The following is a 53,902-nucleotide window of genomic DNA, read 5'->3' as shown; positions in this document are numbered from 1 at the left end:
TCGCGCTCGGACACACCGCTCAGCAGCCCTACCCGAAATGCGCCGACCCCGAACAACAGACATCGTCCTATGTGGATTCCTTGTGACACACGGAATCGTGTAGTCGTTGGCGGGCAGCTGTCTTGTATCCGGCCTGCGCCTTGCGGTATGCTTCTGATACGCCAAGGAGGAGAACGGCCCTCCACCCGAGATCGGGAAATGAGGATCAGCATGAGCACCGACCACATTGCCGTCGACCTGTCGGGCACGCCAGCGCCCATCGCCGTGCGTCCCGGAACCTGGGTCCAGATTCTCCTGCCCGCGACCGGAACCACCGTCATGACCCGCGTCAACCCGGACGGCCGGTACAGGTGCTGCGAGGACGTCGCTCGCGGTATCGCGTTCGTCCGCCCGATCGTGGAGGGCCAGGATGCCGCGCTCGTGGCGCCGATGACTTCTCCGCTGCCCCGGAGGGTCGGTGAACGGGTATGAGGACCGCCGTCAAGGAAAGCGACAGCGCGTGGCTCGCCGGACCGGACGTGGCCACCTGGAGCCCCTCCGTGCGCTCTGAGGATCCCGTCCCGCTGCTCGGGCCCGCCCCGACCATGAGCTGGCGGGAGTGGCGTCTCACCCGGGGCGTCGAGATCGGCGCCGCCGCCCGCGACGCGCACTACTGGCGCTGTCCCGACTGCGGTACTTGGGCAGGGCTCTACCGCCATCCGCGAGCCGCTCAGCAAGCCGGTGCAAACCATCGCTACGACGCGCACGACAGGTCCGAAGCGCAGCATCGGGCCGCGTGGCGCGCGGCCCGGCCGCTCGTTGGCGCGGGTTTCACGCAGGCCGAGCTGGACGAGCTGGTCGCCGAGGTCTCGCAGCACCATGGCCTTGCTGAGGACATCGTCGTCGAGGCCATGCGCAGCATCGCGATCACCATCGCGCTCCACCTCGACGTGTCGAAGCTGATGGTCGAGTTGCGCGACGGCAGTCAGCTCACCCGGCTGGCCGCCTACCGACTCGCCGTCGACATCGCCACCCGACTCGACCAGGAAAACTGGGTCGCCCAGCACTGGACGCCGGGAACCGAGCACCCGAACTCGACTCATCACGGAGAGACGTCCGTTCGGGAAAGCAGGTAGGGAATCCATCCCCCACCGAACGCCCCGCAGTGGTCGACGAAGGCAGCATGCACTGTCTCGGGTGAGCGTACTTGCTCGCCCAGCTCGTCCAGGATCTGCAGCACGAGGGGAAACACGGTGGTTGCCTCGTTTCGGCCGGGCTGGCGTGTGCAACCGAGGAACGCCACCGTGGGCCGATCGAGGCTCTGCTCGATCACGGTGCGGTAGGCCGAAGTGCCGCCGTGGCAGCATCCGAGCACGAACACCGGTGCACGAATGCCCTCACCGGTGTCCTGCCGGATCCTCTCCGCCGCGAAGGGCACCACGGACGTCCTCCCACCGAACACCGGACGATCGTCTGGTGCGCCGGTGCCGTGGCCGTCGAGCACAACGACATCGACGTCGGCACTGGCCATCCGCAGCGCCGCGGCATGCTCCCGGGGTGTCCTGACGGTCACGCACTGCCGCGGGGCGCCAGCTGCCACCCGCTCCAGCCGCCAAAGGATCCCCGTATTTCGGCGGCCGGTTATCAACAACCCGCGCAAGCCGCCCCCTTGTCTCCACGTGCCGAGGCCTCCGTCCGTGCTTGGGCGGTTGGCTACCACGTCCGTACCCGTTCGCAGGACTCTGCTGACAACGAACACCCGAAGAAGTACGCTATCCGTACGCCAAGAGGGAACAGTGGGCCCCTCGCCGAGATCGGAGGATTCGATGATCGCCCAGGTGACCAGCACCGACTCATCTCCGTCCGCGAGCGCCCGCGGCGCGCGGGCCAGGCCTGGCCGACGATCGGCGCGCCGGAATCCGGCCTGCCGGCCACGACCAGTTGCCCTCGAGCACCACCACTATTGGGTACCTCTCATCGTGCCGGTCGTCCGCCTTCCCGCGGTTGGGCGGCACTCGACCTGCACGGAGACCTTGATGACAACCACCACCGACGAGATCAGCGCTGAGGCTCTCGGAGCCGCGTTCAGCGCCGCGAAGAACGTCGCGGCCAATACCGGCCAGCCGGTGCCGATCATCGGCGCGGCCCGGTCCCTGCTCGAGCAGTACACGATCACCCGGCGCAGTGATGGCTCGCGTCCCGCGGCCGGCGAGCTCGGAGCCGCCTTCGAAGGCGGGCTCGAATACGCGATCATCGATGTCGGCGCCCCCGCCGGCAGTCTCTACTCCACCGCGGCGTCGCATGTGCTGGCCGGCTACCTCGTCCTCGCGCGCACCACAGAGCCCGATGACAGGAGCAGCCGATGAGCCTCGACACCACCGCGGCCGGCGTCGTCCCCGCGCCGTTGCTGCACCCCACTGCACAGCGGTGGCTGGAGGACATCGCCCACGCCCTCCTGGTCGCCGCCCACCAGCGTGACCAGACCCGCCTCGAGGCCCGCGGGATCCGGCTACGCCGGGCTCCCGGCGTCTACGCGCCGGCGCCGTTCGATCCCGACGACGCCGATCGTGCGCCGTCGAGCTGGCTGGCGCACCACACCCAGCAGCAGGCCGACTCCTCCGCGGCGGCGGCCGCCGAGGTGCACATGCTGCTGGCGGCCGACTACCTGCGTGCCACCGTGCATGCTCTGCGCGAGCTGCGGGGCCGCCGGGCCGTCACCGCCCGCAACCTGGAGTCCGCCGGCGACATCCCCGTTCTCGTCGGCCAGGCCGCCGGCGACGTGTGGCGCGCCGAGCTCCGGCCAGACCTGCCGGCCATCGAGGACATCGACGTGTTCCCGGCGACGTTGTGGTCCCGGCGGGTCCGCGAGGTGCATCGGCAACTGGCCGAGGCCTACGCGGACGCCGCACGCTGGGAATCCACCGCCTGCAGCGCCGGCGATGCTGACGCCGAGGACATCGACGAGCTCGGTGAGCACCGGGGTCTCAAGCTCGAGGACCTCCGGAAGTCCGCGGCCCGGATCCCTGAGCTGCTCGTCGAGCTGGCCGGCACGCTGCATGAGATGGCGACCCAGCGCTCGTTCGAGATCCTCCGGTACGACCGCCGCTTCGCCGACCGTGCCGCGGGCAGGTGTGTGCCGTGTGACGTCTGCGGTGGTTGCGAAACCGGGCCGCTGCACTCCTGCGCTCCCTGCGACTGCCACGTCGACCCCCACGACAGCGCGGGCATCTGAACCGGACGACGAAGGGAATCGACGAGATGGGGACCACGTTCCAGGCGGCTGGGCACCGACGCTCGGGTCGACCACGGTGATCGAGCTCATCCGCGCCGGCGACACCGATGGCGTGGGCGACGACGTCGTCGCCGGCTACCCAGGGCGCGACGTCGGTAGCCGGTTTGGACGGCACGGCGATCAGCGTGAGGTCGTCGTATCAACGAGTTCGTCGATGTCCACAGAAGACACAATGACCAGATCGCCCGGCGCGCTACGTGTCGCCGACCAACATGATCAGGAGATCACGATGGCACCGCCACCGCCCATCCTCACCAAATGGGCCAAGCAACGCATCCTCAGCGCCAACCTGAACAAGGAGGCCGCTGAAGCCCATTTTCGTCAGACCATCCGAGAGGTCGTCGCGGCGCGGGAAGCCACACCCACATCCATCACCCGCCTGCTCGGCACGAAAAACAAAAACCGGATCTACGACATCATCAACGCGGCACCGGAAAAGGCCGCTCCCCAGCCGCCGGTCATGCCGGCCACGGTTTACCTCCGCGGGGCCGGCTATTCCGACCGGGTGTGGAAGCGCGTCAAGGCCGCCATGTGGACTCGCGGCTGGCACACCACTGTCGACCGGACCCAGGCCTGGGCCCTGACGCGGGGTGGCCTCGACGTGGTGCTCTGCGACTTCTCGCTACGGAATTCGAAGGAGTCAGTTCTGGACGAGGAGCCGATGCTGGACGAAGAAGGGGAAGTGCTAGACGACACGGTCAACATCGGGCTCGTTCGAGGGACGATCAACGAACGGAAGCAACGCTTCGATCTGGAGTTCGTCGACGGCAGCGGCGGCCATTTCGAGCGGCCGAAGCGCAACGATGATCTGGATGAGCACGATCTTGCCGAGATCGTCGCCGAGGTCCTCGCGGCGAAGAAGAAGCCGCGCCGGAGCACTCCTTCCGTCTTTCGTGCGTGATCCCAGAGCCCTGCGTGAAAGTCGGCGGCCTCGAGGTGCTGCCACTCGCCCGGCCACGGCACCAGCACCTGGCACCGGCGTGGAGCCCCTCCTCACGACGCGAGCCTCCGCGCAGGAGCTGCGGCAAGGCGCCGTCATTGACCCCTCTTGGTGGTTGGGGTGGATACACGGTATCCACCCCAACCACCGCTTGAGCATGGTGGCCCGGCTGGATGTCCGGCTACGGAAAGCCCGGTGCGGACGGTTCGGGGCTGGTGGCGTCCTCGCGCCGGAGCGGAACCTCGTCCAGGTTCTGGAGGACGATCCCCGGCCGGATGCCGGATTGCCAGAAGTACCGGGCGGCGACGTTCGCGATCGCGCTGCGGTATGGCCAGGGCAGGCTCTCCTGGCTCACACCGGTCTTGGACTGCAGAACTGCCCTGGCCACCGTCTTCGCCTCGTGACGGATGCTGTTCTCGCGCACGATTCGCGCGGCCTCCTCCGGCTCGGTCTCGGTCTCCGCGCGGCGAACCGCCTGCCGCGCCGCCTCGGCCAGGATGGCCTCGGCCGCGGCGGTTTCCATGTCCTGCGACACCTCGTGTTTCCTCTCCTTACAACGCGCTGGGCCACGACGGCTCAGTCGTAGAGGCCTTCGACCGTCCACTGCAGAGCGTCCCCGGTGGCCTGGCCGCACAGCAGCAGCGCGACGTCCCCCTCGCCTCGCTCGTCTTCGAGCACCACCTGGATTCTGACGACGCGGCCGCTGTGACCTGCGTCCTGTCCCTTCAGGACGGAGGGCCACGGGCCTGCCCAGGACTCGATCTCGCTGGCCGCTCGCCCCTCCAGCGTGACGGTCCGGGGTGGATGGGTCAGCTGGACGCGGCCGGTAAGGCCGACCGGGACGCCGTCGGCGTCGTGGACTTCGACCGGCCACGGCCGCTCGGGCACGGTGGCCGGGGACGGTGCGGGCAGGCGACCGGGCCAGGGTCGGTCGTCGTGCGGGTCGTACGGATCGCCCCAGGGCACGTACTGGACTCGCTCGGCCGGTCCGCGGCCGCCACCGAGCACCGCGGTGACCACGCCGTCCGGGCCGAGGATGCCCTGGACGCGCACCAGCGCGCGGCCCGCGCGATCGGCGGCGTCGGGACGCCCTCCGGCGGTGGGCAGCGCCTGCTGCAACGATCCGCCGCCGACAATCTCCTCGGGTGCCAGCCGCAGCGTGGCGATCCCGGAGCTCGGGCGGTCTTGCTCGTCGCGACGTTGCAACCAGCCCTCGACCTGCCAGCGCAGCCGATCGGATATCCCTTGCGCCGTCAGCAATTCCGTCGTCCGCCACACCCGGGTAAGGCTTTCCCCGGTCTCGGTGGTGGCCTGGATCGCCAGCTGGGTGCAGGCCAGGCCGTGCCCGCCGAGCAGGGTGTGCAGCCGCGTCCCGAGCGTCTTGGAGGCGAAGGCCACGACGTCGACGCGATCCATCGGCGGATCGAACTCCTGCTGCACTACGAGCTCTGGCGGCGGGCGGCGCCGCACGGGAGGTCGTTCGGACAGGCCTCGGGCGAGCCGGTGCGCCATCACTCCGTCCCGACCGAACCGGCCGGCGACCGCGCTTTCCGGCAGTTTCGCGAAATCGCCCAGTCGCGTCATGCCGAGCCGTCGCAGCAGATCGACGAGGTCGGCCCGGCCGGAACCGGGCTGGTCCAGTTCGTCCAGCGACTGCGTGGCAAGGAACGACGCCGTGGAACCGGGGGCAACGATGGTTCCGCCGCGGGTCCGGGCGGCGAGGATCGCGCCGAAGAGGCTGTCGGCGGCCCCGACTTGGGCCTCGACGCCCGCGTCGGCCGCGACGTGATCGATCAGCAGCTCGGCGAGCTCCGGCTCGCCGCCGTGGTAGGTCGCTGCTCCAGCGATCGGGAGCGCCACGAGTCCTGCGCGCACCACTTCCACGCCGGGGGCGCGCTTCTCGACCGCGGTCGCGACGTTCTCGAAGACGCGGGCATCCCGGTCGGGATCGTGGGTGAGTACGGCCAGGTCGGGACAGCGGGCCTGCGCCTCCCGCCGGCGCATGCCCCGCACGACACCGCGTTCACGAGCCGCCGGGGAACATGCGACAACCCGGTTCGCGTGAAAGGCCGCGGCAGGCGCGGCGACCGGCACGCCGGCGACGGCGGCCGCGGCGACAACGGGCCAGTCCGGACACCACAACACGAGCATTCGGGTGGAGTGGAAATTCTGTGTCTGCTGCGACATCCGCGTCTAGCCCGCCACTTCCCGATCCCCCGGGCTCTCGCTCGCGCCAGTGCCCGGTTGTCGTTCGAGCCCGCCGCCGGGACCGGGCAACCGCAGCGGAACGGACGCTCCGGCGGCGGCGCTTCCTCTCCCATCCCGGTACACGACGATCTCGCGGTACTCGAGGCGACCGCGCCCGTCGCTCGCGCCGCCGACCCAGCGACCAGGTCCGCAGCGCAGCTGCTGATCGGCGCCCGGCCACGCACCGGCCGCCAGCAACAGCGCGTTCCGGGAGCGCGCCCGACGGGCCAGTCGTTGCGCCGTCGACGCCGGCAGCGTCTGGCACACCGACCGTCCCAGCACCACAAGATCGAGACCGTCCAGCAGTGCCCCGACCACCGTCGTCAGATCTCCGCCCGGCCGCGGCACCAGCACCAGCCGGGGCAGCGTGACACCGAGTTCGCTGGCGGCCGCCAGGCCAAGGGACGGCATCCCGACCACGGCGGCCCACGACCCGGCGGCGGTGGCCCCGGCAAGCAGGGCGAGCAACAACGAGGTCGATCCGTGCACTGCCACGGTCGTTCCGCGACGCAGCTCAAGCAGTGACGTCAGCGAGCCCGGCACGGGAAGTGCCTCCCCGCTCGCGGACGCCGAACTCCGCGCGGCGGCGAGCGCGGATGCTGTCCGCACACCTGGCAGCGCGGCCAGGCGGGCCACGGCATCCTCTGCAGCGACCGTCACCTGCAACCACCTCCCCCGCCGGGCACGAACCGACTCCAGGACCCGGACGTCCGTGCGGGGAAGGTCACGACGGCCGGCCACACCTGGAGCAGGCTTCCACATTCATCGTACGTATGTTCGACTTCTTGTGGAGCATCGTCACTCGGTGCGGACGTCCTGTCAATGTGGCGTACGCCCACAGCCAGGGACGTCACGTCCGGAACAGGATCGCTGTTCGATACGCGATCGGCGGGACGCTCCTGCCTGGCAACGCCACCGAATCAGGACGGGCGCGGATGCTGCGACTGGACGATGTTCATGGCGCCGGGGTACCGGGTGATCATGTCGTTTAGCTGGTTGAGCACCGATCCGAAGGCAGCCTCGGCGATGTTCGGACCACCGGGCAGGGCGTTGTTCCGGAGTGCGTATTGGATGGACGCGATCAGCAGCATGGCACTGAACGGCCCGATCTCCACGGTCGCGCGCTCTCCGACGAGCTCGGCTTGCAGCATGGCCTGGAGCACGTCCCCGTCCGACTGCTCGGGGTTGGTCATCGCAGCTCCGTTCGCAGCGGAACATCCAGCAGAGCCCGGGCCCCCAGGATCCCAGGTCGGGCGGCTCAAGTACATCCGATCGAGACGACCGAGCATCCGTCGCGTCACCGTAGACCTGGCCGCTGCCACTACACGATCGCTGCCGGGGCGCCTGCCGCGAAGGAGTTCGAAAGCGAGCTCTGCGGACATAGTTCTGCCAGAACAGGTTTTTGGGGACATGACCCAGCACAGCAAGTGCTGGCCAAGTCCGAAAGGCGGAAGATCATGGGCAAAAAATCACGGGGCCGCGGGCGCCGTCACTGTGACCCGCTTTGCCGGCGGCGGCGTTACACGCGGCGCCATCGCGAGGAGTTCACACCCGACCTGACGGCCGAGCTGGTCGACGACCCGATCGTCGGGGAGTTCGTCAAGCGGTCGGTGCGACACCGCGGAACTCGATAGCGGATCAACCCCCTTACCCCCAGATGGTAGCCGCGCCGGTGTCATCGGTCAGCCGGATTCGCCGGATGCGGTGACGCCGGCGCAGGGACCCGCCGGGTCACTGCCGTGGCGCAATCGGGGCGGCCGCGATCCGCGCGCGTTCACGAAACGTCATGGAGATCGTTGTGGGGTTACCTGTCGGCGAGGCCGACCAGACGAGCGCGTCGGCGAGCGAGATGTCCCCGGCGACGATCCGGCGCGCGTGGGTCAGGAAAAGTGGCCGCACAACGGCTGCGGTCGGTAGCCGCCGGGAACGTCGGCGCTGATCGCCGCCCAAAATGGCCGTGCGTCGCGCAGGTGGCCGCCGAGGGTGTACCAGGCGAGGCCGGGGTTCTCGGCGCGCAGCGCGGCAAGCCCGGCGCGGGCCAGGCCGCACCCTCGATATGGCTCCTGCGTGGATGGCTGCTCGACCCAGCCACAGCGGCAGCGGCCGCAGATGACGTAGTCGACGCCGAAAACCTCCTCGCCCTCGAGGAACGCGACACGCTCGCGCCAGCCCTCCCGCTCCCACGACGGCCTGTCCTGCCACGGCTGGTCCGACAGCATCGGCGCCGAAGCCGGCCAGCCGGTCCGGCGCCGTATCCGCGTGCCGCCGACGAGCCACCGCTTCAGCGGGGCCCAGCGGCCAGGTCGACGACGTCGACCGGCAACCTGGTGTGCGTGCGCGGCCACCTGTTTCGCCGCGGCTCGCCGGGCAGCATCGTCGACCGGACCCGAGCCGGATTCGGGGACAGGCATCAGCGGGCCTGCGGTGCCGTCACGCTGGCGGGGATGGGGGCTGGATGCCGTCGTCGCATCCGGCTGGGCAGGGTATGGGACCGTCGGCCGCGTCGCGGGTCCAGCCCAGGCCCTCGCAGGTGTCACACGGCAACGCTCCGGCCTTGAACAGGACGTGGTGGCGATGTTCGGTGACGATGGCGCGGCAGGCCTTCCACATGGCGGCCCGGACGTGGTCGGGAAGGTCGAGGTCGGCGAAGTGCTCAAGCACCAGGGGATCGATCGCCGCGACCGCCTCGTCGTGACCCGGGTCGATCCACTGGCCTTCCTCGGGAAGATACCGAGCCGTGGTGCGGCCGAGTTCCCGGGCGACGTAGGCGACCTGGTCGGCCTTGTGTCCCGAGGCCGCCGGGTAGAAGCTCAGCAGCAGGTTGGCGGCGTGCTGCTGCGCGGAGATGCCCTGGAACTGGAACCGCGCCTGCGGTTTCTTCCCGTGGCGGTTCAGTTCCTGTTCGACGGTGGGTGCGTTCATGTGCCGGACGTCCTTCCTGGCGCTGATGACGATGTCTTGCGACTTCAGGTCCGCGTAGACGGTGGGGCGGCTGATCCGGGCGGCCGCGGCGAGGGCCGCGATGTTCGTTTCCCCAGCTCGCCAGGCGGCTGCGATCAACCGAGCTCGCGCTCCCGGGGCTGCCCAGGTGCGCAGCGCCGCCATCGCCTGGTCACGTGACATGCTCACCAGGGCAACGTATGTAAAGCGATTTTACATGTCAAACTTCTTGCACCGTTCGCGTGAGGACGATCCTGGCGAGAAGGCCTCTCGTGCCGATCGCTGCACCGGGAGTTCCCGATGCGGGAGGCCGGGTCGCCGACGGCGCACAGCCGCGCATCCATCCCTGCTCGTAGCGGACGGCGCCGTGGCCGCACGGCTCCGGGATTCTCCGGGCCCAGCAGCAGGCTGCTGGAGCGTCGGTGAGGATCAGTCCTCTCCGTCGAGGTCGCGTTTGCGTTGGTCCCGCCGTCGCTCCCAGGCGATACGTTCCGGTGTTCCGGTGATCGGTGGACCGAACATGGCATCCCGAACCTGTTCGGTGACGCGGACGGCGAATTCCCGGCTGTCCTCGGCCCGCACGTGCGCGGCGTAGGGAGTGACGGTCTGGTCCTCGGGCAGGGCCGCGCACCGCAGGATCAGGAGCTGCCTGTGCAGCGGGTTGTACACGTCGGCCGGCTTGAAGCGGCCGGTCAGCGGGTAGTCCCAGGATTCGGTGACCGGCAGGTTGGGATCGCCGTACCACCGGCCGGTCTCATCGCGCATCGCGAAGGCGACGGGCACGCGCGCGATCGTCTTGCCGATCAGCGGTTTGGTGACGCCCAGACGCCGGGCGAGTTCGCCGTGGGACAGGTGGCCCGCGGTGGCCGGGTTGGTCGCCTCGATCATGGCGGTGGACCGCTCGGCGGCCATCACGGCCTTGGTCGCCTCGATCAGCGACGGGCTTTGGGCGGCGCGGTCCAGCGCGGGCAGCGTGATGAATCGCTGCAGCGCCTCGATCAGCTCGGCCACCGTGCGAGGCCGCGCCGCGCCGTCGCCGGCCGGGGTGGTCACCGGTCCCCCGGTGTAGCCCAGTGGGCGGCGAGCGCCTGCATGGCGGTGGCGGCCGCTGCCGCGAGCTGCGACTCCACGGCGGCCGCTGCCTGGTACTGGTCGGAGCTCAGGTGATCGGGCCTGTACTCGTAACCGCCTTCTGCCGCTTCGGCGCGAGCTTCCGCGGCGAGGACGTCGGGATGCGCCAGCGCCATCCGCAGGTGTTCCTGAGCGGCCTGGGTGTGCGCCTCGTAGGTGCCCCACAGACGGAGGATGGTGTGCTGCCTGGACTGGGTTTGGGTTTCGTCGGCCATACCCTCACCGTACACCCTAGGGTTTACTGTGGCAACCCTAGGGTGTACCCAACCGGTGTCGATCAGGCGCCGCTATTGGATCGCTGGCCTCGTGGTCTGGCGCCGGGTTTTCGGGGCGGTAGTGGTGGGTGTCGCCGCCGACTTCGCCGACGGTGCGTTCGGCGATGGTGACGGTGACGCCGTCGAGGTGGCCTTTCTTCTCCAGCTGAGCGGTCAGCAGACGATCGAGGGTGACCTCGGCGTCGTCCTGGTCGGTGTGCGTGGAGATGTGGCGATGGATCCGGCCGGTTTCCTCGGTTTCCAGGGGCCGGGCGCGTTGCCCGCCGACAGCGAGGCCGTCCACGATCAGAATCCACACCGCAGCCGCGGCGCGGTCGATGCTCATCCTGACCCGCAGGGCGAGGGTGCCATCCGGGGCGCAGCCGAGGCGCTGCGCGACGTCGGTGGTGGACTCGGCCAGGCCCAGTTGCAGCGTCCGGCGCGCCACCTCGAGTTCGCTGGCGCCGGTCGCCGCGACCAGCTCGGCCAGCGGCCGTCGCTGTTCCCAACCGGACCGCACCGTGTCGTCGGCCGCGGTGTCCCAGTAGAAACTGCCTGTACGTTCGGCCGCCGCGCGCAGTTGCGCACGCCAGTCGAAGTCCGGATCGTCGGCGAGTTGTGCGCGCAGCCACTGCTCGGCCGCGGCCGCAGTTCGGCGCTCACCGGGCGGCATCAGCTGGCGGCAATGCGAGCCGACCGCCGCAGTGCCGCGGCGAAGCCGGGCGGCGATCTCCTCCAGCTGGAGTCCCGTCCGCAGTCCTTCGATCAGCAGCTGGTTGTCCTCCTCCGTCCAGATCTCGCCAGCGCGGCGCACCGGTCCCTGGGGCTTCGTCATGATGTTCATGCTGGCAGCCGACCCCGACATTTCCTCGGCGGAATCCGGCCGATGCGCGCGATGCGACCGGGATGGCGCAGCGCGATTCCCCCGTCAGGCTCACGTACACCCTCTTCGCAGCACGTACCGGACCCGAACTGTCGTGGTAATGGCCGATACTGGTGGAGACGTGCTCGCGACAAAGGAGGTGCTCGGCGTGGCGCTGCGCACGCTGCTGGCCGATCCGTACACCCGCTTGGAATTCGGTCGCGACGGACTCGAGGAATTGAGCCGCAATTTGTGGCCTGTTCTCTGCCAGACGTGCGGTGGCCAGCTGGGCGAGGACCCGCCCGCCGTCGTGGTCGTGGAAGATCTGTTCGAAGTGACCGCGTCGTTGCACCACCAGGGATGTCAACGGCAGCGTTGGACCGCGCATCCTCTCGACCTGGCTCAGCGGTACACCTCAACGCATTTCCGTTTTGTGGTGGTGCCGTTCGGGAATCCCGCCCGGGACCCGTTTCTCCCGACGGTACTGATCAATCCGTCGCTCGAATTGGTTTCGTTCGCCCGCGAGGGCGACAGCTACCGCGCCACGACCGTGGCCGGACTTCGCCCGCTGGGGCTTCTGCCGCCGCAGAACGGACGGCTTCCCACGCCGGAGGCATCCCGGCGAGGAACGGTATCCGCCTGGTTGCTCGAGGATCGCGTCATCGTGCAGTACGGGAATCTGCAATGGCCGGTGCCCATCCCGGATGCAGGCACCATCCGCCGGGCCGGTCAGGTCGTCCTCGGAGTCTCGACCGCGTTCGACCCCTACAGCATGGACAACCCCGAACAGATCAAACGAGTGCTGCGGGCCGGGGACATCGCCTTGGCGACCGTTCCGCTCAACACCACCGAGCCCGCACCGGACATCTCCCAGCCCACCCTGCTGATCGAATCCGATCTCGCCTTCGCCCACGAGGCCGACTCCGCCGACTGGCGACCCGCGTCCGTACCTCACCGGCAGCCGACCTATGACGCGGCCACCGGCCGATGCCGGATCGGCACCGGGCAGGACGGGCCGGCTTACTGGCAGCTCGACATTCCCGGCACCGAAATGACGAACGGGCTGATCACCGGCCCCCCGAGGACCGGCAAAACCAACGCGCTGCGGATCGTGGTCTTCGAGGCCCTGCACGCCGCGGTGTTCGGCGTGGCCATCGCCGATCCCCTCGGCCGGAACCAATGGAACGCCTTCGATCGCGTCACCGCGGTACCGAACATGACCGACATCGCCGCCACCACCGATTTCCTCCGCGGACTCGCTACCAAGGTCCGTGCCGTCCACCGCAGCGAAGAACCCATGCCCATGCCCCGCGGACAACGCGGCGTGATCGTGGTCCTCGACGACGCCCAGCACGTCCTGTGTGATCCGGCTACGGCCGAAGCCGCCGAGACGATCGCCACGCTCGGCCCCAAGCATGGCATCGGCCTGGTCGTCGCCACCGAATCGACCGACCTGGCTGGCTTCGCCGACCGGACCGGGCTCGTCCGCGCACTCACGCGATTCAACCGCTGCGCCTTCGGCGGCTACCATCCCCAGCTCGCTGAACTCATCGCCGTCTCCGGAGGTCACATCTCCCCGGGGCCAGCCCACCCAACTTCTTGAAGGCCTGGAGCCGCGCACCCCGACCAGGTCCGCGCGGAACTGGGTACGAGCGAGCCCGACGCAACCCGATGCCGCCGGCGCCCGGAATTGTCGGTGGCTGCCGCCACACTCGTCACCGACAGTGGCAGAACACGAACTGATCGCCGAGCAGGAAGGCTCCCCACCCGATGACGGCAAGTACCCGTAGCTACTACGGTCCCCTGGTCTTGGCCGACGAGGTTGGGCTGGCTCGGTGGCAGTTCGAGCGCGCGGAAGCCGCCGGGATGCTGCCCCAGCCGGGGCACGCTCGCGGCTGGCTGCCTGAGCAGCTCGACGCGGTACGTCAGCTGGTGCCCGTGATCGTCGAGAGGTTCGGTGCTGAACATCCGATCGGCGCCGGCCGGTGCGCGGACCGGCTTGGTGAGCGGCTGGGCCTGGACGTGGAGCCCGCCGACATCGTCGCCCTCGCCGCGGCGGGCCACCTGGCCGTGGTCGATGTGTACGTGAAGAAGGGCCGTTCCTACGACCTGTACGCGCCGTCCGATATCGACGCCTTGACGCTGGAGCAGGTGCGGCCGGTGCTCGACGAGCGCGCGGCGTGGCTGGAGCGGTCGTTGTCGCTCGACGAGGCCGCGGCGGTGCTGGGCTGGCACTACCGCGAACTGGACACGGTCATCGCCGATCGCGGAATCGAGGTCCGGCTGCGTCGCATCGCCCGCGCCGACGTGGACGCCCTGGTCGGTGACGAGGAACTGCGCGCAGATCGAGTGGTGACCGCCGACCAGGCCGCCGCGATCCTCGACGTCGACCGGCGACACTTCGATATCTGCGTCGAGGCCGGGTGGCTCACCCCGAAACGGCACCACGAGAAGGAGATCAGCCGCTACAGCACGGTGACGGTACCGCTCTACCGCATCGGCGACGTCGACGCGCTGCTCGGCCTGCCGGACGTGAACTGGTCCGAGGTCCGCGAGACCCCGAAGGGCACACGATCCCCGCTGCTGGACCTGGTCGGCGGCCGCGCCCCGACCCGCGCCAAGGTGATCCGCGCGTTCCTGCGCGATTTCGGTGCCGAGCACTCGGTCGAGATGTGGGCTTGGTGGGTGCCCGGCCCGGATGTGTGGGAGATCGACTGGGAACGCGTCGACGGCGGACCGACCAAGCCGGACGTGCTCGCCGCGATCCACGCCCGCCCGGCGGTGCACCAGTACCTGGCCGACATGCAGCTGCATTCCGCCGCCGGCGCCGCGGTCCGGTTCGCCCGCGCGATGCTCGAACCCGGCGCCGCGGTCATCCTCGACACCGAGACCACCGACCTGCACGGCGCGATCTGCGAGATCGCCGTCATCGACGCGTGCACCGGCAAGACCCTGCTCGACACCCTCGTCAACCCCGGCGTCCCGATCCGGCCCGGCGCGTTCGAGGTGCACGGCATCACTGACAGCGAGGTCACCGCCCCCGGCGTTCCGGACTGGCCGACCGTCTACAAGCGACTCCTACGCGTCACCAAGGACCGGATTGTGCTGGCATACAACGCCGACTACGACCGAGGCGTCATCACCGCCGACTGCCACCGGCACGGCATCCGCCGCACCCGCCTGGCCGACCTCAGCCACTGGGCCGACGTCATGGTGCCCCGCTCCGACCACGCGCACTCCCGCCGATGGCTGCGCAACGGCGGCGGGCACCGCGCCCTCGGCGACGTCGAGCAGACCCGGCAACACCTGCTCCGCATGACCGCCCCCTGAGCGAGCGCGATCCGGAGGCGCCGCCTTCCCTTCCCCGTGGGTTGGTGCTCTTCGTCCGAGCATCCAAAACCATGTGCGGATGACCAAATGTGCGGACTTCGCGAATCAGTGAGCGTGCCCCGTACCGGCGGCCTTCTTCCAGGCGTTGAAGTCCGCGCTGTTCATCGCCGGGTGACCAGCGCTGTCGGAGTGGGCGCCTGAGGACTCCGCCGCCAGGGCGATCGCTGCCGCGGTCGCGAGCGCTGCGTGCACGTGGGCCAGGGAGATCAGCTCAGCTCTCGCGGTCTGAGCCTTCGGGCCTTCGTCGAGTTCGTCGGCCTCGCTCAAATACCGTTCTGCCAGGAGGTAGTGCTCAGGTCCGGTCATGGCCGCCATCGTCCCGGATCGGTGATCAGCCAGGAGGCTGGGACCCCTGGCAAGCTGCGCGATCGACGTGCCGGCCGACACATCCCCAAGCCGTTTTCGAATATTTCGTTTACGCTAGTGTGGCGCGCACCAGTAGCGGTCGGCCGCCTCAGCCGCGAAGCACCGAAGGGACGGATGGTCATGACCTCGACGCTCACGCAGCACACCGTGCTGCCACCGGAAGCCACCGCCGCCGGGACCCGGGAGCAGCTGAAGGGGTTCCTCGCGGCCCTGCGCACCCACCAGGCGAAGCTCACCGGCCCGGACGGCACCGAGTTGACCCTGCCGGACGAGGTGTACGCGGTCTTGCGCGACGTCGTCGAGGCCTTGGCCCAGGGCCAGGCCATCAGCATCGCCCCGCTCGACGCGGTCCTGACCACCCAGCAGGCGGCAGACATGCTCAACATCTCCCGGCCCACGCTGGTCAAGCTCCTCGAGGCAGGCGAGATCCCGTACACCAAGACCGGCCGTCATCGCCGGGTCCAGCTGGCCGACCTGCTGGACTACCGCGACCACAGCCGGATACGCCGGCGGGCACTGCTGGACGAGATGAGCGGACTCGCCGCCGCGGACGGCACCGATGACCTGGTCGACGGGATCGTCGATACTCGCTAGGTGCCGTTCCCTGCCCTGCTCGACACCAACGTGCTCATCCCGATCCGACTCGCCGACCTGCTGCTCCGCCTCGCCGAGGCGGGCACGTACCGACCGCTGTGGTCCGAGGACATCCTGACCGAGGTCGAACGCAACCTCATCGGCAAGTTCGGCCTCGACCCGGCCAAGGCGAAACGGCGGGTGGCCATGATGCGCGAGGTCTTCCCGGATGCCATGGTCACCGGCTACGAACCGCTGATCCCGGTGATGACCAACGACCCCAAGGACCGACACGTGCTCGCCGCGGCCGTGCGTGCCAACGCCGCGGTCATCATCACCTTCAACCGCAAGGATTTCCCCGCGGCGGCCCTGGATCCGTACGAGATCGACGCGGTCAACCCGGACAACTTCCTGCTCGACCAGTTCGAGCTGTACCAGCGGCCGATCATCACATGCCTGCAGGAGCAACTCGCCGCCCTGCAGCGGCCCCAGGAGACGGTCGCGCAGTTCTTCGGCCGCTTCCATCGCACCGTCCCCCGCTTCGCCGCCCGCGCCGAGACGACCTTCACCGGCCGCGGCGCACCGGCGCTGTCGTTCTCCGCCGTGCCGAAACAGAACGATACGGGCGCCGATTGAGCTGACCCCGCAAAGCGGGCCCCGGTCGACAACGGGAGCCCGCTTCGCGTACGTGTTCCGGCCCCCGGTCAGGGCGTCGGTGTCGTCGAGGTGGGGATGGCGCGGCCGCGGATCTGCACCGGACCCACGATGACGTCGACGCCGGCGAGCCAGATTCCGCCGAAGGTGACGGCGATCAGCACGCTGCCGAGTACGAGGGTGCGGGTGGTGTGCCCCCAGGACCCCAGGATGCGCCCGGCGAGCCGGGCCGTCTCTCGTGCCGACCGTTCGTCTATCGGTACCCCGGATGTGATCGCACGCTCAACAGCGCGCTCACCGTGTTCAGGCGTCCGCCGACCGCGACGCGGTGGAACCGAATGTCGCGCTCTGCCTACAGTCATTTTGTTGGTCCAATCGGGTTCAGATGTGAGCGGTTTGCAACAACGGCTCCCCGAACGGGCGAACACAACGGCGGCCTCCTCCTGGCCGAGGAGGCCGCCCCTCCACCTGCACTGGAACAGCCGCATTCGCAGCCTATGAGCACGCCGTCACCGCGCGAGAGCCCCGCGCGACAACCGGTGGAAACGACGCGACGACCGACGCCCAGAAAGACCAGCCCGTCGGAACTCGTGCGACCGTTCGACTTTTCAGATGGGAATTGCCTGGTCGTGCACAGCGTGCGATGAAGGGGCCGATGGCGTGAACCTCTTCCGGTACCGCTGCGAAATCCAGGGCGTTCCCCCGGCGGAACACCAGCACAACCCATGTGCGGATGACCAAATGCTCCGGCTTCGCGCCGACCGACGCACCGCCAGCATGTTCGCCGTATCGCGACCAGGTCCGGCATACGTTCAGCGCTCTCGGCAGAGCGCAGCAGTGTTCGGCGGATATGCTGTCAGCATGACGAAGCCACGAGAAGACGACCCACGTGCGGAAGTGTCGGCCACATCGGATGGTCGTCTGACGATCCCCGCACAGGTTCGCCGCGCCGCCGGAATCGAGCCGGGCCAGACCCTGGTCGTCTACGTCGACGACGGCCGCGTCGTTCTCGAGGAACGCGGGCACCTGCTGACCCGCCTGCAGGACGAGGCGATCGCGGCGGCCGCGGCCGCCGGCCACACCGGCAGCGCCGTCGACGAGCTGCTCGCCGACCGCCGCGCCGAAGCCGCCCGCGAGGGCGAGGTCACCGCGTGACCACACCCGTTCTGGACGCCAGCGCGATCCTCGCGCTGCTCTACCGCGAACCCGGCCACGACGTCGTCGCCGGGCACCTGGCCGACGCTGTGGTGTCCGCGGTGAACTGGTCCGAGGTCGTGCAGAAGCTCGCCCAGCGCGGCCACCCCTCCCCCGAGGGCGCCGCCAACGGCCTGCTCAGCCTCGGGGTACGCGTCGCGCTCTTCGACGAGCGCGACGCGGTCGCGGCCGCGAAACTCTGGCCGACTACCCGCTCCGCCGGGCTGTCCCTCGGTGACCGTGCCTGCCTCGCCGTGGCCAGCAACCTGTCCGGCGTCGCCGTCACCGCCGACCAGGCATGGGCCGAGCTCGACCTCGCCGTGCCCATCCAGCTCATCCGCTGAACACCAGCACAAACCATGTTCGGAAGCGCTACGCGGTCGCGCCGTCAACCACATGGGCATCGGCGTAGACGATCGACAGTCCCGGTACCTCGAGCGCGATCCGCGCGCACACGGCCCGGTGCCACGACGCGGGCATCTCGATGTCCGGGTTGGCCGCGTGGTACTCGGTGTCGGACCGGTAGGTGATGACGGCGGGATCCGGCAGGTCCAGCAGCTTCTCGACGCAGCCGCCGATGAACTCGCCGGTCCGCGCCTCCAGATCTTCGATCGCCAGCCGGACGCCGTCGGGGATCGGGTAGCGGCCCTGTTCCCACGCGCGCACGGTGCGCGGGTTGACCTTCAGGTGCTGGGCCAGCCAGTCCCCGGTCAGGCCGAGGAATTCGCGCACGACCCGGAACTCCGCCGGGGTCATGCGTTCGTCCTCGGGCATGCCGGGCGGGTCGGTGTATTCGGCTTCGGCCATCACTGCCGTCCTGGGAGAGAAAGGACACCGCCGCGCGGCCCGTGATGCGGGACCCGCGACGGCGTGCGAGGGGTTGTCTATTCGGCGAGCTGGTGGCGCTCGATGATCGCGAACAGATCGATCTCGTCGACGATCGCCTTGAGGTCCAGGCCGCCGTCCTCGTTGAGCGGGTAGCCGTCGAAGTGACAGTCCTTGTCGTAGGCCGGGCCGTAGAACTCGTTGCCGGCCAGGGCGACACCGTCGGGCAGGGCGGCGTTGATGGCGTCGCGGTAGTCGCTGACGATCGCGTCGACGTCGAAGCCCTCGGGGCCGTCCGCGCCGAAGGCCTCGCTCACGCTGGTCTCGAGGTCGAGGCTGTACTGCGAGACGTTGGCCCAGGTGCCGTAGCTGGTCGTGGTGGGCATGTCCGGATTCCTTTCCGGCCGCGGTCTGGGACTGGTTTCCCTGACCTGACCACCCCACCGTAGCACCCTAAATTAGGGTGTCACAACCCTTCCGTCACGAAGTTCCACCCTAGGGTGGACACAGGTTTCTACCCCAGGGTAGAACTCGGGTCTCCGCTGCTCCTGAAAGGGCCGACCCGATGCGCGATCCCGAGCACGACCCGATGGCACCCCTGGCCGAGCTGCACGCCGACGTGGCGGCCCCGCCGACAGCGGCCGAGTCGCTGATCTGGCACGCCGAACAGCTGGTCGCCGCCGCGCGGCGGCTGGCGGCGACACCGCCGGAGGACCGGATCGCCCCCGGCTTCGACAAGGACACCGAGGACGAGCCCGACCTCGACGATCAGCTGCGCGCGCTCGAGGAGCGCGAGCTCGCGCTGCGCTCGGTCCTGGCCGCCGTCCGCCGCGAGACCTACCAGGCCCTGCGCGATCGGAACTGGTCGGTGCAACAGATCGCCGACCAGTGGCAGGTGACGAACAAGTCCGTTTACAAGGTCCTGGGCCGACGATGACCACCCCCGACACCCAGGAACGCATCACCTTCCGCGGCATGCCGCTCGGCAGCGTCGAGGTCGACGTCGCCGAACTGCTGCTGGCGCTGGGAGCCCGGCTCCCGGTGGTGCACCGGGGCTATCTCACGCACATGTGGAAACAACTCGCCACCGACATCGACGCCTCGCCGGCCGCGGCGCTCTACGCCCCGAAAGGCTCCCTCGCCACGCGACGGCTGGCCCAGGCCCTCGCCTGGCTCGAACGCGTCGGGGCGATCGAACGCACCGGGCAACGCCCGCAGCGGGTGGTCCGCATCCGCGACCCCGAAGCCCTGCGCGCACTGATCGACCAGTGGGAAACCGAGATCGAGACTCCCGCGACCTCCGAGGACCTCTCGGCGGTGCCGCACGGCACGGCGAGCCGCTGGCGCTACGGCTGCCATTGCACGGCATGCCGGACCGCGCACAACACCGACACCCGCGACTGGCGCCGCCGGGCCGCTCGCATCGACGATGTCCTCTGGGCAGCGCTGCTGCACGCGATCCGCCGCGGCACACCCGTGCGCGAGGCCGCCGCCCGCCACCACCTGACCCCGCACCGGCTCTACGCACAGGCCCGCATCGACCCCGCCCGCGGCCGCGAACTCGATGCCGCGCTCGACGCCGGACGAGATCCCGCCCTGGACCACGGAACCGCCCACGCCTACCGCCAACACTGCCGCTGCACCCCGTGCCGCGCCGCGAAGGCACGCACCCGGTGAACCACCGTCGCCCGCGAAGGCAGCACTTGGCGCGCCAAAAACACGACAACACCCCGGCAGCTCGCGTGTGCCGCACCGACCGGCGCCACGCCAGCGCTACAGAGGGACGAACGGCTCATCACGCGAAGGAGAAGCCCCGATGCCCGATCAGCCCCGTTTCGTCGTCCTGCTCTACCCGAAAGCGGCCTCCGACGGCTGGTGCGCGCGGGTGATCTGCAACGAGGGACCGACCTCGCTGCTGGCGGCCCGCCCGCAGCGCCAGGCCCGTGCGGCCGCGGCCAAGGCCCTGGAGGACATGCTCATCCACATGACCGGCCCGTGCGAGGTTCAGGTGTTCACTGCCGAGGTCACCGAGGCATTCGCTGCCGACATCGCGGTGGAGAGGCTCTTCCCGCGGCTCGACCGCGAATACGCGGGCAGTCCTGACCATCGGGCTGGCCACCGAGATGACGCCGGCGGTGATATCCCCTACGCACACTAAACCCGTTGCACGGCAACGGAACTCTGGTTCGCAAACGAGTCATTAGGTACTTAAGGCCGTTTGCCGTGCCGGGTATGGCTTCGACGCCATCTCATCCGCGCAGGCGAGTCCCTGGAACGCCGTCCCCCTTGCCGGCAACCACAGGAAGCTGCCGGCAAGGGGGACGGGGTTATTCGACGGGCAGCCCTGCGGCGCTGACGGCGTCCTGGAGAATCCGGTGGTGGTCGAAGGCCAGCGGCTGAGCCAAGGCCTCGGCGACCGGCCACCAGCGCACCTGCCGCACCATGTCGCCGACGCTGGCCGGGACCGGCCGGGGCAGCACGACGGCGTAGGACACCGTGACACGACGTCCGGCGTCGTCGCGGCCTTCGTCCCGGGACGAGGCATGCACCAGCTGCTCGATCTCGACGTCGACGCCAGTTTTCTCCCGGCACCGCCGGACCGCGACCTGCGCCGGGGCCTCGCCCGGCTGACACACCCCGCCCGGCAGCCCCCACATGCCGATGTCCGGGGCATGGTCCCGCTGGGCCAGCAGGACGCGCATCGCACCGGACGCGTCCGGGGCCAACAGGACGGCGTTGGCCGCGTGGCGCACCGGCTCACCCGTGCCCAGGTCTTCCGCTGCGGCGTTCGTGATCGTGGTGTTCATCGTGGACTCCCTTGCTCTTGCTCCGAAACGCTTGCCCGGGACTTCCGGGGAGTGCTTCCAGCCTCGCCATCGCCAAGCCCACCTGTCGACGGTTTCCTGTTTCCCCTTAAGTCCGCGACCGGCGTAGACCTGGGTTTGTCCGCTCCCTCCGATGGACAGCCGACCCGCTCCGGCCGACAGTTCCAGGACAAAGTCCTGCCATCCCTCGCGCGGCCGACCCAGCCGCGGCCACCCTGGCACGTATGGATTCCCACATCACCGTTCAGCAGGTCGACCTCGTCACGATCGACGGCGAGGATCTGCACGCGATGTTCGCGCGCGCCGCCCGCTACTTCAGTGCGTACAGGGGAGTTTTGCTCGGGGCCGACTACGACTTCGAGCCGCAGGAGTGGGCCGTCGCCGCTAATCCCAACACGGGACCGTATGTCTTGCGGCTGACCCTGGACACCGGCAAAATCGGCGAGTCAGCCAAGCCGCTGGACGCCGAGCCGCTCGACATGCAGTAGATGCACTTCGACTACGTGCTCAGGGGCCAAATGCCCGACAGCGCAATACATCCACAGATTCTCAGCGTTCGCGGGCACCCTGATCAGGGCTGCTGGAAAACGGCGTGCGTTCCGATTCGCCGCCAGATCACGTGCGGATCTCCCGGAGATCTCTCCTTCCCGTACTCGAAGGTCGCACGTCCGTCGGGTGCCCACGTCATCTCGAACACGCCCCGCGCGCTCACGACACCCTTGACCCGCAGTCCCGGACGGAACCGGCCTGCGGCCAGGTCCGGGACGAACTCGTTCCGGACCACGCTCAGGAACCGTTGCTTGGCCTGCTGCTCGAGCTTTTTGAAGTCGCGGGTGAACTGCGGCGTCGGGGCGTAGGTCGGCATGGTTCAGTCCAGGTCCGCGAACATGGCGTCGATGTCGTCGTAGACCGGGAGGCCGCCCGCGGCGATCTCCGCGCTCGCCTGCCTCTCGCCTTCTTGCCATTCCTCGGTCCAGAACCAACTCTGGTCGGTCGGAATCTTCGTGTAGCCCTTCAGCCGGACCTCGCCGTCAGCCTCCACTGTGAACTCGACTTCGTCGCCCTCGGACAGGTGCAGGACGTCCCGCACCTCGTGCGGCAGCGTGATCTGGTTCTTCTTCCGCAGCTGCGCGCGGCCAAGCACCTCGTGGTCCTCGTCGTCGGCAGGCATCGCCCTGGTCACCTCCCCTGCCGGATCGTCAACCTCATCATCCTCCGGGCTGTCGGAAAATCCAACGGTAGGAAATGCGCACCACAGAGTGACTCTTACGGCACAATCGGTACGTTACGAACCGACCGCAGTCGGTGATCATCTCGTGTCGAGCTGGGGAGGCTGACCATGGGCAAGGGCAAGCGGCTACGTAAACGACGCCTCGCCGCCGAGGGCACGGACCGCCGACTGGGCGCACTGCCCGTCGGTGCGGCCGGGCCCGCGGCCGACGGGGTTCTGGACCTGCCGGACTATCCGTTTCTCATCAGCGAGCGCACCCGCAGCGAACTCGGGGCGGCGGGTCTCGCCGAGCTCGCCGCGAACCTCTGGCCGCAAGACTGCCAGTCGTGCGGCTGGGAACTCGGCTCCGCCAAGCCCTCCCTCGCCGTCGAGGACATGATCGTGTTCGCCAGCGCGAGCCTGCACCACGAACGCTGCCGGCCTCCCGCCTGGAACAGCGAGTTGCTCTCGTTCCGCAGCGGCCAGGCGGCGTTCGTCTCGTTCCGAACCCAGTCGTTCATGATGCCCTTCCAGCGCAAGGGTCCCGACGGCATCATGACCGACGATCACCGGCCCGCTCTCCTGGTCAATCCGAATCTCGAATCGATCAACCTGAACAAGCAGCCCGACGGCAGCTGGCGCGTCGCCACCGTGCAGCACTACCGCTCCATGGGGCTGCGCACCGCCGGCAAGGACTACGTCGTCGACCGCCCCATCCCGGACATCACCGCGTCGCTCAACAACATCGGGGACATCACGATTTCCTTCGCCGACTCCCCGATCCGCTGGACCTGCTCCGGCGATATCCCCTGGCGGGAAGCCGTCCGGGACCTCGGCGGTGTCATGCTCATCGTCACCACCGCCGCAGTCCCGGACACGCCGAGGACGCACCTCGAGATCGTCCAGATGATGATCAGCGAGAAGGCCGTCGTCGGCTGGATCGCGCTGGACGTTGCCGAACAGCCGCTGTCCGGCAACGTCGAGGTTCCCGAAATCATCGGCACCTACCTCGTGCACCACGGTCCCGATGAGACCGTCGTCGGGCAGGTGCTCGCCACCGCCGATCCCGAGCTCACCCCGCAGCAGGCTCAAGCGTGGGCCGCCGCCGAACTCGACGAGCATCACGACGTTCAGATCATCGGTCCGGGCGACTCCTGGACGCGGTGCGGCGATCCCGTCGGCTGGCGAGCGCTCACCACCGGCGTCCCCATGCACCACATCGTCCGGCGGCACCTCGACGGCTGGAAGCTGCTCGCCGCCTTCGCCATGTACCCCGGAACGAACACCAGCGACATCGACGATATCGAAGCGTGGGCCAGCGCGGCGGTTCGCCGCCGTGGCAACGCCAGGATCCTGTCGTGGGTTCCCGCCGCAACAACCGAAACCCCGGGCTACACCACGCTCCAGGGCAGCGGCACAGCACGCTGATTTCGATCGCATCCACGAACGTCACGCGGGATCCGCGGGACTGAAAACAGCCCTGGCACATGCTCCTGTCGTGCTGGAACGGGCGGTCGAAACCATCTATCCGCCTCTGAACCGCCCGCAGCCGTCGCGCACGGCCCCGATCCTGCTGAGCTGGCCGGATGCGCGTTGTATGACAGTACGGGTGCGTGTAAGGGGACAGTTCGGGTACCTGAGTCCTGCACTCTTCCCGTGCCGGGCGGCAGCGGGTCGCCTGGCGGGGAGAGAGGAAAGAGCATGAGTGAGTTCTTCGCGCAGGGGCACGGTCTTGTTGGCCTGGTGGTGCTCGGTTGCTTCCTCCGCTGGGTGCAGTTGCGGTGCCGGATCGAGGGCACGGTGCTGATCGGCTGGTGGAGTAGCGCGTGCTGCGCAGCGCCAGCTGGCGGACGTCAGGATCGAGGGTGATAGTGCCGCAACGGCGCCATGTCCTGGGGGACGCGGCCCGTTCGCTCCCGAAGTAGCGCAGGAGGGGGCATCGACGCGCGCTGTCGTCGGCGATGCCCTCACCGGCGTGAATCCGGCGCGCTTAGGCCGTTCGATCTACGCTGAGGCGCCGATGGCCGTCCACACCGGACTCATTCGTGGACCCCTGGCGCCGAGGAACGCGCCAGCTCGGCCGCCGAGCGTGTTGTCGGGCGAGGCAAACGCTACTTCCGCTACTTCGCCTGACGATGGTCGGGCATCTCGTCGCCGTGCAGAACGCGCTCCGCCGCGCCGGTAGCGGCCTCGACGATCGGCACACCCACCATCCCGCCGAGCAGCTGAGCGCCCGCAAGCGCGACGGCCACGTGCTCGGCACGGCGGCGAGCCAGGTCATCCTGGGCAGCCGCGCACTGCTGGTCCACGATCTCTCGAACTTCGTCGAGCGCCTGCTTTCCGTGATGCCACAGCCATTCCAGCGGCCACCCGTAGGCCGAGGTGGCCATGTCGGCCAGTTTCGAGCTCACCGTTCGGCTGGTCGAGATCGTCATCTGCATGGCGCGGGAGAGCGCCGCCGTTGCCTCGAGCGTGCTGGATCGCGCGATCTCGTCCGCGGTCAGGATCACGCCGGACCACTCCCCCGGCGCCGGGCGTGCTCGTCCGGACCTTGTGCCCAGCACCCGCGGCATTCCCATGACGAGTCTCGTGATCGCCTCCGGCGCGCGGGTGTCGGCTTCGCGCAGGATTCCGGGCAGCACCCCCAGTTGGCGGATGTCCTGGTCCAGGCTGCGGGGTGTCCGGCCGACCGCTGATTTCACGATCGCCGATGGGGCGCCTACCACGGCGGCCACCAGGTTCGTGACGTGCCGTCGCACCGCGTCGTCGGGAATGATCAGTTCCAGCCAGAAGGAGCCGAGCTTCAGCTCCCGGATGAACAGCGAGCCCAGGACCGTGCCCAGCAGGAAGGCCAGTTCCTCGTCATCGGCCGCGGCCTTCAGGATCTCGGTCCATGCGTGGCGTGCCTCGTCCTCGCCGCCCGCGTGTTCCCCGTAGCCGGCGAGGACGCGCTGGGGGGCGGTGCTGCTGGTGAGGCCTTGCACGAGCCACGACGGTACGAGCCGCTCCAGCGACATCGGCTTCGCGCGCTCCTCGATCACCGCGCGCCGGAACACCCAGGCGCCCGATCCTGACACCTGCTGTCCGGGCAGGTCGCCGCTGGTGGCGAGCTTGTGCACTGCCTGCCGCGAGAGCGTCAGCATGGCCGCCGCTTCTGGGAGACCAACCAGGTCTGGGATTAACGAATCCGGCATGAACCCTCCTCGCCTCGGGGGAGCCCCCGGATGGCTGTGCATGGCGAGCGCGTTCCGTGCTTCGCCTCCGGAGCACGATATCGCCCATTTGACCTATGTCAACCATGTTGACCTAAGCCAACCCAATTACGTATGCTTCTCATACGCCAAGAGGGAACAAGGGCCCCTCACCCGAGACCGGGGGAACCTGCCATGTCCAGCATCCTGTCTTCCGACGGCAACACGACCACCGTCGTCCCCAGCCGGCACGCCGCCGTTCGCCGGACGGCCGGTCAACGCCACCACCGCCGCGCTTCGACCAGCCCGTCCTGCCCCACCGCACCGACCGCCGAGGAACCGAGCGATGCCGAGCTGATCACCGCCGTCCGGGCCGGTGAGCTGCGGCCGTACGGCACGCTCTACAGCCGGCATCGCAACGCGGCGAACAACCTCGCTCGCCAGCTGGCCCGCTCGGCCACCGAGGCCGACGACCTCGTCTCCGAGGCATTCGCCAAGATGCTCGACATCCTGCGCGACGGGCGCGGCCCGGACTCGGCGTTCCGCGCGTACCTGCTGACGACGCTGCGCCATATCGCCTACGACAAGACCCAGCGCGCTCGCAGGATCGAACTCACCGAGGATGTCGAGACCACCGCGCTCGCCGCGGCCAGCCCGGAGAAGATCTCCGAGCGGTTCCCGGACACCGCCATCACCGGGCTGGAGCACAGCATCGCCGCGCGGGCATTCGCCCACCTGCCCGAGCGATGGCAGAAAGTGTTGTGGCACACCGAGATCGAGGGGTTGACCCCCGCCGCGACCGCCCCGCTGCTGGGCTTGACCCCCAACGGGGTGTCGGCTCTGTCCTACCGGGCCCGCGAAGGCCTGCGCCAGGCCTACCTCCAGATGTTCGTGGCCGCGCCGGAAAGCCGGCCGCCGAACTGCCGCAGGGCAGCGGCGAAGTTCGGTGCCTGGGCACGAGGCGGGCTGTCGAAGCGCGAGGCCGCGCCGATCAACACCCATCTCGACGGCTGCTCAGCGTGTCGCGCGGTCATCGCCGAGCTCCACCACGAACTACCAGCCTGATCGATCACCGACACCATCTGGGCACCGAACCCGTCTGGACCACGAGTCAGGTCATTGCCCCTAGAGCGTCGCGATTCACGTCGCCAGTGAGCCGTTCGAGGATCTCCGCGAGGTCAGGCGCGAGATCCTCAATCTCCCCGCGCTCGCGCTCGCTCAGTGCGCACCAGATGCCCACGAGTTCGTCGCGCAACTTGCTCACGGCTGCTCTCCTTCGTGCTTCCGGTGCTGCACCTGCTCGACCGTGCGACTCTAGGTCGTCACCGCCGTGTACGACACCGTCGAGAGTGGACAATCAGGGACTGACCGTGCAGTGGGCTGAACGTGGCTGCCGCAGAAACGGTGCACAGCCGACAAACTACGCTGGACAGATGAGCCCCGAGGCTACTACAGCGGACAAGCTGAGAAACGCGATGGTCGACGGCCTGCGACTGTGGGGAATAGCTCTCAGCGACCCGGTAGACGCCGCGATGCGTGCGGTGCCGAGACATGTGTTCGTGCCCGAAGTCTCGCTCGAACGCGCTTATGGACCCGATCCAGTGGTAACCCATCGCGACGACAGCGGAGTTCCGACCAGTTCGGCCTCTGCGCCTGGCACAGTCGCCGGGATGCTCGAGCAACTCGACGTTCGCCCAGGGCACCGGGTCCTTGAGATCGGAGCCGGGACTGGGTACAACGCCGCACTGCTTTCCCAACTGGTCGGCCCGACTGGCTCCGTAACGACGATCGAGTACGACGAGGCAGTGGCGTCCGCAGCAGCCGCAGCGTTGAGCGGCCTAGGAAAAGCCGTGACGGTGATACACGGAGACGGCATGCTCGGCGCGCCCGGCCAGCCGACGTTCGACCGTATCGTGGTCACGGCGGGGGCCTGGGACATCCCGAGAGCATGGTGGAACCAGTTGGCCGAGGACGGGCTACTGGTAGTGCCGCTACGGATACTCGGGCTGACCCGGACTGTCGTCTTCGAGCGTGCCGGAGCGGATCTGCGTAGCCGGTCGGTCATGGAAGACGGCTTCATGCCGATGCGCGGTATCGGCGCCATTCGTGAGCAGAACATCCCCATCGGCACCGGCCCAGATCTGGTGATCCGACTCGATGACGATCACCAGATGGACGCGACGGCGCTGCAAGGCGCGTTGGATCATCCTGGGGAGGTGTGCTGGACCGGGGTCGCGGTCCCGTGGGGATGGACCGAGCACCTTGATTTCTGGCTGGCCACTGTAGACGGATTCTGCCGGATCCTGGTTTCACGGGCCGCGGTTGACGACGGCCGCCTGATGGAGCCGAAAGGGCCGTGGGGAAGCATGGGTGTCGCTGAGGGCGCGTCGCTGGCGTATCTCACGACACGATCGAGTCCGCACGGTGACGCCGAGACACCCAGCCAGGAGATCGGTGTCTGCGGCTACGGCCCGCGGAGTGCCGATCTGGCGACTCGGCTCGCCGAGCGGGTCCGCGATTGGGATCGCGATGGCGGGCAACGTGTCCAGGTACGGATCGACGCGCAGCTTGCCGGGACCGTACGCGAGGAATTGCCGGGCGTGCTACTCGCCGTCGACAAGCGCGACAGCCGAATCCTCGTTCGTGTGACTGAACAGGACGTAGCTGCCGCGCTGTGAGCGCCTTGGCGGACAGAGTCAGGACAAGAGCAGCAGGGCGTCCCAGGCCGTGCGCAGGTGCCGGGCAACTGGGAGCGTGCCGTGTTCGGCGAGAGCAAGCGCGGTTCCGGCCGCGCCGGTGAGGAAGCCGGGCCGGTCGGTGGCTGTGCTCTCGGCGAGGTGTTGGAACCCGAAGGGGTGCACGGGGTTGAACGCGTTGGTGACCGCGATCGCTGCGTGCTGGGCGACGGCATTGTCGTGCAGCACGTCGGCGGCACGCAGGACGCCTGCGTACCCGTGACAGAGCGTTGGCCCGTCAACATCCCAACGGTCCGGCCTGTCGGCGAGTACGCGCAGCGCATCTCGTGCAGCGTTCTGCACCTCAGGTTCTTCGATGGCCTGGCCGGCGAGGCTGAGGGCGCCGCTGATGCCGGGGATGCCGTAGCACCAGGCGTCCGTGCGTCCGGCTGGTGGCGCGGCGTGCGCGGCGTCGAGCTCGTCGCCCGTGATCTGCGGGGGCCAGGTCCTGGTGCGCTCGTCGCGCCAGCGCACCAGCCACTCTGCGCCATGGGTGATGGCTTCTCGTTGGTTGGTAACGGTGAAGCCGGCTAGGTGCGCAGTGGCGAGCAGTGCGAGAGGTCCCGCAATTCCATGGGCCATTCCGGTGGTCGCTGCCCCGGAGGAATGGACGGTGACCGCAGCCGGGTGCCGATCGGCAGGCAGCCACCAGCCGGGTCGGCGTTCGACGCCGTCGTGGAGCAGCGCGGTGAGCGTGGTGAGCGCCGCGAGCAGCCCGGGTTCGGCAACGACGTGCCCCGACTCGTAGGCGGCCAGCAGGACCCTGCCGGTCCCGGCGAGCCCGGTGATGACGTCGTAGACGTGCCAGGGGGTATGCCCCGTGCCGTGAGCGAGGGCTGTGCAATGGCGCTCAGCGAGGGCAACGGCCTGCTCGGACAACCAGCGAGCGGCGCGCGCCGTGCTTGTGGCGTGGCCCGCCGGATCGGGGAGATACGGGACGCCGATGATCAGCGACGCGGCCAGGCCAGCGCCGGCGTGGAAAACGCCGAGACGGTTGACGCCCCGCAGAGTATGGCGTGCGGCGTGCGTCCAGTGGTTTTCCGCCGCCGTCGCGAAATCAACGTGCACCATCGCCAACCGGGCGTGAAGCAACGCCGTTCCTGGGTGGCCGTCGGCGAGAGTGCTCGCCATCCCCGCAGGCAGAGCGGACGTGATCGTGTCGGGGTGTAGTAGCCGCTCGGCGACGGCCACGCACTGCCGCTGGGCCGCGGCCTTTACGGGATCACTGATCATCGTGGCGCGGTTTCGCGAGCAAGGAGACTCGTGGCCAGAACCCTGGCCACCCGTTCCCTGGCCGTGTTCCCGAGCAACCGGTTGGCGTGCATGTGGATCACCGAGGAGGCGCAGTCCGCGCGCCGGGTGGCGGGCAGGCGGTCGCGGTACACGCGCAGCGCGCCCATGTACCGGTCCCACCCGGGATAGGAAGGGGCCGTGCCATCGCCGGCCGCAGCGTTCACGAGACGGCGCAGCTCGGCGAGGCGGCGGTGAACCGCCCGGTCGAGCCGGGGGCGGCCGAGCGCGGCGGGAGCGGAGCTGGCAAGAGTCCTTGCCACCGACGCTGCGGTCAGCGCGGCCACGACCAGCCTTCGGTCAGGCTCGCAGGCCTCGGCCAGCACGGTCAGCGCCAGGTCACTGTCGGCCGCGAAGACCTCCTCCGCCGCCTCGATAGCCGCTGATCCGCCGTAGCGTTCGATCTCCTGGTCGTAGGGCTCGACGATGAATCCGGAGGCGAGAGCGTCTGCCACCACGCGCGCACCCCATCGGGAGATCTCAGGCAAAAGTTCGCTGCCCAGTACGGCCGGGTCCCCATGGAAACGAACCCGCAGATGCGGGCCGATGGCCTGGGTTCGGTAGCGCAACCAGAACCAGCGGTCGAACATCGGGCGCATGCCCGGGAGGATCTCAGCGAGAGCAGCGAGAATCTCGTCGTGCTGGGCGGCCGGGGCACCAATTGCGAGCGACAGCCAGGGGCCCCCGGGCAGGTAGTTCCCTGCGCCGGCTCGCCGCGATAGCGAGATGATCGGCTTGACCGGGGCCGGAAGGGATGCCGTGGCGGCGAGGGGAATGACAAGTTCCAGCAGATGGCGACCGGTCGGTCCAGCAACGACATCCTGGACGGAGCCACTGCCGCCGGGCTGTTCGGTGACGGCGGCCAGCCCGCGCCGTACATAGCGCCGCAGCAGTTCCACATCCACCGGAACGTCGAGATCAAGCGGGAGTTGCCGTTCGTCGTCATCCGTGACGACGACGGTCGGTGGCTGCGGGAGGGTGGACAATTGCCAGTCCCGCAACTGCGCGCTCCAGGCCGCGGGGTCGCGGGCGGCGTCCATCAAGTGCTTCGGCAACCGCCACCGAGCGGGCGCGAGGATCGTCGATCGGTACCGCACCCTCGGCTGGAACGCGGTATCGGCCAGCGGGCCCCACGAGAACAGCAGCCACGGTCGACATCCGGATCGCCCCAGCAACCCCAGCAGCCGGGCTTCCGGCGAGAGATAACGCGGCCCGATCCGGGAGTTGAGGACCGGCATGACCTGGCACCTGCGAGCTCGGGACCACAGCGTGAGGCGTTCGGCGTCCGCCATGAGCAGCAAGTCGTCGAGTCTCAGATCACCCGGCCGGGCAGGGACACCGACGGGGATGCTAAGCGGGGCTACCCCGGTCGGCGGTGCGATCGTCGACAGGACCGGAATGCGAGGCCGGACCACCACTTCGGCGACGAGCGCACCCGCTGGCGATCCGGCTACCCGCAGTCGGCTGTCTGGGAGCAGCGAGGTGAATCGGCCGGCACTGGATCCTGCTTCCTGAGTGCCGCCCACGTAGAGCGCGAGATGCAGTCGCCCCGCAACCAGATCGTGCTCCGAGGCGGCGAGAGCACGGGCATACACCTCCGCGCCCGGTGGCGGCCGGTCCATGGTGCCCGGCGCTGCAAGCGCGCTGATGGTGGTGTCATCCAGGACAATCTCCGTCCGACCGTGGGCGGTCGCGTCGCCGAGCAGCGCGGCGAGAACTCCGAGGCGTACTGGAGACATAGGCGCGGATTCAGTGCCGGTCTCGATGCCCTCGTCCCCCAACCCGATGACCGGGTCAGTGACGTCGAGAAGCGGGACACCTCGGCCGTGGCCCCAGCGCTCGACGAAACGGGCGTGGTAAGCGCCGAGCGTCGGTTTGCTGCAGCTCATCGTCCACAGCACGCTGATGGCCTCGGCAGCGTCTTCCATAAGGGAACGCGGCACGGTAATAGCCGCGTCGGCGGCGACGTCGACGCAGAGCGGATTGTCCTGTCCGCAGATGCGCGCGGACTTCCGCCGTGCGGCTGTGAGCGCCGCGAGACGGGGCGCCGACCCCACGGGAAGCAGGTCTGCGGCGCCGAGGTGGGATCGGAGATCCTTCAGCTCGCCGTGGACATCGCAGCAGTCGGGTAGCCGGGACAGCAGATGTGAAAGGGGATCGTCGCCCATATCGACGGGCAGCAGGTCGGTCAACAGGAACCCCTGCCGGGTCATCTCGATGATCATGCTCCGAAGCGTCGACTCCGGAACGGCTGGCCAACGAGCGCCGACAACAGCGCTGACGGTGTCGTACCGGGCTCCCTGCTCACACGAACGCAGGACCAGAGCACTTGCCGCTGTCGCACGGATGCTCACCAGCTGCGGCGTGCCGTCATCGCGCGGCTGCTGCTCCTGCTCAAACCGCTCGCCGCGGCGGCGAACCAAGTTGTTCGTGGTGAACGTGAGTCTCTCGAGCACGCCGGGAACGTGCAGAAGCCGGTCTGCGAGGGCCGTCAGTGACACAGGACTGGGGGCGCTGCGGGGGCGGTGATGGCCGCCGAGGCGTAGCACGCAGCCACGCTCGGCGACGTCCACCACCTGAACGCCGGCAAACACCGATCGCGGTGTCGGACGCAGCCGCGCCCGAAGGTCGTAGGCGCGGACAGTCGCCGCGACGCGATCATCGCCGGAAACGCCGAGGACCACAGGCTCGGCCTGGCGTGAGGTGAGTGTGATTCCCTCGACCACGGTGGGGTCGAGGGAGGAATTCTCAAGATCACGGACCGCTGGACACAGCGGGATGCGCGCCAACACCGCAGCGCCCGGTAACGGCGTAAACAGCCTCGAGCGCACGAGCGGGTTTTCTACTTGCAATTTTTGCAGGTAGCCGAGCAACCCACGCTGGTGCAGGTGGACGAACAGCCGTCGTCGGTGCATTGCGTGGTCGTATTCGACCCGGCGACGTCAAGAACCGGAACCGCTCGGGTATCGAGAGCGAACAGATCCGCAGTGAGGCGGTCAAGAACCGTTGTTTCCTCTGACATAGGAACTCCCCTCGCTGTGGTCGCCGTAGTGTCGGCCGGGGTTCAACGAGAAGTTCGACGCGCCAGGCTTTTACAGCAAAAGCGTTACAGCTACTGGGCTCTGGCACCCTTCCCGAAGCGAGCCGGTGCGGCACCAGCCCCTCACAGGGTATAGCTATGCAAGTACTAAGCATACACAACTTGCTAAAGCAGTGAAACCTCTGCGGTTGAAGCTGCGACCGCGCTGCTGACTCACCTCGCGTTCGGGGCCGGGGGCGCAGCCGCACCCGGCGCCACTCGCCATACACGGCCCGTTCCTCGGCCGGTCCCCCGATCGACCGAGATGAGCTGCTGCGGTTGCACCTGGCCCCGGGCTCGATGACCGCCCTGATCGCTCGCCCTGTCAACCTGGGTAGGTGGGGCTTTCCGCGTAGTACCAGAGGCTTCGGCCGCACTTCGGGCACAACTCGTGGCGCTTGATGTTGTTCTCGTCGTCCATCGTGCCGGGTTGGATCTTCGCGACGTGGTGCGCGGAGCGGGCACCGTGCGATCGGATCCGTCGTATCGGCAACTGGCGGGTGTAGCCGACGTAGTGTGTGATCGGGTAGTCGTGCGAATGGTCCTCGCGCAGGTAGTCGCGGTCGGTCACGATGACCGGTCGTCCGAAGCATAGGATGTAGACGTGTTCGGGATGTTCTCGGCAGTGCCCAGAACATGCGCCGAGATCAGGCAGCAGGGACCCCTGGTTGTTCAACACACAGCTCCTCGGGTCGATGTCCGGAACGGGAGCAGGTCGTCGCTTTCGTGAAGGCCTGAGGTCGGGACCCGCGCGAACTGCGGCTATGGAGCAGGGCAGCCGACCGGATCGCCGCCGGCGGACCGAACCCGGTCGACACCGGGCAGGTCGAGGCGGTGCTGCGCGCCCACCCGTCCAGTACCTCAGCAAGGCCACGAATCACCAACGGGTGCTTCGGGAGCTGCGCGTCCAGGGCACCCCCCGAAGCCCAAGACCATCGCCTACACCGCGACCGACGTGACCGCACCGGCTTGTAGATGCCGTCCTCGTGGTGGGCGGACAGCAGATTTCCGCCCACCACAGAAATCCTACTGTCCTGTTTGCAGAACGGAAAGAAGAGCTGCAGCCGCTGTGGTGCCGAGTACCAGGAGAGGACTTTCCTTACCGAGTTTCGAATCGCGGACGCCGACCCAGCCGGGAACGACCCGGTTGGTCTCTACGCATCCATTTTGACCGCCGGAAAAGCTCGACTTTGTCCACCCGGCGGTTGTGCTGCTGAGTGCGGCCCACGCCGCGTCCGCGTCCATCACTGCTCCTGCGCTGCGTTGCTGATCATGCTCCCGGCTCCTCGACCTGCCCGCGCCAAGTGAAGAAAACTCGCCATCACTGGACAGGGTAGCCGAATTCGCCGTCCTTAAGGCTGCGCAGAAAAATCCTGATCTCCTGAGGCTGGAATGTAAGGATAGGGCTGTTGTTACCGAGCTTCGAGTCCCGAACGCCGATGACGCCGGGGACGCTGTCGTTTAGCTCGACGCAGCCTCCGTTATCTCCGCTGTAGCTGGATTTGTACCAGCGGGTCGGGTCGTAGCCGGGGGTGGTGCTCACGGGTGGATCTCCTTCGCCAAGGTACGGATGAACGAAATGCTCTTGTCCGGCTTGAGTGCCAGCGTGCGCAGGATCTTCAGGTCGTCCTTGAAGCCCTGGACCTGCTGTTCGAGCTTGTAGTAGATGCCGTCCTCGCGGTTCTCGACGTAAACCATGCCTGTGTCGTCGACGTACTCGGGCGGGAAAGCGAGCACGGTAAACGTGCCCTCGATGCTCGGGTGCGCCCCAACGCTGACCGGAAGTACCTGTAGCTCGACATTCGGCATCTGCTCGGCCGCCTCGGCGAGCCGCAGCAGCTGCGCCCGGTGCACGCCCGGATCGCCGATCGGACGCCGCAGGGCGAACTCGTCGATCACACGGTTCAGCCGCAGAGGATCGCCGTCCTCGCGATGCCGGAGGGCATCCTGACGCGCCACGCGCAGCGCCGCACGTCGCCGGATTTCCTGGTCAGAAAGATCCGGTCGAGCACCGCGGATGATCGCCCGCGCGGTGTCCTCGGTCTGCAGCAGGCCGGGCGGGACCATTGCGTCGTACCCGTCCAGGCCCTCCGCGATGGATTCAAGTCCTAAATAGAAGTTGAACCACCCGGGCGCCGCGTCGACGAACAGCTCGCTACTCCACCAGTCTTTGCCGCGCTTCGCCCGAGCCAACAGCTTGGTGTAGAAGTCGGTGCGTTCGGGGTGGCCGTACCACTCCAGCATCATCGCCATGTCGCCGACACTCGGCTGGTAGAGGCCGGTTTCGATGTGTCCCGGCCACGCCGCTGCCTTCATGAACCGCGCGGCAACCTCGGCTCTGCTGATGCCCGCTTCCTCGCGCATCTTCCGCAGATCGGCACCGATCCGGGACTTGAGCACGGTCGGACTCGACTCGACCAACGGCGCTACCTCCTCGGTCACGGGACGCGACGGAACCCACGACTCACCCGAAAAGACCACGCCGAACACTAGCGCGCTCGTGCGCTAGTGCACTAGATTTCGTCGTGGCTACCTAACTAGTTCGCGCTACCACGGTAGCCCCCTGGCGGCGCGGCAGCTGAAGTAAGGGCCTGTCCCGCTTCAGCAAATGCCGCGCCGTCAGGTGCTCAACTGAAGACCTCCCTGACTATCTGCAGGTCAGAGCTCTATCTCAGTCAGGGAACGCAGCAAGCGGCGGCCCGCCACCTTGGTAACCCCCTCCCCCTGGGCGGGCCGCCGCTTCCCACAAGAGGGAGGCGCCGATGTGGGAGATGTTGTCGCGGCTGACTCCGATCGTGCTTCTTGCTGTCGGCGTCGCCGTGTGGACCACCTTCGATATCGCCCGTTCGTATCGACTGTCTCGTCGGCTACGGGATGTTCGTCGTGGCTGAACCCGTAGGCACGCTGCCGTTGACCAGCGTTCAGGACGGGCGGGCGCACGACGTGACCGAGCCAGAATTCTATGAAGGCGACGGGATCTACACGGCACAGTGCGGCGCCATCGTGTATCCCGCCTCGTGTTGCACGGCGCCCGGCCCACCTTGTACAGCCTGCGTCAGCCGACGAACCGCCGTAGCGACCTCGCGATCGTCGGCGCGCCATGGCGATGAACCGGTCCGCTCGTTGCTCGGACGCCTCGCTCGGCGGTGGCGATGAGCACCGAGTACGACGAGTCGCTGGCCCGGTTGCGCGCTGTCGCGGCCGAGCTGGAGCGGGCTTCTCGCCCCACTTCGGCCCAGGAAGCCACTGTTGAGCTGATCAGCGACGTCGTCGCGCGTTCCTCTGGTCGCCGCAGCACGGGAAGTGACGGCGCTCAGGCAGGGCCGTCATGACCACGCCAGCCTGGATCTTGGATCTGCACCGGCTTCGCCAGGTCGGTTTCCTCGGCCGCCGGGTCTTCGGCGATCGTGCCCGGACGGTCACGTTGTACTACGAGCGGGTGTGGCGGGGGATCGACGATGTCGTCGACGTCGTGCTGGTGTATTCGCCGACCGAAGCCGAGGCGTACCGGGCGGATAGCCGCGTCGACTACCGCGATCCGCTCTCGCTGCCGCCGCAGCCGATCCAACATCCGGTCACCGAGGGCACAGTCTCGGAGATTGTTCGGACGGTCACCCAGTGGGCACGACCGGAGATCTGGACAGGCTATGAACCGGGCTGAGAGCGGGCGGCACCGTCACTCCGGAGATCGCCGGGCCGAACACGTGAGGCCCGGACAGTATCCGGGCCTCACGGGACGGTCATGCGCTGCGACTCAGCTCGTGCAGTTGTTCGAGGTAGTTCCGTGCTTCCGGGGTCTTGCCGTAGCGCGCGGACATGATGGTGCCGAGTTCGTTGGCGACCAGCAGCAAGCTCGGGAGCGAGCGGCGATCCCCGCTGAGCGCCCGCTGCCCCATCTGCGCGGCCTCGTCGACGTCGCCCTGGTACGCGGCGATGACGCCGAGGGTCAGGCGTGCCTCGGCGATGCGCATGGGTTTGCGCTCGGTGCCGTCGTAGGCGGTGCTGGTGCGAATGACCTCGTCGGCGTAGCGAGCGGCGACCGGGTAGACCCCGAGGATCCGCCAGCAATCCAGAGCGTAGTAGTCGATTTTGGACGGATCGACGTTGAAATGATTGTCCAGATTGGTCGGATACGGCAAGGCGTCCAGTATCCGGCCGGCACGTTCGAGTGCCTTCTCCATCTCCCTGCGGTTGCCGAGCCGAGCGTGAGCTTTGGCGGCCTGGGCGAGCAGCTGGACCGCGACGCTTTGGTGTCCCGCAACCTCCAAGCCGGCTTCGGCCGCGGCGATCACGCCCTTGTAGTCGTGGTCGGTGAGCCGGAACCAGCAGGTCATTTCATGTGCCCAGCCGAGGATGTCGGCGTTCTTCGACTCCTTGCCGAGGCTTTCGGCCATGCGCCGCGTCGATTCGGCGGCGTTGCGCCGACCCATGTCGTTTTCGACGCATCCGACCAGCAGGGCGAGCCAGCCCGCTTGCACCAGGAGTTCCCGGTGCTGGTCAAGGGTCAGGCGGTGCCCGCGCAGCGCGACGACGCGTCGCAGCCACGATCGTCCCTCGGCGACGAGCTGGTCGCTGGGCATGTAGGGGTATTCGGAGCAGAGGATCTCGACGGTGCGGGTGATGCCCTCGAGGGTGACCCGGTCGACGTCGCTGGCCTGCATCCGGGCCAGGATCTCGGCGGTTTCCATCTCGCTGGGCACGACGAGGTCGCCACCGAGCACCTCGCGGGGTGCCGGCGGGAACAAGGCGTAGCGGGTCGTCCCCAGGGTCTGTGCGATCAGCGGGGCGTAGTAGTCGTCGCTGGACGTGTCCGGGTTGTGCTCGCCGGCTTCCCAGCCGCGCCACCGGCGCACCACAGTGGATTTGCTGGGGAGGTCTTTCTCGTTCCGGTCGCCGCGGGCGCGGGCGTGCCGGAGCAGGTTCTCCGCGGCCTCCGCCACGGTCCAGCCCCGGCTGGTCCGGTCCTGACGGATCCGTACTGCCCACGGCGGGCGCCCGTACAGGTCGCTCAGCGGTTCGCTCACCACAGATCCCTTCTCCTCATCTCCACCCCGAGTGTTGCACGAAATTCCCTGGTTACGGCCCGCCTGGGCGGGGTGCGATCGTGATCGCACTCTTCCCGAGCTTGACTTTCCGGGTGATCGTTTTCCTGGGGCCAAGGCCGTTCGCGATCGAGCGGAGCACGACGAGCCACTCGTGGCTCGAGGGAGGTTGTCATGAAGGCGCACGTCACCGTCACCGAGGACGGGATCACCACGCCGCTCGGCGAGGTCATCGACCGGGATGCCATCGCCGACGTGCTACATGAGGCGTATATCGAGGCGCAGCGGCGGCGGGGCGCCGCCGCGCCGGGCCCCGGCTGGTGGGATGCCGCGCAGGCCGCTGACCTGCTGCTTCAGCACATCGCGAGCACCTGCGCGCCGAACCGGGGACACCTCGACGTGGCCTGATCGAACCCGTTCGGCGATTTGTGGTGTGTCGAGCTGGCGCAAATCGCGATTCTGAGTCAGGGTTAGCCCCATGGCTGGTGATCGCCCGGGGCCGGACCCCCTTTACAACGAGGTCGCGCAGATCACGCTGCGCACCGAGGGTAGCCACATGGCTGTGTACCGTGAGCGCGCTGCACAGCTCAAGATGCCGCTGAACCGCTACCTGGCCAAGGTGCTCGCCGCAGCCCACGATCTCCTCGAGGACGAACAACCAGCCCCGGCCCAGATCCAGTTGAAGCTGGGGGCATGATCGTGGTGACGCCCCGACCGACCTTGGAGCTCAGGATGTAGACAACGAAAAGGCCCCCCGCTCAGCGTGATCGTTTGGCCGCGAATCGCTGAGGAGAGGCCTTTCCAGCTCGGTAAGACCAAGCGCGTTGGTGGCTTCAGCCGCCGGTGCGCCCGCCCTACATGCACGAGGATACGACATTGTCCGCACTCAGTGGTAGCCACGGCGCGTCATACGACCGCGTCGTGTCCGCTATCACCGCTGTGAGTGGCCCGAAAATCGAGCGCGGCACCGGCTATATCAAGGTCTGCTGCCCCGTCCCCTCGCACGACGATCGCACTCCTTCCGTCTCGATCCGATACGACCCCGTCAAGGGCAAGACCAGCGTCAATTGCTTCGGCGGCTGCGATGACCGCGACGTCCTCGCCGCCGCGAACCTCTCTGTTCGCGACCTGTTCGATGAGGACCGCGAGTTTCCCGCCGAGCGCCGCTCGAGCTCGGGGACCGCGGCGCGGCGGGGCAACGCGGCGCGGCCCGCTGCCCCTCGCCGCGCCCCCAGCGCCGGTTCGGCGAAGGCCAGCGCATCGAAGCGCAAGGGGCCGCAGGATCGCGAGGTTGCGTCGCGGAAGAGCACGACGTACGTGTACCAGCGCGCGGACGGGACCCCACGTGGCAAGGTCGTCCGGCGGGAGGAGTTCGACGCGGCCGGCGAGCGGATCGCGAAGAAGTTCAGCCAGCAGCGATTCGACGACGCGAAGCGGCGGTGGGTCAGCGGCGGGTTCGAGCCGTTGGTCTATCGCGCTCCCGAGGTCGCGGCCGCGATCGCCGCCGGCACGCCGGTTTACCTGTTCGAGGGCGAGAAGGACGCCGACACCGCGCGCGACCTCGAGCTCGTCGGCACGACGAATGCCCAGGGCGCGAAGAAGTTCCTGTTCGAGCACGCCGAGCAGCTGCGGGGCGCGCACGTCGTGCAGGTCGTCGACCGTGACGTCGCCGGGTACGGCCACGCGATCCATGTCCGGAGCCTGCTGCACCCCGACGACGGCGAGGCGCTCGCCGCCTCCTACACGGTGCTGGCTCCCGCGGAGGGCAAGGACTTCACCGAGCATGTCGCGGCGGGCAAGGGCGTCGACGAGCTTGTGGAGGTCGACCCGGTCGCCGCGTTCGTCGACCTGCAGCTGGCGGCAGCGGGCACGCTGGTCGACGGCGGGGACGTCACGCGTGCGCGACGGCTGCTCGAGATCGTCGCCGCGCACCTCGACCAGGTGACCGACGACGAGGTCCGGCAGGGGTTCGTCGCGGTCGCGGAGAACCTGACCACCCGGCTAACTCCGCCGCCCGACGACGAGCTCGCGAACCAACGGCGCAAGCACACCCGCAACTCCGTGCCGTTCATCGGCGACGATGTCGAGGGCGAGGAGGTGGATCCGCCGGAGCCCGCGTGGACGATCCCGACCGGATCGGGGTCGTGGGCGTACTCCACCGGCGACGACGGGGACGGCTTGCGGCGCGGTGTCTACCGGTACAACCGCGGGGTCTGGCAGATGGTCGCCCCGCTCCCCTACGTGCTCGAGCGGCTGAAGGCCCGCACCGGTGACGGGGCTTCGGCGGGGGTGAGCTACCGGATCGCGATGACCAAGCTGGCCGAGGCCGACGAGGTCTCGATCGTCAACGATGACGACGTCAAAACCGGCGTCTGGGCCGACAAGCTCGACGTCGCGCTCTCCGCCGACAGCAAGGTCCTGCAGGCGGCCGCCACGGCGATCCGGCACACGGCCCGCGAGCATGCGCAGCTGCGCGAGCTGGTGCCCCGCTGGGTACGGGGCCAGATCGAGATGCCGCCGGTCGACGTCGGCGCGGTCGGCTACGGCGAGCAGACCGGCGAGGAAGAGGCCGCCCGGGAGACCTGGCGGAAGATCATCGAGCACGCGATCGCCGCGCCGAAGCTCGCGCTGTTCCTGGGCGCGGCGATTGGCGCGATCTACGTGCGGCCGCTGGAGCGCCAGAGCTTCGTGTTCCTGGGCACCGGGCAGGCCAGGCGGGGCAAGTCGACCGGCCTGGCCGTCGGCGCGGCCGTGTACGGGGACCCGAAGAAGCTGATCCGCGCGTGGAACACCTCGGCGATCGGCCTGACCCAGACCCTGGGCAACCGCGCCATGCTCCCCAGCTTCTTCGACGAGCTCGCGGCCGCCGGGATCAAGGGCCGCGACCTGGAGAAACTGGTCTTCCAGATCACCGAGGGCGCGCAGCGCACCATCGGCGGCAAGGACGGGCATTCCCCTAAGACCAGCGCGGCCTGGCACTCGATCCTGTTCTCCGCCTCCAACGACAGCATCCTCGGCGAGGTCGCGAACGAGGGCACGGCCGCCCGGGTCCTGGAGGTCGCCACCCCGATCACCCGCGACGCCAAGGACGCCAAGGAGCTCAAGCGGTTGAGCCGCCGCGCCTACGGCTGGCCGCTACGGTGGCTGGTCGCCCAACCCGGACTCGACGAGTTCGCGGAGCTGATCGAGACCGCCGAGGACGACATCGGCATGCCCGACGGCGGCGTCCCCGAGACGATCGCCGAGCACCTGGCGCTCATCGCCGCGGGCACCCGCAAGCTCGAGCGGCTCGTCGGCAACGTCGACGGGCTCTACGAGGCAGCGATCGAGATCGGGAAGATCCTGCTCGACGAGCTCGTCGGGGAACTGCGCGAACGTGGCGCGAGCGCGGACGAGCGACTGCTCGCGGCGGTGACCGACGCGATGCTCTCCCGTCCCGCCGCCTTCCCGACCCGCCCGGTCTACATCTCCTACCTCAAGGGCGAGTTCGGCAACGGACCCCAGGTCGCCCGTGAGGTCGAGGGCTGGTCCCTGGTCAACGACCCCGACTACAAGGGGGACGTCGCCGTCACCACCAAGGCCCTGCAGACCATCGCCGCAGACGCAGGGATCCACAACCTCTACCCCGCGCTGCGGCAGCTGCGGGATCACCGGCGCCTGGTCGTCGACAACGACCAGGCCTCGCGCTATCAGGCCAGCTTCAAGCCGGTCCCCTCGTCCAAGTCCAAGATCCGGCCGTACATCTTCATCCTCGACGACCCCCGGCTCCTCACCGACACCAGCGGCCCCGCGACCACTCCGGACGACGACTCTTCCCCCGGGGACGCCTCGTCCCCACCGCTGGATCGGTCCCCATCGTCCCCACCTGGCCCCACCGATTCCCGCAAGAATGGGGACCGGCAAGATACGCCGTTGACCAGGACTGATGTGCCCGAAAACACCCCGCAGGACACCCTGGTCCCCACTGTCCCCACTGATTTCGAAGAGAGCGCGTGTGCGATGCACGAAGGAGGGAAGGAAGAGGAGAGGTCTTCGGCGGCTCCGGTCAGCATGATCAGCCCGGAAGGCCCGCACGGCCCGATCTGGATCACCGAGGACCGCTACGGGGACTGCCGGGTCTGCCAGGAGATGACCCGCGCGTTCGATCGGGGCGGCTGGGTCCATGCGGGCTGCGTATTCGACGCTCCCCCGGAGCCCGCCCCGCCGGTGCCTCCCCCCTCGCCGAAACCGACGACACCCCCCGCCGCGGAAACCCCGGCCCAACCGGAGTACCCGCAGCGACCTGCCGCGCGGGCAACCGGGGTGGTCGAGGATCGGGTCCCGCTGACCGGCCCCATCGCTCCGGCGCCGACCGGCTACCGAGCCACCTGCGCGGTCCTCGACCCGAGCGGCATCTACCTACCCGACGGGACCCGCTACCGCGGAGTGCCGATCACCGACGCCTTCGACGTCCTCGACGCCGGCGACCGGCTGCGCATCGGCCACCCCCAGGGCATCGGCCAGCTCATCCTGACCGACTCGATGTGCCTGCAGCTCGGCCTCGTCGCCGAAGCCGACCCGGGCCTGCCCGGTGACGAGGGACGCGACCAGGTCCGCGAGCGGCTGCGCGCACTCACCGAGGCCTTCGTGGCCCGTGCCCGGGACCGCGGCTGGGAGATCGGCGAGCTCACCGTCGAGAACCGGGCCCGCCGTACCAGCGACCAGCGCGCCTTCGATCTCGTCCTCGCCCCCTACGAGTACTTGTGGAGCCGCGGCCGCGAGGACGCCCACCCGCTCGGCATCCTCGACGAGAACCTCGACGAGCAGCAGTACGCCGCCGAGGCCGCCCGGCTCATGGGCTACCTCGCCGATCAGCTCCACGGCCCATGGCGCGGCAACCCCGCGCAGGTCGGGTGGGACATCTACGACCGCGCCCAGCGCGGCCGCAAAGCCCGCAAGGGCCACGTGCTGACCCGCGCCGGGGAACTGCCGAAGCTCACCGGCCAGGTACGCGCGGCCGACCTCGTCCCGCAGCTAACCTGGTCCCGCTGGACCCGCTCCTCCCCCGCGACCGGCGCCGACCTCGACCGCATCCGGCAGGCTGCGTTCGCAGTCCACGTGGACCGCAAGGCCGCGTGGGTTGCCGCCGCCAAGGAATCGCTTCTCGGCTACCTGCCCGAGGGCACCGAGATGCGGCACGTGCTCGGCGCCGACGCCGTGCGGGAGCTGCTGCGGGCCCCCGAGTCGCTGCCCGCCGGGCTGGTGCGGTTGTGGCTCCCGCCCGCCGACGACCCGCGGATCCCGCCGCTGCACGCCAAACAGTCCCCCACCGAGCAGCGGCTGGCCTGGCTGCCCTCGAGCCTCGCCGCCGGGTTCCTCTACCAGGACAACCCCAGCAACACCACGCTCGGCTGGGGCGCCAGCCCCAGCACCCTGGTCACCCCCGAGAAGCCGGACCCGGAGAACCGGGACGTCGAAGCCTGGCTCTTCCCCGCCCAGGGACGGCTGCTCGACGGCGAGTGGTACACCACGCTGCGCGACACCCGCTACGCGATCGACAAGTTCGACCCGCACGGCCACGGCCCGGAAGCGCGCGTCCTCAAGCGGGTGTACGCCGCGATGCTGCAGACCGCCGAGGGCCCGGCGACCGATCGGATCTTGAACAGCAAACGCCCCTGGAAACACCAGGCCACCTGGTTGTCAACCGCCAAAGGGTCGCATTACGTACGGCAGTGGGGTTTGATCCGGCGGGCCCTGTACAACGGGCTGCTCATCGCGAGCCTGCAGATCGACGAGGTCGTGCTCCTGGTTAACGACCCGTCCGAGGCCGTACTCGGCAAAATGACCGGGCTGCTCGGCCAGTACCAGGTCAAGGTCGTCCGGCAGTTGTCCGACGCACACCGCGAAGCGATCGCAAGCGGCACACCGGCCCACGAACTCACCGGCGGAGAAATCGCGCAATGAGCTGGAAACGCATTAGCCGCCCCCAGGCGCTACCGCAAGGCCTCGACACCCACCGCACCGATGCCGCGCAGAAACTCGTCGACTGGTACACCGGCGGCGCCCAGCGCGGCGACCTCGGCGACCGCATCGACTACCTGACCGGCCGCCGCGAGCGCGCCGCCGCCGACCTCGTCCGGGACCTCGGCGGAGTCGCCAAAGCCGCCCGCGCCACCGGTGCCTCCGAACGCACCGTCCGGGACTGGGCAGCGGGCCGGCACGCCCCCAGCTCCCGATTCGCCGACACGCTGGCGAAGGAAGCCCGCCGCGCCACCGTCCGCGCGCTCGGCGGAACCCGCGGGGTCGCCGCGCTGACCGGCCGCAGCGAGTCCACGATCCGCAGCTGGGTCCGCAAACCGGTGCAGGCCAAGGGCGACGCCGTGCACCAGCTCAACAAGCACGAGGTCCGGCAGCGGCACCTGCAGGCACGCCAGCTGCTGGGGCAGTCCGGAAAACAGCCGCTGGTCATGCAGACCAGCGGCCACATCCGCGTGAAGGCCACGACCTCGACCCCGGAGTACGAGGTCGATCGCGTCGTCAACCACGAGGTCCAGCCCGAGACCCAAAGCCAGATCGAGGACCTGCTCGCCCGCGGCGTCGACCCCTCCCAAGTTCACCAACTGATCGAGTCGGACCTCACCGGCGACCGGTACGCAGGCCTTGGCGACGATCTCTACGACGGCCGCGACTTCGGCTTCTTCGTCGACCGGATCGACGAGATCAACATGGGCGACTCTCTCCCCGGACGCTGACTTCAGATTCGCGGCGGAGCCGAGAGGACTTCGGGGTGGATACACGGTATCCACCCCGAACGAGGTGTCCCTCTATCGAATCGGGCGCTGCCTTGTGGCGTTCGAGGGTGCACTCGGGACGCGGAGACGAGGCGAGTGCCAGAAGGCCGCTGCACAGCCGAACCCGCTCGGCCATCTCGCCCTGCACCAGCAGTGGAGGCGGCGGGACCTCGCCGCCAACCACAGTCCGTGTTCAGCGGCGGAGGGAGATGACGTTGCTCGGCGGCGCCGAAGAGGTGGGGACCTGTGCATCCGCCTCGTCGTCGAGGATGTCGAGGGCTTCCTTGAGCTCCTCGAGGATCTCGTCGCGTGAGAGCGTGCGGCCGTCCGGCAGCTCGTCGGTGAGCCAGTGCCACATCTGCAGGTATGCCGCGCGGCTGCCTTCGTAGAGGCGTCGGTTCCACAGCGGCGCCAGCTTCCGTGCGAGATCCCGGGATTCCTGTTCCTGGCGCGGTGTTTGGGAGCCCAGCGCCAGCGTGACGAGGTCGTCAAGGCGGGCGCGATGAGCACCGCTGGCGTCATGGCTCATCGTTCTCCTCCTGGTGCTCTCTCGTCCTCGGGAACCTCGCGGCTTGCCTCATGGGCACGCCGAGGGTGGATACACGGTATCCACCCTCGGAGCACACCACCAACGACGACCAGCAGGCCGAGCCGTGACAACGACCGGCGGCGCGCTTCATATCTAGTTAATACGTGTGTTAATGTGTACGTGTATTGACTAGTCAGGAGGCGGCCATGGATCTCGCCGGGCTCATCTACCAGCTCCCCGTTCCTCTCCAGCTTGGCCTCCTGGTGATCCTCACGATCGGAATCGCCTGCACCAGGCGCCTGGTCCGCGCGCTCCTCGTCCTGCTGCTCCTCGGCGGCGTCATCAGTGCGCTCGGCCTACAACTCCCCTAGCCCCCACGCCGCCGGGTATGACGCCGACCACCGTCCAAGGAGCACCGATGCTCGTCACCACATCCCAGCTCAGCCATCGCGACCGGGCCATTCTGAAAGCCGTCGCCGCCGGCCGCGCTGAGCTCTCCTGCAGCTGCGAACCCGACCTGTTCGTCGACGGCCTCAGCTGCTGCGACCAGGCCGCCGCCCGTGCGCTCACCCACGCCGGCTACATCGCCCCGTGTATGTCCAGCACCGCGGGGCGCCGCGTCCCCGCGCAGATCACCGCGGCCGGAACCGCCGCGCTGGCGGTATCCGCGTGACCACCCCGCTCAGCTGCGAGGTCAGCAACCGCCACCGTCCCATCCGCGTTGACCACATCGACCAGGACCGGCATGTCGTGCACGGGACCTACGGCATTGTCGCGGTCAACACCGGCCAGAAGCTGATCCACTACCACCTCACCCTGACCTGGTCCAGCTTGGAGCCCTCCTTCGTCCGCATCGACCTGACCGACCCCGCCAACAACTGGCCGACGTTCTGGGCCATGCACCACGACCTCCTGCGCGACGGCGGCCGTCACGACAAGCACCGTGTTGATCACCTCAGCCAGCAAACCCACCTCATCCAAACCGGCAACCCGCACATGTGGCTGGGCCTGAACCGCACCTGGGTGCAGGAGTTCACCGACAAGACCGAACAGGTCATCCGGGCACTGCGACGCCCGCGGAACGATCCCCCGCACCGGGCCCAGGAGCCGACATGAGCAGGATCCCGGCGCACTCGACGTACCGGCTGCACGAGCGGGTCCGTTGCCACGGTTATCCGGGCGCGCCAGCTGGACCACGTCGCCACGGGTTCCGCGGCTTCGTGACCGGATACCTTGGCGGCACCATCCTCCAGGGCGTCACCGACGACGGCCGCGATTGGACCGAGGAATGGGGCCTTCTCTCCCCCGACGCACCGGCCGCGAACACAGCGCCGACCTACTGCGCCTGCTGCCCGCAACCTGCTGCCCGGGTGCCCGGCAAGGAAGACTCGATCATGATCAGCCGTGACGACCCGACCATCCTTACCCTCGGCGCCGCTCTCGACTTCGTCGAGACCTTCCGTCCCGGCCTCCTGGTCATGCTCGGCAAAGCCGGCTCTGGGAAGTCGACCCTGGCCAGCCGCTGTTGGCCCGACGACGTCGTGCTCTCTCTCGATGGCCTCCGCGGCGAACTCGCCGGCGACTCCGGTGACCAGTCCCGCAACCCCGAGGTCGTCGCCGAAGCCCACGCCCGGATCGCCGCGCGCTGCGCCTCCGGCTTGCAGACCGTCTTCGACAGCACGAACACCACCCCTGAGCGTCGCCGAGCAACGCTTGCCCTCACCCACGGCCTGCCCGCGCTGGCCATCCTGGTGGACCAGCCGCTCGACGTTTGCCTCGCCCGGCAGCACGCCCGGCGGCCGAGCCGGCGCGTTCCCCGCCACGAGATCGAGCGAATGGATGCCGAGCTCGCCTCCGCCACACCGACCCAGTTGCTCGACGAAGGCTTCGCTGCGGCCCTGATCGTCCGGGCCGTCAGCGGCACCTACGAGATCGAGGTCCATCAGCGATGAGCCGCCGACGCCACGCTCGGACGGTCCCGCGCCGGCGGGGCTCCAGCGCCAGCGTCGTGCCGTGCACGTGCCGCACCCTTCGGGCACGGGGGAGCGGCCTGCCGGATCATCCGCGCGCCGGGACGACGCCGCGCTCTCGTTTCCCGCCCGTCATCGTCAGGAAAGGATCAACACAGTGACCGCTGAACCCATCGACCCGACCATAAGGGTGCTCTCCGACCTTGAGGACGAACGCCTGGCCCAGGACGACCCCGCGGCCCTAGGAGAGACGCGTCGCCACGGCACTGGGCACCCGAACGACCAGAGGATCGCCGAGTACCTCGAGCGCGAAGTCAACGCGACCTATGGACTCGAAGCGGACGGCAATCCCATCCCCGATGGAGATATCTCGCCCCCAGGACCCTCGTGGCGGGAGCTGCTGGTCGAGGACGTGGGCCAGGCCTTCGCCGCGACTGAGCTGCCTGACCTGCGCGCGAGGTTGATCGAAGCAGCCGGTCGCATCGTGACATGGGTCGAGCAAATCGACCGCCAGATCACGGCCGGTCAGACCACAGTCGACCAGCCGGAGACCGCCCCGCATCTCGGTCCGATAGGCCTGCTGCCAACACCGCACTGACCAGATTCCACTGTGCCCAGCATGCGCAGCCCGCTGGCGGTCGCAGCGCAGACCCGCACCGGCGGAGCCGGCACACCTCGTGCGGGGTGGATACACGGTATCCACCCCGCAGCACGCCCGCGGGCGTGCTGCGAGCATGCCGACCACCAAGCTCCGGCCGGCCGCTGTCCCGCCGCGACGCCATCACCTCGCCGGGGCACGAGTTCTGGAGACGGGCCGTATGCCACCCAGATCGGCGTCCTGCGCTGCAGGTCGGCAGCTCCGCCTCGAGCTGCGGAAGCGAGGGGGACACCTCGCGATAGGCGCGTCTGCGTCTGCGTCCGAGCCCGAGGGTGGATACACGGTATCCACCCTCGCCACGCCGTTCCCGCCCACGAGCCATCGGTGAAGGCCTCGCCGTGGCCATCCCGTTGGGGGTGGATACACGGTATCCACCCCCAACGCCGGAGAGGGGGCCCCGAGATGTTCTCGGGCCCCCTCTCCGGCGCGCTCGTCAGGATGCGGTCAGCACCCTCTCCAGCTGGTTCAGCTGGTGATCGGTCAACACGCCCAGCAGTGCATCGACCACGGCCTCGATGTCTCCCGAACTCAGCAGTGCGTGCAGCGCTTCCCGATGCATGCTGGCAGTCGGCATGTCGTTCGACGGCTCCGGCACCCCGGTGGGAGCAGGCTCCGCAGGCTCCTGAGGCTGCCCGTCCTCGTGGAGTTCTGTCTCCGTGCGGGCCGGGACGCGGTCCAGGCGCGGGGCGACCTGGTCATCGGCGATCGTGTCCTCGGCCTGCTGGTCGCCGTTGGTGGTGTGCTCCAGGGTGGATACACGGTATCCACTCTCAGGCTCACGAGAGCTCGATCCCGAGGCAGGAACGGCTGCGGATGGCACGCTCACAGGTAGCGCCACCGGGCGCTCAGATCCGGGGGACACCTCGCCTGGGGTGGATACCGTGTATCCACCCTCGCCCTTCTCCGCCACGAACCTGTTCCACTGCTCCGCCTCCGAAAGCTTCCCCAGATCGGCCGCGGCAGCCTCGTCCAGATACCCCGCCAGCGCCATCTCCTGGTAGGCCGGGATCAACTGAGCAAGCAGCGGGAGCACTCGCGCCAGCCGCGCCTGGTCCTCCTTGCCCAACCCCGAGGCCTTCCGTGCCGCGCTGAAAGTCAGCAATCCTGTCCGCAGGTGTTTCTTCAGCTCGGGGATCAGGTTCTTCACCAGCCCGACCCGCTGGACGACGAAGCCGTGTGGCTTCCCCAGCCATTTCGCGACCTCACGCGCCGACATGTTCTCGCGCTTCATCTTCGACAGGAACAGCTCGCCTTCCCACAGCGGGGACAGGTCTTTCCGGTGGATGTTCTCGTGCAGGATTCCGTCTTCGATCGCGGCCGCGGTCCTGACGTCCGGCGCGAGCATCACCTCGAGGCTGTCCAAACCAGCCAGGGTGGCACCCGCGAGCCGACGGTTACCCTTCCACATCACCCACTCTGCCTCGACCGGGACGTTCTCCTCTTCGTCCGGGTATGCCTCGAGGAACGCCTCCCGCGTCACGACGGTCGCGATCTGCTCCTGCCCTTGCTTCAGGGAGACGGCCATCTCCTGAACCTCGGGATCGTCCTGCTCCCGCCGGTTCAGCGGGTTCTGCGCCAGCTTCGCGAGCGGTGCGTCGAACGGGACGGCCCGGCTCTTATCGAACCTCGCTGCGAGCGCCGCCTTGGCGGCGTTACCCCGGTTGTGCTTGTCCATCTGCTCGAAGTTTTTTGCCATGATCCTGTCCTTCAGGGGCGGCTAAATCAGGTATTGCCGGGGTACGTCCATGCGCGAGCTCACTGCGTGGCGAGCTTCTTTCCGGAGAGCCGGGGGAGCGGGGGAAGCGCGTCCCATTCGCTGCGATCGGCGAGGCCGGCTTCGACATCGAGCCGGATGGCGATCCGCTCGAGCATCTTCGCGTGCTCGCCTTTCGGGACGTAGTCCCCGATCGGCACGCCCTGCAGCCACGCCTCTTCCACCGAGACGGCGCGGGGGAGATGGGCCAGGATCGGAACCGCCGTGATGTCCTCGTCCTCGGGTTCCTCGAAGGCCTCGATGTCGGGAGCAACGTACTTGGAGTAGCCGCTCAGCGGACGCCTGAACAAGGAGGGGACGAGCCCCAGCAAGGTCCGGGGCGGCAGCTTGAGTTGTTCCTCCGCGACGGCGATCTGCGAGAAGAGCAGGCTCAGTGCGCGTACGGAGGTTCGTGCGAGCTCGACCGGGATCAGCAGTCCGTCCGCGGCGACCAGGGCGTTGTCCGTCAGGATGTCCAGCGAGGGTGGGCAGTCGATGAGGATGTGGTCGTACTGGTCGGCGGGCAGGGTGTCGAGCAGGTCTGCCAGCCGGTACTCGATGCGGCGGCCACGTCCCTGATACATCTGCCGGACAACCAGGAACATCTCGGTCGACGTCGGCACCACATCGATGCGACCTTCACCCGGCCCGCCGCCGGAGTGCGTCACGATCAGGTCCTGCAGCGTCACTCCGGCCATCTTCTTGTCTTCGGACTGGGCCAGAAGACCGGCCAAGCTCGGTTTCGTGGGATCCACGTCTTCCAGCCCGAGCGCCTCAGTCGTCAGATGGCCCTGGGGGTCCAGGTCCACGAGGAGAACCCGGCGCTTCCGCTTCCGGAGAGCCCCAGCTGTCCCGGAGGTGAGGCCGGTTTTGCCGACGCCGCCCTTCTGGTTGAGCACTGCCACGACGTTCGGCTCCGACCCGGTCGGCGACACGGGCGTTGGATACACGGTATCCACCTCGGACATGGGACTCACTTCTCCTTCTATGGTGTTGGTCTTGAACGCACCGCAGTCGACGAGCCAATGCCGCCAATACGACACCCGTTCCAGGTCAGGTTGGAAGCCTTCAGGCCAACCCTCGCGCGCGATCTGCCGCAAGATGGCGGGAACACGGCTTCGGCCGACCCGTGACCGGCCGCTTGAACGGGTGGCAGGAGTATCGAGCACGGCGTGCATAGCAAGCGCCGCCTGGTTCAGGTCGAAGTCGATGGGGCGAGTGACGCGGAACCGCTCAACGCCATCCGGATCCACCTGAGCCACCAGCGAGGACTGTCTCATTTCTGATGGTCGGGTCGTCGGAGCATAGTGCTCGGTACTGTACTCGGTACCGTACCGAGTTGAGGCGAGACACGCTGTCCCCGAGGCGGGGATGGTGCGGGAGTGCGCGTAACCAAAGCGGGTACTCCCTTTGACCGTCGACCCCCGCCGATGGCGGCCGCTTGTATGCGGTCTCCGCGAAGATCTCGTGAAGCGCTGTGTCCAGCGCGCGATGAGCGTGATGTTGTCCTCAGTGGACAGATTTCCTCGGGTGTCGTGCCGGGATAGGGTCCTGGACGCGAGGCCCTGCCGGGTGGTCTCCGGCAGGGCCTCGCGTCCAGGTGGACGTACTCAGCAGCCCGTGCACTTCTCGGTGCCGCTGCTGGGACACTCGGTGGTCTTTGTCAAGGGGCAGATGTACTCACAGACCGGCACCGTCGGCACGGGCAGCAGAAGCGGCTCCGCTTGCGAGGTGTCGTCGGTCGTGGTCGGCGGGTCGATCGTGGCCGCAGCCATGGCATTCTCCTTTGCTCACACGAGTTTCAGAATGTGTGTAGCGCCGATGTGTTGGCGCCCAACAAGTTCGACGATGTCCTCCTCTCTCATCGGGTTGTCCCCGCTGGTGCGGGTGTGCCACCCCGGTCGGGTCGAGGTGTGCAGGTACCTACCCGGCACCGCGCACCCCGCCTCATGCGGTTCCTTTCGCTTCGGGTGCCGCGACGTAGACCAGTGCGGACGGCGCCAACGGCACGGTGCGCAGCTGCCGGGCGTCGTCGACGAAGCGGACACGGTCGCCGTCGACGAGCTCGCGGCGTGTGACGTGCAAGGTCACCAAGTCCGGCGACGAGATCTTCCGCGTGGGTGTCACGTCCCCGATCCCGTCGCGGTGCAGGCCTTGGATCGTCAGGCCGGGGCGGACGTCGCGGGCCTCGACGGCGTGCCCGGCATCCAGCAGCCGCGCCCGCCGGGCGAGCATGCCGTTGTCGTCGTGGTAGTCCACAATTGCGCGGCCGCCCGCACGCCGAACCTCGTCCAGCGCGTGCGCGGCGGCGTCAGCCCTGTCAGTGAACGACCCCTCCGGCTTCCCGTTCACCTCGACTGTCCACAGTGCGGAACCAGCGGCGCGGGAAATGGTGATGGTGGACAGGTCCATGGACCCTCTCCTCAAGTCGTGGGTTCCGGTGCCACGCGCGCTGCCGTCACACGATGGGCGGGCGGCCGCGGCGCGGCCGGTTGCGCGCGGCCGCCTCAACGACACAGCGCGCGTACAGCGACTCCCCGCGCCGGCCGGGAGCACGGCCGGTCGAGGGGATCCCCCAGCGGGTCAGCGTCCGCCGCGCGGCGGGACCGTCGGCCAGGCCTAGGATCTTCGCCGCCTCGCTCGCGGTGATCGGCTGCCGGGAAGCCCAGTCGCGGTAGCGGATCTCGACCGCGTCCCGCGCGGCCTCGACGTCGGCGAACCGCCCCAGGTAGACCGGTGCCGGGGCGTCGGTGGTGATGTCGTCCAGGTCCACCGTCCACGCGTCGTACGAGGGGCTGAGCGTGGCGCTGCTGCGGTGCAGGTAGCCGATCAACGCGTGCGCGGCGTAGGGATCATCCAGGGCACTACGGATCTCGATCGCGTTAGCCGGCACAGCATCCTGAGCGGTCATCAGGAGAGCCTCTTTCCAAGACAGATGGTGCAGGGAAGCAAAGGGAACCGGGCGGGCCCTGGGGGGAGGGCCCGCCCGGAAGATCACTCGCCGCCCTCGCGGTCTTCCTGTTCGGCCTTGAGGACGTCCAGCACGCTCCCGGCGAACGGCCCAGCCTCTCCGCTCTCGATCTTTGCTTCGGTCTTGGCGATTTCCTCGGCGAGCTGCTTGTTGGTCAGGTGGCTGATTCCGCGGTTCTCGGTCACTTCCATCCCCTCCTGAGGTTTCGCTTCTCTTCGGTGGCGCTTGCTGTACCTCTATACTGTCCCACAGTGGGACACTTTAATACCGCCAAAGGGGTGACGAGTGGGGTCGGTGAGGTGCGGTTGTGAACGACGGTGGTGTTCGCGTTGCCACCGCAGCACGTGGGGACGTGGAGTGAACCGGGGCCCGCAGGGTGTGGTGCTCTTGGTGATTTCCGACGTGATGGTGAAGTCCCCGACAGGCGGCGTCGAACTCGTGGCTGGCCTCTGGTGCTGCGGCCCCGGATGCTCGTGTTAGGCGGTCGAGCCGGGGTTGGCGGGTGATGTGTTGCCTGTTGGAGGTTGTCGGCACTGCGGTGGGGTTTGCCCGGTTCGTGGTTGTGCTTGTGGACGTTGTCTTGGCCCTGGGTGCTCGAGGCCGAGCTGCTGCGCGAGGGGGGCCCTGTTTGGTGGCTACGGCGGGGTTGCGGGGTGTTGGGAGGTTGGATCTCCCCGTAAGGACTTTATGGTGTGTTGTGTGTGGTTTGTGTGAGGTGTGGATGCGGGTGGGTGGTGGGGTGCCGGCGGTTTCGCCGAGGACGTGGGGTGGGGGGTTCTGGTCGGTCGCGTAGCGGCCGGCCGGGGTGGTGGAGGGGGGACAGGTTTGACGTGTGTGTAGGTGCGTAGACCTGGAGGTGTGTACGTGTGTTGGGTAGTGCTGACGCGATGGGGGGTGCTAGAATTGAGGCATCGGGAAGGGATCACCGAGAGTCCACAGTAGATCTAAAGTGGACAGTTGACACGGTGTTTATCCCTTGTATTTAAAGGCTTTCTCCCGGACGTGATGCGTTGATCATTTGGAGCGAAGCTCCAAATCCGCTGTTCCCGGGTTCAGAAAGCAAGGAATCAAGTGGTCTAGACCACGATTTCGTAAGGCGAGTTTCCAAATCCAAACGTGACTGTCCAAACTCGACAAAGTGGGCCAAGAAACCCCTTGACACACAACGGAAACCCGGTGGGCGCAACGCGCCCACCCCTGCCGCACCCTGGCCGCGCAGCGGCCAGCCACGC

At 68.4% G+C, this 53,902-nt stretch carries 63 protein-coding genes (1 of these 63 cut by a window edge); 31 read left to right on the top strand and 32 right to left on the bottom strand.

The window, feature by feature from the left end:
- From ACFW0G_RS21845 to ACFW0G_RS21835, 3 genes are all read left to right on the top strand, one after another.
- Positions 1–86 carry the final stretch of a hypothetical protein gene (locus ACFW0G_RS21845; protein ID WP_378327190.1) on the top strand. 832 nt of this gene lie to the left of the window's left edge, so only the last 86 of its 918 coding nucleotides appear in the window; the start codon falls outside the window, past its left edge; its stop codon occupies positions 84–86.
- A gap of 124 nt (positions 87–210) precedes the next feature.
- The gene (locus ACFW0G_RS21840; protein WP_378327189.1) at positions 211–471 is read left to right on the top strand and encodes a hypothetical protein; all 261 of its coding nucleotides are present in this window, start codon (positions 211–213) and stop codon (positions 469–471) included.
- Positions 468–1,115 carry a hypothetical protein gene (locus ACFW0G_RS21835; RefSeq protein WP_378327188.1) on the top strand — a complete coding sequence of 216 codons (648 nt, stop codon included), beginning with the start codon at positions 468–470 and terminating at the stop codon, positions 1,113–1,115. The genes ACFW0G_RS21840 and ACFW0G_RS21835 overlap by 4 nt, the downstream gene beginning before the upstream one ends.
- On the opposite strand, the gene ACFW0G_RS21830 is transcribed toward ACFW0G_RS21835, so the two are convergent.
- Positions 1,082–1,510, bottom strand: coding sequence for a hypothetical protein (locus ACFW0G_RS21830; protein ID WP_378327187.1), 429 nt, complete (start codon positions 1,508–1,510; stop codon positions 1,082–1,084). The genes ACFW0G_RS21835 and ACFW0G_RS21830 overlap by 34 nt on opposite strands.
- 505 nt (positions 1,511–2,015) lie before the next feature.
- On the opposite strand from ACFW0G_RS21830, the gene ACFW0G_RS21825 reads away from it, so the two are divergent.
- From ACFW0G_RS21825 to ACFW0G_RS21815, 3 genes are all read left to right on the top strand, one after another.
- Entirely contained in the window at positions 2,016–2,345 is a 330-nt protein-coding gene (locus ACFW0G_RS21825; protein ID WP_378327186.1) for a hypothetical protein, read from the top strand.
- The gene (locus tag ACFW0G_RS21820) at positions 2,342–3,211 is read left to right on the top strand and encodes a hypothetical protein (RefSeq protein WP_378327185.1); all 870 of its coding nucleotides are present in this window, start codon (positions 2,342–2,344) and stop codon (positions 3,209–3,211) included. Before ACFW0G_RS21825 ends, ACFW0G_RS21820 begins: the two co-directional genes overlap by 4 nt.
- 76 nt (positions 3,212–3,287) lie before the next feature.
- Positions 3,288–4,172 carry a hypothetical protein gene (locus ACFW0G_RS21815; RefSeq protein WP_378327184.1) on the top strand — a complete coding sequence of 295 codons (885 nt, stop codon included), beginning with the start codon at positions 3,288–3,290 and terminating at the stop codon, positions 4,170–4,172.
- 220 nt (positions 4,173–4,392) lie between these two features.
- Here the strand turns inward: ACFW0G_RS21815 and ACFW0G_RS21810 are convergent, their stop codons facing one another.
- The 9 genes from ACFW0G_RS21810 to ACFW0G_RS21770 all read right to left on the bottom strand — a co-directional run bounded on the left by ACFW0G_RS21810 (position 4,393) and on the right by ACFW0G_RS21770 (position 11,618).
- Positions 4,393–4,746: a hypothetical protein gene (locus tag ACFW0G_RS21810; protein WP_378327183.1), complete on the bottom strand. Its 354-nt coding sequence runs from the start codon at positions 4,744–4,746 to the stop codon at positions 4,393–4,395.
- A gap of 41 nt (positions 4,747–4,787) precedes the next feature.
- Complete coding sequence (locus tag ACFW0G_RS21805; protein ID WP_378327182.1) at positions 4,788–6,362, bottom strand: DNA polymerase Y family protein; 1,575 nt, start codon at positions 6,360–6,362, stop codon at positions 4,788–4,790.
- Between the two features lie 42 nt (positions 6,363–6,404).
- Positions 6,405–7,118: a hypothetical protein gene (locus tag ACFW0G_RS21800; RefSeq protein ID WP_378327181.1), complete on the bottom strand. Its 714-nt coding sequence runs from the start codon at positions 7,116–7,118 to the stop codon at positions 6,405–6,407.
- 260 nt (positions 7,119–7,378) lie between these two features.
- Positions 7,379–7,651, bottom strand: coding sequence for a hypothetical protein (locus ACFW0G_RS21795; protein ID WP_378327180.1), 273 nt, complete (start codon positions 7,649–7,651; stop codon positions 7,379–7,381).
- 687 nt (positions 7,652–8,338) lie between these two features.
- Entirely contained in the window at positions 8,339–8,869 is a 531-nt protein-coding gene (locus ACFW0G_RS21790) for a hypothetical protein (RefSeq protein WP_378327179.1), read from the bottom strand.
- A gap of 19 nt (positions 8,870–8,888) precedes the next feature.
- Positions 8,889–9,587, bottom strand: a complete 699-nt coding sequence (locus tag ACFW0G_RS21785) for a hypothetical protein (RefSeq protein ID WP_378327178.1) — start codon at positions 9,585–9,587, stop codon at positions 8,889–8,891.
- Positions 9,588–9,827: 240 nt separating this feature from the next.
- Positions 9,828–10,409, bottom strand: a complete 582-nt coding sequence (locus tag ACFW0G_RS21780) for a hypothetical protein (RefSeq protein WP_378327177.1) — start codon at positions 10,407–10,409, stop codon at positions 9,828–9,830.
- A 38-nt stretch (positions 10,410–10,447) separates the two neighbouring features.
- A complete protein-coding gene (locus ACFW0G_RS21775; protein ID WP_378327176.1) occupies positions 10,448–10,744 on the bottom strand; it encodes a hypothetical protein in 297 nt (98 codons plus the stop codon).
- Positions 10,745–10,781: 37 nt separating this feature from the next.
- Positions 10,782–11,618 carry a hypothetical protein gene (locus tag ACFW0G_RS21770; protein WP_378327175.1) on the bottom strand — a complete coding sequence of 279 codons (837 nt, stop codon included), beginning with the start codon at positions 11,616–11,618 and terminating at the stop codon, positions 10,782–10,784.
- Between ACFW0G_RS21770 and ACFW0G_RS21765 the strand changes: the two genes are divergently transcribed.
- A complete protein-coding gene (locus tag ACFW0G_RS21765; RefSeq protein ID WP_378327174.1) occupies positions 11,617–13,248 on the top strand; it encodes a hypothetical protein in 1,632 nt (543 codons plus the stop codon). The genes ACFW0G_RS21770 and ACFW0G_RS21765 overlap by 2 nt on opposite strands.
- A gap of 206 nt (positions 13,249–13,454) precedes the next feature.
- Positions 13,455–14,975 carry an exonuclease domain-containing protein gene (locus tag ACFW0G_RS21760; RefSeq protein ID WP_378327173.1) on the top strand — a complete coding sequence of 507 codons (1,521 nt, stop codon included), beginning with the start codon at positions 13,455–13,457 and terminating at the stop codon, positions 14,973–14,975.
- Positions 14,976–15,080: 105 nt separating this feature from the next.
- Here ACFW0G_RS21760 and ACFW0G_RS21755 read toward each other — a convergent pair whose 3' ends face one another.
- Positions 15,081–15,341, bottom strand: a complete 261-nt coding sequence (locus tag ACFW0G_RS21755; RefSeq protein ID WP_378327172.1) for a hypothetical protein — start codon at positions 15,339–15,341, stop codon at positions 15,081–15,083.
- 180 nt (positions 15,342–15,521) lie between these two features.
- Here ACFW0G_RS21755 and ACFW0G_RS21750 point away from each other — a divergent pair, with 180 nt between their 5' ends.
- The 4 genes from ACFW0G_RS21750 (at position 15,522) to ACFW0G_RS21735 (ending at position 18,166) form a co-directional block, all read left to right on the top strand.
- Complete coding sequence (locus tag ACFW0G_RS21750) at positions 15,522–15,995, top strand: helix-turn-helix domain-containing protein (protein WP_378327171.1); 474 nt, start codon at positions 15,522–15,524, stop codon at positions 15,993–15,995.
- Positions 15,996–16,610, top strand: a complete 615-nt coding sequence (locus ACFW0G_RS21745) for a PIN domain-containing protein (protein ID WP_378327170.1) — start codon at positions 15,996–15,998, stop codon at positions 16,608–16,610.
- Between the two features lie 879 nt (positions 16,611–17,489).
- The gene (locus ACFW0G_RS21740; protein WP_378327169.1) at positions 17,490–17,783 is read left to right on the top strand and encodes an AbrB/MazE/SpoVT family DNA-binding domain-containing protein; all 294 of its coding nucleotides are present in this window, start codon (positions 17,490–17,492) and stop codon (positions 17,781–17,783) included.
- Positions 17,780–18,166 (top strand): type II toxin-antitoxin system VapC family toxin, encoded by a 387-nt coding sequence (locus tag ACFW0G_RS21735; protein ID WP_378327168.1) that lies wholly within the window; start codon positions 17,780–17,782, stop codon positions 18,164–18,166. The genes ACFW0G_RS21740 and ACFW0G_RS21735 overlap by 4 nt, the downstream gene beginning before the upstream one ends.
- 28 nt (positions 18,167–18,194) lie before the next feature.
- On the opposite strand, the gene ACFW0G_RS21730 is transcribed toward ACFW0G_RS21735, so the two are convergent.
- Both ACFW0G_RS21730 and ACFW0G_RS21725 read right to left on the bottom strand, forming a co-directional pair.
- Positions 18,195–18,629: a helix-turn-helix domain-containing protein gene (locus ACFW0G_RS21730; RefSeq protein ID WP_378327167.1), complete on the bottom strand. Its 435-nt coding sequence runs from the start codon at positions 18,627–18,629 to the stop codon at positions 18,195–18,197.
- 77 nt (positions 18,630–18,706) lie between these two features.
- Positions 18,707–19,033, bottom strand: coding sequence for a hypothetical protein (locus ACFW0G_RS21725; protein WP_378327166.1), 327 nt, complete (start codon positions 19,031–19,033; stop codon positions 18,707–18,709).
- 179 nt (positions 19,034–19,212) lie between these two features.
- Here ACFW0G_RS21725 and ACFW0G_RS21720 point away from each other — a divergent pair, with 179 nt between their 5' ends.
- From ACFW0G_RS21720 to ACFW0G_RS21710, 3 genes are all read left to right on the top strand, one after another.
- Complete coding sequence (locus ACFW0G_RS21720) at positions 19,213–19,584, top strand: hypothetical protein (RefSeq protein ID WP_378327165.1); 372 nt, start codon at positions 19,213–19,215, stop codon at positions 19,582–19,584.
- Positions 19,581–20,324, top strand: coding sequence for a hypothetical protein (locus ACFW0G_RS21715; protein WP_378327164.1), 744 nt, complete (start codon positions 19,581–19,583; stop codon positions 20,322–20,324). Before ACFW0G_RS21720 ends, ACFW0G_RS21715 begins: the two co-directional genes overlap by 4 nt.
- 139 nt (positions 20,325–20,463) lie before the next feature.
- Complete coding sequence (locus ACFW0G_RS21710) at positions 20,464–20,805, top strand: hypothetical protein (protein WP_378327163.1); 342 nt, start codon at positions 20,464–20,466, stop codon at positions 20,803–20,805.
- Between the two features lie 169 nt (positions 20,806–20,974).
- Here ACFW0G_RS21710 and ACFW0G_RS21705 read toward each other — a convergent pair whose 3' ends face one another.
- Positions 20,975–21,454, bottom strand: coding sequence for an NUDIX domain-containing protein (locus ACFW0G_RS21705; RefSeq protein WP_378327162.1), 480 nt, complete (start codon positions 21,452–21,454; stop codon positions 20,975–20,977).
- A 242-nt stretch (positions 21,455–21,696) separates the two neighbouring features.
- On the opposite strand from ACFW0G_RS21705, the gene ACFW0G_RS21700 reads away from it, so the two are divergent.
- A complete protein-coding gene (locus tag ACFW0G_RS21700; protein ID WP_378327161.1) occupies positions 21,697–21,960 on the top strand; it encodes a hypothetical protein in 264 nt (87 codons plus the stop codon).
- Positions 21,961–22,043: 83 nt separating this feature from the next.
- On the opposite strand, the gene ACFW0G_RS21695 is transcribed toward ACFW0G_RS21700, so the two are convergent.
- Positions 22,044–22,337, bottom strand: a complete 294-nt coding sequence (locus ACFW0G_RS21695) for a hypothetical protein (protein WP_378327160.1) — start codon at positions 22,335–22,337, stop codon at positions 22,044–22,046.
- 3 nt (positions 22,338–22,340) lie between these two features.
- Positions 22,341–22,643 (bottom strand): AbrB/MazE/SpoVT family DNA-binding domain-containing protein, encoded by a 303-nt coding sequence (locus tag ACFW0G_RS21690; RefSeq protein WP_378327159.1) that lies wholly within the window; start codon positions 22,641–22,643, stop codon positions 22,341–22,343.
- 168 nt (positions 22,644–22,811) lie between these two features.
- On the opposite strand from ACFW0G_RS21690, the gene ACFW0G_RS21685 reads away from it, so the two are divergent.
- Together ACFW0G_RS21685 and ACFW0G_RS21680 are read left to right on the top strand one after the other, a co-directional pair.
- Complete coding sequence (locus ACFW0G_RS21685; protein ID WP_378327158.1) at positions 22,812–24,110, top strand: hypothetical protein; 1,299 nt, start codon at positions 22,812–22,814, stop codon at positions 24,108–24,110.
- A 273-nt stretch (positions 24,111–24,383) separates the two neighbouring features.
- Positions 24,384–24,551, top strand: a complete 168-nt coding sequence (locus ACFW0G_RS21680; protein WP_378327157.1) for a hypothetical protein — start codon at positions 24,384–24,386, stop codon at positions 24,549–24,551.
- 251 nt (positions 24,552–24,802) lie between these two features.
- On the opposite strand, the gene ACFW0G_RS21675 is transcribed toward ACFW0G_RS21680, so the two are convergent.
- Positions 24,803–25,876, bottom strand: a complete 1,074-nt coding sequence (locus ACFW0G_RS21675) for a helix-turn-helix transcriptional regulator (RefSeq protein ID WP_378327156.1) — start codon at positions 25,874–25,876, stop codon at positions 24,803–24,805.
- A 192-nt stretch (positions 25,877–26,068) separates the two neighbouring features.
- Between ACFW0G_RS21675 and ACFW0G_RS21670 the strand changes: the two genes are divergently transcribed.
- Positions 26,069–26,938: a sigma-70 family RNA polymerase sigma factor gene (locus tag ACFW0G_RS21670; RefSeq protein WP_378327155.1), complete on the top strand. Its 870-nt coding sequence runs from the start codon at positions 26,069–26,071 to the stop codon at positions 26,936–26,938.
- A 46-nt stretch (positions 26,939–26,984) separates the two neighbouring features.
- Here ACFW0G_RS21670 and ACFW0G_RS21665 read toward each other — a convergent pair whose 3' ends face one another.
- Positions 26,985–27,137 (bottom strand): hypothetical protein, encoded by a 153-nt coding sequence (locus ACFW0G_RS21665; protein ID WP_378327154.1) that lies wholly within the window; start codon positions 27,135–27,137, stop codon positions 26,985–26,987.
- 169 nt (positions 27,138–27,306) lie between these two features.
- On the opposite strand from ACFW0G_RS21665, the gene fxlM reads away from it, so the two are divergent.
- On the top strand, positions 27,307–28,551 hold the full coding sequence (gene fxlM / locus ACFW0G_RS21660) for a methyltransferase, FxLD system (RefSeq protein ID WP_378327153.1): 1,245 nt from the start codon (positions 27,307–27,309) through the stop codon (positions 28,549–28,551).
- 18 nt (positions 28,552–28,569) lie between these two features.
- Here fxlM and ACFW0G_RS21655 read toward each other — a convergent pair whose 3' ends face one another.
- The 6 genes from ACFW0G_RS21655 to ACFW0G_RS21630 all read right to left on the bottom strand — a co-directional run bounded on the left by ACFW0G_RS21655 (position 28,570) and on the right by ACFW0G_RS21630 (position 35,377).
- The gene (locus ACFW0G_RS21655; protein ID WP_378327152.1) at positions 28,570–29,841 is read right to left on the bottom strand and encodes a lanthionine synthetase C family protein; all 1,272 of its coding nucleotides are present in this window, start codon (positions 29,839–29,841) and stop codon (positions 28,570–28,572) included.
- Positions 29,838–32,813, bottom strand: coding sequence for a lantibiotic dehydratase (locus ACFW0G_RS21650; protein ID WP_378327151.1), 2,976 nt, complete (start codon positions 32,811–32,813; stop codon positions 29,838–29,840). Before ACFW0G_RS21650 ends, ACFW0G_RS21655 begins: the two co-directional genes overlap by 4 nt.
- Before the next feature lie 489 nt (positions 32,814–33,302).
- A complete protein-coding gene (locus ACFW0G_RS21645; protein WP_378327150.1) occupies positions 33,303–33,656 on the bottom strand; it encodes a hypothetical protein in 354 nt (117 codons plus the stop codon).
- Positions 33,657–34,003: 347 nt separating this feature from the next.
- Complete coding sequence (locus ACFW0G_RS21640) at positions 34,004–34,222, bottom strand: DUF397 domain-containing protein (protein WP_378327149.1); 219 nt, start codon at positions 34,220–34,222, stop codon at positions 34,004–34,006.
- Between the two features lie 76 nt (positions 34,223–34,298).
- Positions 34,299–34,520 carry a DUF397 domain-containing protein gene (locus tag ACFW0G_RS21635; protein WP_378327148.1) on the bottom strand — a complete coding sequence of 74 codons (222 nt, stop codon included), beginning with the start codon at positions 34,518–34,520 and terminating at the stop codon, positions 34,299–34,301.
- Complete coding sequence (locus ACFW0G_RS21630) at positions 34,517–35,377, bottom strand: Scr1 family TA system antitoxin-like transcriptional regulator (protein ID WP_378327147.1); 861 nt, start codon at positions 35,375–35,377, stop codon at positions 34,517–34,519. Before ACFW0G_RS21630 ends, ACFW0G_RS21635 begins: the two co-directional genes overlap by 4 nt.
- Before the next feature lie 752 nt (positions 35,378–36,129).
- On the opposite strand from ACFW0G_RS21630, the gene ACFW0G_RS21625 reads away from it, so the two are divergent.
- Positions 36,130–36,309 (top strand): hypothetical protein, encoded by a 180-nt coding sequence (locus tag ACFW0G_RS21625; protein WP_378327146.1) that lies wholly within the window; start codon positions 36,130–36,132, stop codon positions 36,307–36,309.
- Positions 36,306–36,638 (top strand): hypothetical protein, encoded by a 333-nt coding sequence (locus ACFW0G_RS21620; protein WP_378327145.1) that lies wholly within the window; start codon positions 36,306–36,308, stop codon positions 36,636–36,638. The genes ACFW0G_RS21625 and ACFW0G_RS21620 overlap by 4 nt, the downstream gene beginning before the upstream one ends.
- 79 nt (positions 36,639–36,717) lie before the next feature.
- Here ACFW0G_RS21620 and ACFW0G_RS21615 read toward each other — a convergent pair whose 3' ends face one another.
- On the bottom strand, positions 36,718–38,001 hold the full coding sequence (locus ACFW0G_RS21615) for a tetratricopeptide repeat protein (protein WP_378327144.1): 1,284 nt from the start codon (positions 37,999–38,001) through the stop codon (positions 36,718–36,720).
- A 192-nt stretch (positions 38,002–38,193) separates the two neighbouring features.
- On the opposite strand from ACFW0G_RS21615, the gene ACFW0G_RS21610 reads away from it, so the two are divergent.
- The 4 genes from ACFW0G_RS21610 to ACFW0G_RS21595 all read left to right on the top strand — a co-directional run bounded on the left by ACFW0G_RS21610 (position 38,194) and on the right by ACFW0G_RS21595 (position 44,750).
- Positions 38,194–38,427: a hypothetical protein gene (locus tag ACFW0G_RS21610; protein ID WP_378327143.1), complete on the top strand. Its 234-nt coding sequence runs from the start codon at positions 38,194–38,196 to the stop codon at positions 38,425–38,427.
- Positions 38,428–38,497: 70 nt separating this feature from the next.
- Positions 38,498–38,716, top strand: coding sequence for a hypothetical protein (locus ACFW0G_RS21605; RefSeq protein WP_378327142.1), 219 nt, complete (start codon positions 38,498–38,500; stop codon positions 38,714–38,716).
- A 242-nt stretch (positions 38,717–38,958) separates the two neighbouring features.
- The gene (locus ACFW0G_RS21600) at positions 38,959–43,962 is read left to right on the top strand and encodes a DUF927 domain-containing protein (RefSeq protein WP_378327141.1); all 5,004 of its coding nucleotides are present in this window, start codon (positions 38,959–38,961) and stop codon (positions 43,960–43,962) included.
- Positions 43,959–44,750 carry a hypothetical protein gene (locus tag ACFW0G_RS21595; protein WP_378327140.1) on the top strand — a complete coding sequence of 264 codons (792 nt, stop codon included), beginning with the start codon at positions 43,959–43,961 and terminating at the stop codon, positions 44,748–44,750. The genes ACFW0G_RS21600 and ACFW0G_RS21595 overlap by 4 nt, the downstream gene beginning before the upstream one ends.
- Positions 44,751–44,982: 232 nt before the next feature.
- On the opposite strand, the gene ACFW0G_RS21590 is transcribed toward ACFW0G_RS21595, so the two are convergent.
- Positions 44,983–45,318, bottom strand: a complete 336-nt coding sequence (locus tag ACFW0G_RS21590) for a hypothetical protein (protein ID WP_378327139.1) — start codon at positions 45,316–45,318, stop codon at positions 44,983–44,985.
- 185 nt (positions 45,319–45,503) lie between these two features.
- Between ACFW0G_RS21590 and ACFW0G_RS21585 the strand changes: the two genes are divergently transcribed.
- The 5 genes from ACFW0G_RS21585 (at position 45,504) to ACFW0G_RS21565 (ending at position 47,886) form a co-directional block, all read left to right on the top strand.
- Complete coding sequence (locus ACFW0G_RS21585; protein WP_378327138.1) at positions 45,504–45,689, top strand: hypothetical protein; 186 nt, start codon at positions 45,504–45,506, stop codon at positions 45,687–45,689.
- A 47-nt stretch (positions 45,690–45,736) separates the two neighbouring features.
- The gene (locus ACFW0G_RS21580) at positions 45,737–45,991 is read left to right on the top strand and encodes a hypothetical protein (RefSeq protein ID WP_378327137.1); all 255 of its coding nucleotides are present in this window, start codon (positions 45,737–45,739) and stop codon (positions 45,989–45,991) included.
- On the top strand, positions 45,988–46,434 hold the full coding sequence (locus ACFW0G_RS21575; RefSeq protein ID WP_378327136.1) for a hypothetical protein: 447 nt from the start codon (positions 45,988–45,990) through the stop codon (positions 46,432–46,434). The genes ACFW0G_RS21580 and ACFW0G_RS21575 overlap by 4 nt, the downstream gene beginning before the upstream one ends.
- Positions 46,431–47,270: an AAA family ATPase gene (locus tag ACFW0G_RS21570; RefSeq protein ID WP_378327135.1), complete on the top strand. Its 840-nt coding sequence runs from the start codon at positions 46,431–46,433 to the stop codon at positions 47,268–47,270. The genes ACFW0G_RS21575 and ACFW0G_RS21570 overlap by 4 nt, the downstream gene beginning before the upstream one ends.
- Positions 47,271–47,445: 175 nt before the next feature.
- Positions 47,446–47,886 (top strand): hypothetical protein, encoded by a 441-nt coding sequence (locus tag ACFW0G_RS21565; RefSeq protein ID WP_378327134.1) that lies wholly within the window; start codon positions 47,446–47,448, stop codon positions 47,884–47,886.
- A 493-nt stretch (positions 47,887–48,379) separates the two neighbouring features.
- On the opposite strand, the gene ACFW0G_RS21560 is transcribed toward ACFW0G_RS21565, so the two are convergent.
- From ACFW0G_RS21560 to ACFW0G_RS21535, 6 genes are all read right to left on the bottom strand, one after another.
- Entirely contained in the window at positions 48,380–49,642 is a 1,263-nt protein-coding gene (locus ACFW0G_RS21560; RefSeq protein WP_378327133.1) for a ParB/RepB/Spo0J family partition protein, read from the bottom strand.
- A gap of 59 nt (positions 49,643–49,701) precedes the next feature.
- Entirely contained in the window at positions 49,702–50,961 is a 1,260-nt protein-coding gene (locus ACFW0G_RS21555) for a ParA family protein (RefSeq protein WP_378327132.1), read from the bottom strand.
- A 348-nt stretch (positions 50,962–51,309) separates the two neighbouring features.
- Complete coding sequence (locus tag ACFW0G_RS21550) at positions 51,310–51,474, bottom strand: hypothetical protein (protein ID WP_378327131.1); 165 nt, start codon at positions 51,472–51,474, stop codon at positions 51,310–51,312.
- Positions 51,475–51,646: 172 nt separating this feature from the next.
- Complete coding sequence (locus tag ACFW0G_RS21545) at positions 51,647–52,111, bottom strand: hypothetical protein (RefSeq protein ID WP_378327130.1); 465 nt, start codon at positions 52,109–52,111, stop codon at positions 51,647–51,649.
- A gap of 46 nt (positions 52,112–52,157) precedes the next feature.
- Positions 52,158–52,610 (bottom strand): hypothetical protein, encoded by a 453-nt coding sequence (locus ACFW0G_RS21540; RefSeq protein WP_378327129.1) that lies wholly within the window; start codon positions 52,608–52,610, stop codon positions 52,158–52,160.
- An 83-nt stretch (positions 52,611–52,693) separates the two neighbouring features.
- Positions 52,694–52,855, bottom strand: coding sequence for a hypothetical protein (locus ACFW0G_RS21535; protein WP_378327128.1), 162 nt, complete (start codon positions 52,853–52,855; stop codon positions 52,694–52,696).
- Positions 52,856–53,902: the final 1,047 nt, after the last annotated feature.

This window comes from Amycolatopsis sp. NPDC058986, assembly GCF_042741125.1.
Taxonomy (GTDB): domain Bacteria; phylum Actinomycetota; class Actinomycetes; order Mycobacteriales; family Pseudonocardiaceae; genus Amycolatopsis.
The sequence above is the reverse complement of the archived record's forward strand: the minus strand, read 5'-3'. Positions and strand labels throughout refer to the sequence as shown.

What these genes read in the sequence shown, in the direction of transcription:
- ACFW0G_RS21840 (WP_378327189.1), top strand. Translation starts at nt 211, where the DNA reads ATGAGCACCGACCACATTGCCGTCGACCTGTCGGGCACGCCAGCGCCC.
- ACFW0G_RS21835 (WP_378327188.1), top strand. Translation starts at nt 468, where the DNA reads ATGAGGACCGCCGTCAAGGAAAGCGACAGCGCGTGGCTCGCCGGACCG.
- ACFW0G_RS21830 (WP_378327187.1), bottom strand. Translation starts at nt 1,510, where the DNA reads ATGGCCAGTGCCGACGTCGATGTCGTTGTGCTCGACGGCCACGGCACC.
- ACFW0G_RS21825 (WP_378327186.1), top strand. Translation starts at nt 2,016, where the DNA reads ATGACAACCACCACCGACGAGATCAGCGCTGAGGCTCTCGGAGCCGCG.
- ACFW0G_RS21820 (WP_378327185.1), top strand. Translation starts at nt 2,342, where the DNA reads ATGAGCCTCGACACCACCGCGGCCGGCGTCGTCCCCGCGCCGTTGCTG.
- ACFW0G_RS21805 (WP_378327182.1), bottom strand. Translation starts at nt 6,362, where the DNA reads ATGCTCGTGTTGTGGTGTCCGGACTGGCCCGTTGTCGCCGCGGCCGCC.
- ACFW0G_RS21795 (WP_378327180.1), bottom strand. Translation starts at nt 7,651, where the DNA reads ATGACCAACCCCGAGCAGTCGGACGGGGACGTGCTCCAGGCCATGCTG.
- ACFW0G_RS21790 (WP_378327179.1), bottom strand. Translation starts at nt 8,869, where the DNA reads ATGCCTGTCCCCGAATCCGGCTCGGGTCCGGTCGACGATGCTGCCCGG.
- ACFW0G_RS21775 (WP_378327176.1), bottom strand. Translation starts at nt 10,744, where the DNA reads ATGGCCGACGAAACCCAAACCCAGTCCAGGCAGCACACCATCCTCCGT.
- ACFW0G_RS21765 (WP_378327174.1), top strand. Translation starts at nt 11,617, where the DNA reads ATGATGTTCATGCTGGCAGCCGACCCCGACATTTCCTCGGCGGAATCC.
- ACFW0G_RS21770 (WP_378327175.1), bottom strand. Translation starts at nt 11,618, where the DNA reads ATGACGAAGCCCCAGGGACCGGTGCGCCGCGCTGGCGAGATCTGGACG.
- ACFW0G_RS21755 (WP_378327172.1), bottom strand. Translation starts at nt 15,341, where the DNA reads ATGACCGGACCTGAGCACTACCTCCTGGCAGAACGGTATTTGAGCGAG.
- ACFW0G_RS21750 (WP_378327171.1), top strand. Translation starts at nt 15,522, where the DNA reads ATGACCTCGACGCTCACGCAGCACACCGTGCTGCCACCGGAAGCCACC.
- ACFW0G_RS21740 (WP_378327169.1), top strand. Translation starts at nt 17,490, where the DNA reads ATGACGAAGCCACGAGAAGACGACCCACGTGCGGAAGTGTCGGCCACA.
- ACFW0G_RS21730 (WP_378327167.1), bottom strand. Translation starts at nt 18,629, where the DNA reads ATGGCCGAAGCCGAATACACCGACCCGCCCGGCATGCCCGAGGACGAA.
- ACFW0G_RS21725 (WP_378327166.1), bottom strand. Translation starts at nt 19,033, where the DNA reads ATGCCCACCACGACCAGCTACGGCACCTGGGCCAACGTCTCGCAGTAC.
- ACFW0G_RS21720 (WP_378327165.1), top strand. Translation starts at nt 19,213, where the DNA reads ATGCGCGATCCCGAGCACGACCCGATGGCACCCCTGGCCGAGCTGCAC.
- ACFW0G_RS21715 (WP_378327164.1), top strand. Translation starts at nt 19,581, where the DNA reads ATGACCACCCCCGACACCCAGGAACGCATCACCTTCCGCGGCATGCCG.
- ACFW0G_RS21710 (WP_378327163.1), top strand. Translation starts at nt 20,464, where the DNA reads ATGCCCGATCAGCCCCGTTTCGTCGTCCTGCTCTACCCGAAAGCGGCC.
- ACFW0G_RS21705 (WP_378327162.1), bottom strand. Translation starts at nt 21,454, where the DNA reads ATGAACACCACGATCACGAACGCCGCAGCGGAAGACCTGGGCACGGGT.
- ACFW0G_RS21700 (WP_378327161.1), top strand. Translation starts at nt 21,697, where the DNA reads ATGGATTCCCACATCACCGTTCAGCAGGTCGACCTCGTCACGATCGAC.
- ACFW0G_RS21695 (WP_378327160.1), bottom strand. Translation starts at nt 22,337, where the DNA reads ATGCCGACCTACGCCCCGACGCCGCAGTTCACCCGCGACTTCAAAAAG.
- ACFW0G_RS21690 (WP_378327159.1), bottom strand. Translation starts at nt 22,643, where the DNA reads ATGCCTGCCGACGACGAGGACCACGAGGTGCTTGGCCGCGCGCAGCTG.
- ACFW0G_RS21685 (WP_378327158.1), top strand. Translation starts at nt 22,812, where the DNA reads ATGGGCAAGGGCAAGCGGCTACGTAAACGACGCCTCGCCGCCGAGGGC.
- ACFW0G_RS21680 (WP_378327157.1), top strand. Translation starts at nt 24,384, where the DNA reads ATGAGTGAGTTCTTCGCGCAGGGGCACGGTCTTGTTGGCCTGGTGGTG.
- ACFW0G_RS21675 (WP_378327156.1), bottom strand. Translation starts at nt 25,876, where the DNA reads ATGCCGGATTCGTTAATCCCAGACCTGGTTGGTCTCCCAGAAGCGGCG.
- ACFW0G_RS21670 (WP_378327155.1), top strand. Translation starts at nt 26,069, where the DNA reads ATGTCCAGCATCCTGTCTTCCGACGGCAACACGACCACCGTCGTCCCC.
- fxlM (WP_378327153.1), top strand. Translation starts at nt 27,307, where the DNA reads ATGAGCCCCGAGGCTACTACAGCGGACAAGCTGAGAAACGCGATGGTC.
- ACFW0G_RS21655 (WP_378327152.1), bottom strand. Translation starts at nt 29,841, where the DNA reads ATGATCAGTGATCCCGTAAAGGCCGCGGCCCAGCGGCAGTGCGTGGCC.
- ACFW0G_RS21650 (WP_378327151.1), bottom strand. Translation starts at nt 32,813, where the DNA reads ATGCACCGACGACGGCTGTTCGTCCACCTGCACCAGCGTGGGTTGCTC.
- ACFW0G_RS21640 (WP_378327149.1), bottom strand. Translation starts at nt 34,222, where the DNA reads ATGGACGCGGACGCGGCGTGGGCCGCACTCAGCAGCACAACCGCCGGG.
- ACFW0G_RS21625 (WP_378327146.1), top strand. Translation starts at nt 36,130, where the DNA reads ATGAGCACCGAGTACGACGAGTCGCTGGCCCGGTTGCGCGCTGTCGCG.
- ACFW0G_RS21620 (WP_378327145.1), top strand. Translation starts at nt 36,306, where the DNA reads ATGACCACGCCAGCCTGGATCTTGGATCTGCACCGGCTTCGCCAGGTC.
- ACFW0G_RS21610 (WP_378327143.1), top strand. Translation starts at nt 38,194, where the DNA reads ATGAAGGCGCACGTCACCGTCACCGAGGACGGGATCACCACGCCGCTC.
- ACFW0G_RS21605 (WP_378327142.1), top strand. Translation starts at nt 38,498, where the DNA reads ATGGCTGGTGATCGCCCGGGGCCGGACCCCCTTTACAACGAGGTCGCG.
- ACFW0G_RS21595 (WP_378327140.1), top strand. Translation starts at nt 43,959, where the DNA reads ATGAGCTGGAAACGCATTAGCCGCCCCCAGGCGCTACCGCAAGGCCTC.
- ACFW0G_RS21590 (WP_378327139.1), bottom strand. Translation starts at nt 45,318, where the DNA reads ATGAGCCATGACGCCAGCGGTGCTCATCGCGCCCGCCTTGACGACCTC.
- ACFW0G_RS21580 (WP_378327137.1), top strand. Translation starts at nt 45,737, where the DNA reads ATGCTCGTCACCACATCCCAGCTCAGCCATCGCGACCGGGCCATTCTG.
- ACFW0G_RS21570 (WP_378327135.1), top strand. Translation starts at nt 46,431, where the DNA reads ATGAGCAGGATCCCGGCGCACTCGACGTACCGGCTGCACGAGCGGGTC.
- ACFW0G_RS21560 (WP_378327133.1), bottom strand. Translation starts at nt 49,642, where the DNA reads ATGGCAAAAAACTTCGAGCAGATGGACAAGCACAACCGGGGTAACGCC.
- ACFW0G_RS21550 (WP_378327131.1), bottom strand. Translation starts at nt 51,474, where the DNA reads ATGGCTGCGGCCACGATCGACCCGCCGACCACGACCGACGACACCTCG.
- ACFW0G_RS21545 (WP_378327130.1), bottom strand. Translation starts at nt 52,111, where the DNA reads ATGGACCTGTCCACCATCACCATTTCCCGCGCCGCTGGTTCCGCACTG.
- ACFW0G_RS21540 (WP_378327129.1), bottom strand. Translation starts at nt 52,610, where the DNA reads ATGACCGCTCAGGATGCTGTGCCGGCTAACGCGATCGAGATCCGTAGT.